Here is a 43,776-nt window from a genome sequence, read left to right on the forward strand (position 1 = left end):
CGTCCCAGAGCACCCGGCGCCGGAACAGCTTGGTCGCCGGGTCGAGCACCACCCGGCCGCCGTTCCAGGCGAAGGCCCGATGGGCGCCCCACGGCAGCGACACCAGCGGGCCCGGCGCGGGGTCGCCGTCCACGATCCGCTGGACCGCCGTCCATTCCGCCGGGTACGTCACCGCCTCCAGCCGGCCGAACGCGCCTAGCGCGAACGTCGGCATCGCCAGCACCGGGGCCAGCACCCCGACCAGCGCGAGCGCGCCCGACCGCAGGACCGAGGCCAGGCCGACCGCCGTCAGCAGGGCCAGCGGAGCCAGGTACACCTGGCCGTCGCGCAGCGGCCCGAACCCCGGCCACAGGGCGATGAGCCACTTGAGCGCCTCGCGTCCCGGCTGGAACGCGCCCAGCCCGGCGACGCAGAACCCGGCGGCCGCCGCCACCGCCAGGCCGCCCCACCAGGCGGGCCGTTCGGGGGCCGCGCGGAGGCGGGCGTAGCCGTACAGGCCGGCGAGGACCAGGAGGAGCCGGGCGGTCGCCGTCCACCACGCCTCCTGGCCCGGCAGCCCGGCCTCGGCGTTCCAGATGCCGCCGAGCGAGAGCAGGCTGCCCAGCACGCCGAAGGGCCCGTCGGCGCGGGCCGCGAACGCGTCCACGCCCGCCGGGTCGGTCACCGCGCCCGAGCCGAGCGCGGGCACCGCCCACGGCAGGCTGTACGCGACCAGCACCCCGGCGGCGACCGGCACCCTGCGCCGGGCGACGGCGATCGGCATCAGGGTGAGCCAGGACACCAGCATCGCCTGGAACCCGCCCACCGCCGCCGGCAGCAACGCCACCCCCAGCCGCCCGAACCGCGCGAACCCTCCGAGGGTCTCCCGCGTGAGCGCGCGGATCGCCCACGGGAGCCCGGCCACGCCCAGGAGCAGGGCCCACTGGCCGAGCATGAGCCGCTGGGCGAGGTAGAGGTTCCAGGCGTAGAACGCGGCGGCCACGAGCCGGGCGAGCCTGCGCTCCGGCGGAACCAGCGCCGCCGCCCCGGTCGCGGCCAGCACGAACACGGCGACCAGGGCCGCCTTCTGCACGATCTCCACGGGCAACGCCCTGGACAGCAGCGCCACGACCAGGTCGCTGGGCACCGCCCGAGGGAAGCCGCCGCGGTCGGGCCACAGGGGCGGATCGGGCACGAAGAGCAGGTCGTACCGGAGCACCAGCCCCCAGCCCAGCGCCGGGCCGAGCGCCAGCACCGCCAGCCCCAGCCCCAGCGCCGCCGGCCCCCAGCGGCCCGCACGGCCTTCGCGCACCGTGACACCGCCTCTCCCTCGCGCCAGGACCGGCAGTCCGGGCACAAGGGAGATTAGCCGCCGACGCCTCACATGTGTTACTTACCGGGCTCGGGGTCCCGGGGCAGGCCCAGCATGCGCTCGCCGATGATGTTGAGCTGCACCTCGGTGGTGCCGCCGTAGATGGTCATGGCCCTGGTCGCGAGCACCGCCCGGTTCCAGTAGCCGGCGTCGCCGAGCTTCATGTCGGCGGCCACCACGGCCTGGGCTCCGAGCAGGCCGACGGCCGTCTCGGAGACGTGCTGGGCGTGCGAGGTGGACAGCAGCTTCCGTACGGACGCGTCGGCGCCCGGCTCGTTCCCGGCCAGCTGCTTGAGCGTGACCCGCAGCGACAGCGCGTTGATCGAGTGCCCCTCGCACACGACCCCGGCCACCTCCTGCTCCTCGGCCGGCGTGAGCTCGCGCCCGAGCCGGCCGATCAGCCCGAGCAGGTCGGGCACGGACGCGCCGGTGCCGCCCGATCCGGACGACAGCGAGACGCGCTCGTTGGACAGCGTGTTGCGGGCGACCTTCCAGCCGTCGCCGACCTCGCCCACGACCAGGTCGTCCGGGACGAAGACGTCGTCGAGGAAGACCTCGTTGAACAGGTTCTCGCCGGTCATCTCGGTCAGCGGCCGGACCGTGACGCCGGGCGCCTTCATGTCCACCAGGAAGTACGTGATGCCCTCGTGCTTGGTGCCCTCGGAGGAGTTGCGGGCGATGCAGATGCCCCATTCGGCCACGTGGGCGACCGACGTCCAGATCTTCTGGCCGTTGAGCCGCCAGCCGCCCTCGACCTTCTCCGCCTTCATCTGCAGCGAGGCCAGGTCGGACCCGGCGCCCGGCTCGGAGAAGAGCTGGCACCAGATCATCTCGCCGCTGAGCGTCTTGGGCAGGAAACGTTCCTGCTGCTCGGGCGTGCCGTACACGGCGATGGACGGCACCACCCAGGCGCCGATGATCATCGCGGGCAGCCTGACCTTGGCGGCCTTGAGCTCCTGGGCGATGAGCACCTGCTCCAGCGGCTTGGCCGCGCGGCCCCACGGCCTGGGCAGGTGGGGCATGACGAACCCGCGGTCGGCGAGCGCCCGCTTCTGCTCCTGGCCCTCAAGGCGGGCGATCTCGGCGATCTCCGCGCGGATGCCCTCGCGCAGCTCCTCGGCGCCCTCGGGCAGGTCGATCTCCATCTCGCGGCCGACGCCCTGCAGCGCGAGCGCGGTCACCGAGGCGGCCCACTCGGCCGACGAGCCGAGCAGGGCGCGCAGGGTGAGGGCGCGCCGGTAGTAGAGGTGCACGTCGTGCTCGAAGGTGTAGCCGATGCCGCCGAACGTCTGGATCGCGTCCTTGGCGCACTGGACGGCCGCGTCGGGGGCCATCACCCCGGCGACGGCGGCGGCGTACTCCAGCTCGCGGCCCTCGGCCCTGGTGGCGTCCCAGACGGTGGCGCGGGCCTGCTCAAGGGCGACGAGCATCCGGGAGATCTTGTGCTTGATGCCCTGGAACTGGCCGATCGGGCGGCCGAACTGCTCGCGCACCTTGGCGTAGGCGGCGGCGGCCGTGACGCACCAGGACGCCAGCCCGGCGGCCTCGGCGCCGAGCAGGATCGCGGCCAGGTTGAGCACGTCGGGGCTCTCCACGCCGTCGAGCACGCGCTCGGCGGGCACGCGCGCCTCCGACAGCTCCACCTTGGCCACCGGCCGGGTCAGGTCGAGCGACCGGACCGGCGTGACGGTGACGGCCGAGGCGTCGACGGCGATCCACTCCTCGCCCTCGGACGTGGTCACCGGCAGCACCAGCACGTCGGCCAGCGAGCCGGCCAGCACCGGGTCGGCCGTGCCGGACACGACCAGCGAGCCGTCGTCGGCACGGGAGCCGGTGAGCGAGCCGGACAGCGCGACGGCGCCCGTCAGCGTGCCGTCGGCGAGGGATTCGAGCAGGTCGTGCCGCTTGGAGGCGTGGATGACCGCACTGGCCAGCACGGTCGGCACGTACGGGCCCGGGGCGAGCTTCTCGGCCAGCGCCTCGACGGCGACGGCCGCCTCCAGCAGCCCGTAGCCCGAGCCGCCGGACTCCTCGGGCAGGTGCAGGCCGAGCAGCCCCTGCTCGGCCAGGCCCGGCCAGAAGGGCGGACGTTCGTCCGACCCGGATCGCAGCAGCTCCGAGGGGATGTTCCGCTCGGCCCAGCCGCTCACCGAGTCGCGGAGCGCCTCGTGCTCCTCGCTCAATCCGATCGCCATTGCTCATCCTCCAGCCAGGTCAAAGACAGTGCCCGATGCCCAGAACCATATTCTAGAGCATGCTTCTGGCCTAGAGGGGCCGCACCTGCTGGACGAGTGTGTTCAAATCAGCCCATCGCGCCTTGTTCTTCTCGGGAATCGAGGCCAGCAGCATCGCCGGCTTGGTCTTGCCCACCTCGACGACCGTCACCACGGCCTGGGCGGTCTCGGTCTTGCCGCCCGAGACGTAGGTGACCTTGTAGCCCAGCGACCAGCCCTTGCCGACCGGCACCTTCGCGGACCCGGTCCAGGAGGTCAGCTCGGCGCCCGCCGGATACTGCGTGCGCAGCGCCCAGCGGGCCGCGCGGACGGCCATCTCGCGGTAGTCGGCGTCCTTGGAGGGCTTCTTCTCCGGGGCGTCGCCGGGGAACATGGCCGAGGCGATCACGGTGTGCGGCACCGCCACCTTGCCGATGCGCTGGGCGACGGTGAACGGCGCGAACGACTTGGCGTCCCAGGGCGCGGCCAGGCGCGGGTAGCTGATGCCGCTCGTCTTGTCGGAGATGATCCCGCTCACCACGGACGCCTTGCCCGGCAGCGTGGGGAACGCCTTGCTCGCCGGCACCGAGGGGAGCGCGACCGGCGTCTCGCTGGGGGTCGGGGAGGCGGTCGGGGTGGCGGTCGCGGCCGGCACGGGGGCAACGGAGACCGTCGTCCCGGCGGAGTCGCCGGTCGTGGGCACGTCGCCGGAGAACACGACGAAGATCAGCAGCACCGCCGTGACGGTGACGAGGATGGCGCCCGCGAGATAGATCGCGCGGATGGGGATGTCCCCGATGCCACGCTTGTGCGGCTTGGTGACGAGCGGCGTCATGGGACCGACGGCGCCCGGCTGGGGCTGGTGCTGGGGCTGGGGCGACCTGGGCGCTCCCGGCGGCCACACCTGCACAGGCTGATGCTGCGACGCCCTCCCCGGCCCTGGCCGCTGCCCCTGCCCTTGCGCAAGCCCAGGCCCATGCGCGTGCACCTGCCCCGGCCCTTGTACAAGCCCAGGCCCTTGCGCGTTGACCTGCCCCGGCCCGTGCGCAGGCCCTGGCCCGTGCGCAGTCCCTGGCCCCGGTCCTTGTGCGAGCCCTTGCCCCGCCCCTTGTCCTGGCCCTTGCGCGGCCCCCGGGCCCGGGCTCTGTCGGCCGGCGCCTTGGAGCTGCTGGTTCCCACCCGGAGACTGCGGCGGGTGCGGCGGGCGTCCCTGCGAGCCGGACGGAGGCTGCGGACGCACCTGCGGGCCCGAGGGCGGCCCAGGGTAGGGACGCGACTGCGGACCGGACGGCGACTGAGGGCCGGACGGCGACTGAGGGCCGGACGGCGACTGAGGGCCGGACGGCGGCTGCGGGCCGGACGGCGACTGAGGGCCGGACGGCGGCTGCGGGCCGGACGGCGGCTGCGGGCCGGACGGCGGCTGAGGAGTCGGTCGCACCGGCTGGGACGCACCCGGCCGCGGCGGACGCGGGATCTTGACCGTCTGCTCCGCAGGCGGCACGACTTGCTCGGCAGGCGGAACAACGACCTTGCGAAAAGGTTGGGTGTCCTGTGCTGATCTCTCGTCGCCGACGTCCGCCATGGCCTTGAGGTTACGTCACCGAAGAGCAGGATAATTCCTCTATTCCCCCAGCAGAATCTAATTCTGTATGGTCTGCGGACATGAGGGGTTTCTACGAGATCGCAGCCGCCGACCCGGACCGTCCCGCCCTGCTCGGCGACGACGGCGCGACCTACGGCGAGCTGCTCACCCGCGCCAACAGAGCCTCCCACGGCCTGGTCGCGCGCGGCGTCCGACCGGGCGGCGCCGTGGTGACCGTGCTGAAGAACGGGCTCGACGCCCTCACCATGATGCTGGCCACCTACCAGATCGGCGCCTACCTGGTGCCGGTCAACTGGCACTACACGGCCGAGGAGATCGACTACATCGTCGCCGACTGCGGCGCCGACGTCGTCGTCTCCCCCGGCGCGCTCACGGTCGCCGACCTGACCGACGGCCGGCCCGACACCGCGCCCGAGCACCGCCGGGCCGGCTCGATGATGCTCTACACCTCCGGCACCACGGGCCGCCCCAAGGGCGTGCGCCGCCGGCTGCTCGACCTCACGCCCGAGGACCTCTACCCCATCCTGATGCGCAAGAGCTGGCGGCACTTCGGCCTGCCGTCCGACGGGGTGCACCTGGTGTGCTCGCAGCTCTACCACTCGGCCCCCTACGGCCAGGCGATGATGGCGCTGCAGTTCGGCCACTCGATCGTGGCGCCGGAACGGTTCGACGCCGCCGAGGCGCTGGCGCTGATCGAACGGCACCGGGTGACGAACGCGTTCATGGTGCCCACGATGTTCCACCGGCTGCTCGCCGTGCCGGACCGGAAGACCTACGACCTGTCCTCCCTCACCCACCTCTACCACGGCGCCGCCCCCTGCCCGCCCGCCACCAAGCAGGCGATGATCGACTGGCTCGGTCCCGTCCTGTGGGAGTACTACGGCTCGACGGAGGCCGCGGTGGCGACGATGGTGTCGTCCCAGGAGTGGCTGGAACGGCCGGGCACGGTCGGCAGGGCCCTCGACGGCATGGCCTTCACGATCATCGGCGACGACGGCCACGAGGCGGCCCCCGGCCAACCCGGGACGGTCTACATCGGCGGCATCAACCGCTTCGAGTACCACCGCGACCCCGGCAAGACCGCCTCGGCCATGCGCGGCGCCGCCTACACCCCCGGCGACATCGGCTACCTCGACGCCGACGGCTACCTGTTCCTGCTGGACCGCAGGACCGACCTGATCATCTCGGGCGGCGTCAACATCTACCCCGCCGAGATCGAGGCCGCGCTGCTCGAACATCCGTCGGTGGCCGACGTGGCGGTGATCGGCGTGCCCGACCCCGAGTGGGGGCACAAGGTCGTGGCGCTGGTCCAGCCCGTGCCGGGCGTGACGGGCGGCGCGGAGCTGACCGCGGAGCTGCTGCGGCACTGCGCGCCCCGGCTGGCCAGGATGAAACACCCCCGGGTGATCGAGTACCGCGAGTCGCTGCCGCGCACCCCCACGGGCAAACTCAGCAGACGGGACGTCCGAGAGGCGTATCTTTCCCGCTGAGCTGGGCAGACATCTCCCCATGAGGGAGATCGTCGCCGGACTGGCAGCCGTCGTACTGCTCACCGCCTGCGGGCGGTCCCCGTCGATCCCGGCGTCCACCTCCACGGCCACGGCGAGCCCGGCCACGACCACGCCGGGCTCGCCGACCGCCTCGGCGGAGGCGCCGGGGAGCGCGCCGCAGTCGCTGGAGAGCGCGTACGAGCGGGTCATCACGGACGTCCTGCCGTCGATCGTGCAGATCAACACCAAGGTGGGCCTCGGCTCCGGCATCGTCTACGACACGGCGGGTCACATCGTCACCAACGCCCACGTGGTCGGCGAGGCGACCGAGATGAACGTCACGATCGCCACCGGCGGCGCGCCCCGCCCGGCCAAGCTGGTCAAGGCGTTCGGCGCCGGCGACCTGGCGGTGATCAAGGTCGATCGGCCCGACGGACTGCGCCCGGCCAGGTTCGGCGACTCGGGCAAGCTGCGGGTGGGCCAGATCGTCCTGGCCATGGGCAACCCGCTGGGCCTGTCGGGCAGCGTCACGAACGGGATCGTCTCGGCGCTCGGCCGTACCGTCAGCGAGCCCCAGAGCCCCGAGTCGCCGGGCGCCACCATCAGCGGCGCGATCCAGACCTCCGCCGCGATCAACCCCGGCAACAGCGGCGGCGCGCTGGTGAACCTGGCCGGCGAGGTCATCGGCATCCCGACCCTCGCCGCCACCGACCCGCAGCTCGGCGGCGGGGCCGCGCCCGGCATCGGGTTCGCGATCCCGAGCAACACGGCCACCGACATCGCGGCCCAGATCGTGAAGAACGGCAAGGTCACCAACAGTCACCGGGCCGCGCTCGGCATCCGCGGCAGCACGGTGATCGGCGCCACCGGGCAGCCGAGCGGTGTGGGCGTGGCGAGCGTGGAGAAGGGCGGGGGCGCGGAGAAGGCCGGGATCCGGGCCGGTGACGTGATCCTCTCGATCAACGGCAAGAAGACCACGACCATGGCCGCGCTGTCGGAGGAGATCACCGCCTTCAAGCCCGGCGACCAGGTCAAGGTGGAGGTCCTGCGGCCCGACGGCGGCACCCAGACCGTCACGGTGACCCTCGGCGAGCTCAAGGCCGAGTGACGGCCCGACCGGGCCGCTGTGTCCCTGCCAGGCCGCTGTGTCGGGGCCAGGCCGCTGTGTCCCTGCCGGGCCGGCCCCTCACTGCCGGGCCGTGAAGACGACCTCCACGCGCCGGTTCTTCGCCCGGTTCCGTTCCACCGGCTTGCCCTCGACCAGGTTGGGCAGCTTGGGCCGCCGCTCGCCGTATCCGGCGGCCTGGAGCGTCACGTTCCCGCCGCCGAGCAGGCTCTCCAGGGCCGCGCGCACGGCCTGCGCCCGCCGCCGCGACAACGCCAGGTTGTACGCGTCGCTCCCCTGGTCGTCGGTGTGCCCCTCGATCCTGACGACGCCGCCCGCGCCCTCCGCCTCGACCTTCGCGGCGACGTCCGCCAGCCGTTTCCTGGCCTTGGGCGTGAGCCGCCACTTGTCCAGCGCGAACAGCACGTCGCTGGTCAGCGCGACCGTCACCTCGCGGCCCTGCCTGGTCTCGCTCTGGGCGCCGTCCATGGACTCGACCTCGCCGACGATGTCCTCGACCGGCAACACCAGATCCTCCACCGGGCCGGCGGCATCGGACGGGACCGGGACCGGCGTGGGCGTCAGCACGAGGGCCAGCGCCAGGCTAAGAGAGCGGAACATCGGTGAGCACGCCCAGCATCGGCATCTCCACGTTGACCTTCGTGACCTCCGGCGGCGGCGCGGCGAAGACCGCGTACAGCGTGCTGGACTCCCCCGCCTCCAGGAACTGGCCCTGCGTGCCGGAGCACACGCAGGTGGCGTCGGCGGCGGTGCCGTTGCGGGCGACGCGGTAACGCTTGGCGTTCACCGGGTCGATCAGGGAGACGTTGGAGACCGTGTAGTCGAGCGCGCCGCCGCCCAGGCCGTTGTGCACGTTGACCTTGCCCTCGACGGCGGTGATCGTCCAGTTGAGGGTGGCGGTTCTACCCTGGCGCAGCAGGGCGGTGATCTCGACGCGGGCCTTGCCGTACTGGTCGCCGGAGCCGACCTTGGCCTCACGGGCGGCGATGACCACGTCCGCCTGCGGCGGCGCCGTCTGCGCGGGCGCGGTGCGCGGCGGCGCGGGGGCGGTGGTGGTCGCCTCCTCGGCGGCGGTCTGCGGCTGTCCGCCGGGCGACATGCCACACCCTGCCAGGACGACTGCCGCCCCGATGAGCACGATCGTCTTTCGCATCTGCTGATCACCTTAATGCTCAGAAAGGGCTCAAGTCAGACACCCTAGCCCGGATTGCCCATTTCGGGCGGGATAAATGGCGATCAGCCGGTCGCGGACGACTGGGTCAGCCGATAGCGGGACGGCGGGATGCCGTACCGGTCCACGAACGCCTGGCGCAGCGTCTCGGCCGTCCCGAACCCGCACCGTACGGCGATCGCGGACATGGGCAACGAGGTCGAGGCCAGCAGCTGAGCCGCCCCCTCGGTACGGGCCCGCCGCACGAACCTGCCCGGCGTCTGCCCCAGATGCCGGAGGAACAGCCGGGTGAGATGGCGTTCGCTGACGCCCGCCGCGGCGGCCAGCGTGGCCGCGGTGAGGTCGGCGGCCAGGTTCGCGCAGATGTGCTCGACGATCCGCCTGACCAGGCCGTCGGCGGGCGCCGGAGGGCTGACGAACATGCTCATCTGGGCCTGGTTGCCCGGCCGTTGCAGGTAGGTGACCATGCCGCGGGCCACCGTCCTGGCCAGTTCGGCGCCGTTGTCCTCCTCGACCAGGGCGAGCGTGAGGTCGAGCGCGGCGGTGACCCCCGCGGACGTGGCCACCTCGCCGTCGCGGACGAAGATCGGGGCCGGGTCCACGGTGACGCGCGGGTAGCGGGCGGCCATGTCGGCCGCCTCCCGCCAGTGGGTGGTGGCTCGCCTGCCGTCGAGCAGTCCCGCGGCGGCCAGCACGTACGCGCCGGTGCACACCGACGCGACCCGCCTGCTCTCCCGCGCCAGCCTGCGGACATGGCCGACGACCAGCGGGTTCGCCGCGGCGTCCACGTGGCCGGTGCCGCCGGAGACGATGAGCGTGTCGAGCGGCCCGGTGATCCGCTCCAGCGCGAGCTGGGCCTGCAGCACCAGCGCGCCGGCGGTGGTCACGGGATGACCGCCGGGGGTGGCCAGCCGTACCTGGTAGTACGGTGAGGCGCCGTGCCAGTTCGCGTTCTCCAGCGTCGAGCTGACGCACGCGATGTCGAGCAGCTCGGCCGCCTCGTAGGCGACGACCACGACCCGCCGGTACTCCATGGCACGACTGTAGGTCCGGAAGACCAAGAACCCAAGTTTCCAGACATGTACGGCTTCGCCCCCTCGTCCCCGTCCCCCCACCCGGCCACAGTCGGAGCCATGACACCGACGCCCCCCGCACCCGCGACCCCCTCCGCGACCGGACGCCGCTGGTCGAAGTTCGCCCTCCACTACGTGGAGATGATCGTCGCCATGTTCGTCGGCATGTTCGCGCTCGGCGCCCTCCAGTCGGCCGTCGGCCTCTCCGTCTCCCACGACGAGTCGCCGGAGCTCGCGTACCTGATCATGGCCGTCGACATGTCGGTGGGCATGGCCGCGTGGATGCGCTTCCGCGGCCACCGCTGGCCGGCGACGCTGGAGATGTGCGCGGCGATGTTCGTCCCGATCGTGCCGCTCTATCCGCTGCTCTGGCTCGGTGTCATCGACGGCGGCGTCCTGATGCTCGTCGCGCACGTCGCGATGTTCCCGCTCATGCTGGCCGCCATGTTCCGGCGCCTCGACGAGTACGCCGGCTGCGCCCACTAGCCCGACGAGTACGCCGGCTGCGCCCACTAGCCCGCCCCCCTCGGCCCCGCGCCCACGGGGATCCCTAAGATGCCGCCATGGCGCGTTTCGAGACCGTGACCCTGGTCTTCGCTCCCCCCGGCGTGCTCTTCGACACGTCGCTGTCGGTCGAGACCCACACCGCGTCCATGGCCGGCTCGTCGGAACGCGCCGTCGCGGGGGTCACCACGGGCCTGCTCGGCCTCGGCGACCAGGTCACCTGGCAGGCCCGGCACTTCGGCCTCACCTGGCGGATGACCTCCACGATCAGCGCCTGGGAACGGCCCGCGTACTTCGTGGACGAGCAGGTGTCCGGGCCGTTCCGCCACTGGCGGCACGAACACCGCTTCGAGGCGGCTCCGCACGCGGGCGCCACCCTCATGACCGACGTCGTCGACTTCTCCGCCCCCGCCGGCCCCCTGGGCCGCCTGGCCGAGCTGCTGGTCCTGCGCCGCCACATGACCCACCTCATCAACATGCGCAACCAGCACATCAAGACGATCCTCGAACCGTCCCGTTGACCGAACCCGCGCCGCCCGGCGGTCGTCGAAAGCAGCGGCAAAGCCTGACGGACATCGGGCCCGACCGTCCGCCCGGCGGGGTCGCGTCACGGCCGCTGCTGGTCCTGGCCCAGCTCGTCGCCGCCTGGGCGGCCGGATCGGTCTTCCTGCCGACGGCGTGGCTGGTCCTGCCGGCCGTGCTGTTCGCCGGCGACGAGGCGGTGCTCCTCGCCGCCGCCGCACTGGGCGTGGCAGCCCTGCTCGGCTACCTGGTCATCGTGATCAGGGCCACCCGCGGCGTGTCCGTCCTCGGCGCGACGCGCGGCGGCCGGTTCCTGTGGGCGCTGCTGGTGCTGGGCCTGGGAACCGCCGGCTGGGCCCTCGGCTGGGTGGTGACCGACGTCGCCGGCCTCGGGGTGAGCCGCGACCTGCTGCTCGCGGCCGTGCTCGGCGGCGTTCCGTACGCCCTCGTGGCCGGCACGCTGCTGCGCGGCTGGCGCCACAAGGGCGTCGCGCTCGGGCTGGGCGTGGCGCTTGTGGGGGCGGGCGTGGCCGTGCTGCGCCAGGAGCCGCCGGACGACCTGGAGGCGCGCCTGGCGGCGGGCGACCTCCACCGGGAGACCGCGTACGTGGTCGCCGTCCCCGGCTACCGGCCCGACGACCGGGACTACGGCGGCGGGCTGGGCGGCTCCGGCTTCACTCCGGCGGACCCGGCCGCCATCCCGCCCGACCGGTACGTCAGGATCGTCGCCTACGACCGGCTCCTGCCGGGCGCGGCCGTGTGCGGCCAGCCCACCGCGCAGGACGCCGACCTGCCGACCGGAGCCTGCACGGCCGAGCCCGGCGGCCTGGTCCACCGGCAGGGCCCGGTCGAGCACGGCTACCAGGTGCGGGTGGGCCGACGGTACGTCACGGTGGTGGGCAGCGCCGCCGTCCCCCGCGACCTGCTCCGGTCGGCCGCCCGGAGCCTGCGCCCGGCCACCGCCCGCGAACTGGGCGACCAGGAGCAGACCGGCGACTACTACGCGGCCCGCGTCCCGGGTTACACCCCACAGCTCATGGGCATCCCGGCGGGCCTGGTCTACACGCCCTCCGACCACACCGGCAACGGCGGCCAGAGCGTCCACATCACGTTGTCCGTGAGCCAGGCCGACGACGACTTGTGCTATCTCGCCCAGAAGTGCACCCCCGTCGGCTCCGGCCTCACCTATGTCCGCCGAGAGGACACGCACGGTTACGCGGTGCGCCGCGGCACGGTGACCGTCCAGGTGCTCGGCGGCCTGCGGGTGGACGCGAAGCCGCTGCGCCAGGCCGCGCTCGACGCCCGCCCGGCCACCGACGACGAGCTGCGCCGCCTGCTGCCCCCGCTGGAGCCACGCACCCCCCTCGACCGCCTCCGCCGCTGGCTGCGCACGTTCTGAGCTCGGGTGCGCACGTCTTCCGGACAGCGAAAAGCCTCCGACCCGCCGAGTAATCGGCAGGTCGGAGGCTTTTGATCACGTGGAGGTGGCGGGAATCGAACCCGCGTCCTTCAATCCCAAGTCAGGGCTTCTCCGGGCGCAGCCTGCTGTGCTTTTCTCAGCCCCGGCGATCACGCAGGCGAGTCGCCGACGGGCTCAGCCACTGTTTGATTTCCCGATCTCCCCCGTGGCCGGGTCGATCGGTTGAGCCTTCTAACGATGCCAGACACCGGGCCGAAGGCACTCCCGGGCTGACAGAGGTTTCGCTACTTAGGCAGCGAGGGCCAGGGAACCCTGGCCGACCTCAGTGCGCTTGGAATTGGCACTTATTGTTTTGCGGTCACAGGATTAACGAGGTTATGTCCGCAGTCCTCGGCCCGCTTCACCTGGCTTGCAAGATCGAAGTCGAAGCCAGTCACCCCCTGTGCAGTTGTCAACACGCCTCACGCTGATCATCACGCAGAGACGAGCAACACTGAATCTACAGGGGACAACGCCCCCAACGCCAACTTAATTCCAGCATGGCGAAACCCCCGGGAGCGTGGCACAGCAGCACGCGCTCCCGGGGGCCGACCGGCAGGGTCGAGCCGGTCCGGACGGCAGGACTTCCCCCGAGATGAAGTCCTGATCTCATCACGGCGACTGAGTCCGCAACCCCCCGAGCGGGCCCAGTCATTCAGTAAGACGCAGCCACGACCATGAACGGTTGCTCGCCGTCACAAGAATTTCACGCAGAGTCACGAAGGCCCGAGAAGAAGCTGCCCGCGACGGCCGCCGCGTCGTAGTTCTTGGCCAGGACGGCGATCGCCACGTCCCCCTGCCAGCCGACGAACCACGTCATGGGCTTGTCCTGGGTGCCCGCCGTCGCGCGCACGCCGTAGACCCTGCCCCGGCCCGCCTGCGCGGGGCTGCCGACCGCCCCGGCGCGCATCATCGCGGTCAGCGCGGTGCGCACCTTCGGATCCATCGGGACGGCGTCCGGCTGCTTGGCCGGGACGACCTCCGCCGCCGGATCGGGCGACGTGGGCGCGGTCACGAGCACCGGCGGCCGCCAGGTGCCCGACCCCACGGCCGCCGCGACCAGCGCCATCGACAGCGGGCTGACCTCGACGGTCTGGCCCGCGATGGCCCTGGCCTTGTCGGCGTCGCTGGACAGTTCGGGCATCGCCCCGCTGAACGACTTCAGCGGCAGCCGCCACGGCTGGCCGATGCCGAACGCCTTGGCGCTCGCGGCCAGACCGCCGGCGCTGGCCCGGCGGGCCAGCGAGGCCAGCGCGGTCACGCAGCCCTTGGCGAAGTTGTCCTGGAACGTGGCCGACGACGTGACCCCGGCGGTCTGGCTGGTGTGCACGAACCTGGCGCCGCCCACCGTGCGCTCGGCCGGGCAGGCCAGCCGCTGCTTGGTGCTGACGCCGCTCTTGATCAGCGCGTCGGCCGCCACGATCGAGAAGGCCGTGCCCGCGGGGAACCTGCCCGCCAGCGCGTCCTTCTCCTGGTTGAGCCCGCTGGTGCCGACCGCGAGGATCTCGCCGGTGTCACGCTGCACGGCCACCAGCGCGCTGGTGGCCGTCTCGGCCACCGCCCGCTCGGCCGCCGCCTGGGCGCGGCTGTCGATCGTGGTCTTGACCGAGACGTTCTGGCGGCCCGGCCACTCCTGCAGCTTGGCCACCTGCCGGCCGGTCTTGAGATCGAGGGTGATCACCTTGGTCTCGGTGGAGCCGGTCAGATAGTCCTGGTACGCCTGCTGCAGGCCGCTCTGGCCGATCGAGTCGCCGGCCCGCTGGGGGCCGCCGAGCTTCTGCTCGTCCTCGGGTGTGAGCGCGCTGACCTTGCCGACGATCTGCTTGGGGGCGGCCGGGTCGATGGGCTGCGGCTGCGGGTCGGTCTGGATGCCGGAGATGCCGGCCAGCTTCGACTTCATCGACAGGTAACGCGAGCGCCCGAACGTGACCAGCGGCACGAACTTGTCGGGCGGCGAGGACCTGATCCGGCTCAGCAGCCGGTCCTGGGCGTAGCCGGTGATCGCCGACAGCTTGGCCACGACGTCCTCGGCCCGGTCGCCCAGCGCGGACGGCACCACGCCCACGACGTAGACGTAGAGCTCGTTCTGCAGGGGGTCGTCGGCCCGGTCGACCACCGGCTGGCGCGGCTTGGGGTTGGTCTCGACCGCGAACCGCTGGCCCTCCTTGAGCTGCGGATGCAGCACCGACGGCGACCAGCGCACCTTCCACCTGCCGTCGACCAGGTGCAGCGGCAGCGAGCCGTCGTACGCCCAGAGCGGGGTGTTCTCCCCCAGGTCGACCTCGGCGCGGAAGTCGGCCTTGGACTCCTCGCCGTTCACGCTCACGCTTTTGATCTTGAAGCGGAACGAGGCCGCGTCGAGCTCCAGCTTGGCGTTGGCCAGGGCCTTGCCCACCTTGGCGGGGTCGCCGTCGGTGCGGCCCGCGGCCAGGGCGTAGTCCTCGGACTGCCAGCCCACGAGGAAGTCGCGCACCGCGTCGTGCGGCGAGGACTCCTCGAAGCAGCCGGTCAGCGTCATGCTCGCGACCGCCAGGGTGACGGTCGCGGCAAGGGTGCGGCGCGCGCGTGTCATCGGTTAGAGTGCCGCCGCTCTCATCGGTTGCGGTGCCGCAGGGCCCGCGCCATCTCCCGCTTGGCCTGCTGCTCGGCCAGCGACTGCCGCTTGTCCCAGTCCTTCTTGCCCCGGGCGACGGCGATCTCGACCTTGGCCCGGCCGTCCTGGAAGTACAGGACCGTGGGGACGATCGTGAGACCGCCCTCCTTGGTCATGGCGGCCAGCTTCTCGATCTCCTTGCGGTGCAGCAGCAACTTGCGCTTGCGCTTGGCGGCGTGGTTGGTCCACGTGCCCTGCATGTATTCGGGGATGTGCACGTTGAGCAGCCACGCTTCGCCATTGTCGATGCTGGCGTAGCCGTCGACGAGCGAGGCGCGGCCCTCGCGGAGCGACTTCACCTCCGTGCCCTGGAGCACGAGCCCCGCCTCGAAGGTGTCCTCAAGGTGGTAGTCGTGCCGGGCCCGCTTGTTCTGGGCGATGACCTTCCGCCCGGTCTCACGTGGCATGCTTCGACCTTACCGGCGATTCCTCACACCCTGAGGTATCGGCGGAGCGTCACGAACGAGGCCAGCACACAGATCACGACGCCGATGGCCATGGTGAGCGTGATGGTCTGGGCCACCGCGTCCCAGCCGAGCTGGGCCATGCCGCTGCCGAAGTAGCCGGCGATCTCCTCGAACAGCAGGACCTTCGTCACGATCAGGATGATGGCCGCGAAGACGCCGCCGATCAGACCGGCGATCACGCCTTCCATGACGAACGGCAGCTGGATGTAGAGGTTCGACGCGCCCACCAGGCGCATGATCCCCGTCTCCCGGCGCCGGTTGAACGCCGACAATCGCACCGTGTTGCCGATCAGCAACGCCGCGGCCAGCACCAGCACGATGGCGACGGCCAGCGCGTAGAAGGACAGCTTGTCGAGCAGGTCGAAGAACTTGCCGATGAGCTGCTTGTGGTCCATCACCTGGGACACGCCCGGCTGGCCCTTCACGGCGTCGATCACCGGCTGGTAGTTGTCGGGGTCGACCAGTTTCACGCGGAACGACTGCGGCATGTCCTCGACCCTGGTGGCCTGGACGAGCGTCGGGCTGGCCTGGTAGGCCGTCTTGAAGTTCTCGTACGCCGTGCTCTGGTCCTCGTAGAAGACCTCCTTGACGCCCTGGAGGCTCTCAAGGCGGGTCTTCAACGCCTTCGTCTGGGCCGGCGTGACGGCCTTGCCGTTGCACTCGGGGATCGCGGTGCCCTTGGTGCACAGGAAGACCGAGATCTCGACCTTGTCGAACCAGAAGGACTTGAGCATGGAGACCTGGGCGTTGATCATCAGGCCGACGCCCAGCATCGCCATGCCGACTGCCACGGTGATGACGACCGCGATCGTCATGGTCAGGTTGCGACGGAGGCCGATCCAGACCTCGGAGAAGATGAAGTTCGCCCGCATGTTGTGTCTGCCGCTCCCTGTCAGTACGCCTGGCCGTACACGCCACGCGACTGGTCACGGACGATCTTCCCGTCCTCCAGCTCGACGACGCGTTTGCGCATGGAGTCCACGATGGCCGCGTCGTGCGTGGCCATGACGACCGTGGTGCCAGTTCGGTTGATGCGGTCGAGCACCTTCATGATGCCGATGCTCGTCGCGGGGTCGATGTTGCCCGTGGGCTCGTCGGCCAGCAGGATCATCGGCCGGTTGACGAACGCGCGGGCCATGGCGACACGCTGCTGCTCGCCGCCGGACAGCTCGTCGGGCATGCGATGGGCCTTGCCCTCCAGGCCGACCAGCTCGATGACCTCGGGCACGACCTTGCGGATGAACCGCCTGGGCTTGCCGATCACCTCTAGGGCGAACGCCACGTTCTCGTAGACGTTCTTGTTCGGGAGCAACCTGAAGTCCTGGAAGACGCAGCCGATGCGGCGGCGCAGGTGGGGCACCTTGAAGTTGGAGAGGCGGGCCAGATCCTTGCCGGCGACGTGGATCGCCCCGGAGTTGGGCCGCTCCTCCTTCAGGACCAGACGCAGGAACGTGGACTTGCCTGACCCCGAAGGGCCGACGAGGAACACGAACTCGCCCTTGTCCACGTCGACGGAGACGTGGTCGAGAGCGGGCCGGTTCTGGTTCGCGTAGACCTTGGTGACATTATCGAAATGGATCACGAGAGCATCACGGCATGCCAGTCTAGGGGTCAGGACGGAAGCGAGGGTGGCACATGCCCATTTCCCGCCGCCGGCCGATCGGGGGCGCCGTCTTTACTGATGATCGACGTTCCGATTGGCCAGACGACAGTCTAGGGGGAAGACTGGCATGGAACGTCCATAACGGAAACAAAACGATTGTGCGGCTAGACTTGGGGCTGTCATGAGTTGTGAACACCTCGTATGCGCGCAGTGCGCCCACCCCGTGATCGAGGGCCGCTGCCCCCTCTGCCGAGCCAACAGGGAGCGGATGCACAATCACGGCTTCGCCGGACTGTCACCCGCCCTCGTCGTCGTCCTGCTCCTCGTGCTGCTCTTCGCGACGCTGGTGCTCAGGCACCTAGTCGGTGCCTGACTCCGCCCTGCGCATCCAGCGGATCTCCGACTCGATGAACCCGTCGAGGTCGCCGTCGAGCACCGCCGACGGGTTGCCCGCCTCGGTGCCCGTACGCAGGTCCTTCACGATCTGGTACGGGTGCAGCACGTAGTTGCGGATCTGCGTGCCCCATGACGTGGTGGTCGCGCCGCGCAGCTCCGACATCTTCTCCGCCTCCTCCTGCCGCTTGCGCTCCAGCAGCTTGGCCTGGAGCACGTTCATGGCCGAGGCGCGGTTCTGGAGCTGGGAGCGCTCGTTCTGGCAGGAGACCACGATGCCGGTGGGCAGGTGGGTGATGCGCACCGCCGAGTCGGTGGTGTTGACGCCCTGGCCGCCGGGGCCCGAGGACCGGTAGACGTCGATCCGCAGGTCGTCTTCGTTGATGTCGATGTGGTCGGTCTGCTCGACGACCGGCACGATGTCGACGCCCGCGAACGAGGTCTGGCGGCGGCCCTGGTTGTCGAACGGGCTGATGCGGACCAGCCGGTGGGTGCCGTGCTCGCCGCGCAGCGTGCCGTAGGCGTAGGGGGCCTTGATGGTGAACGTGGCCGACTTGATGCCGGCCTCCTCCGCGTAGGAGGTGTCGTAGACCTCGGTGGAGTAGCCCTTGCGCTCGGCCCACCGCAGGTACATGCGCAGCAGCATCTCCGCCCAGTCGGCGGCGTCGACGCCGCCGGCCTGGGAGTTGATGGTGACGAGCGCCTCGCGGGCGTCGTACTCGCCCGACAGGAGCGTGCGCACCTCAAGGGCGCCGATGTCGGTCTTGAGCGACTCCAGCTCCTTGTCGGCCTCGAGGCGCGTGTCGTCGTCGCCTTCCTCGGCCGCGAGCTCGTAGAGCACCTTCAGGTCGTCGAGACGGCGCGCGACGCCCTCGACGCGGTTGAGCTCGCCCTGGAGATGGGAGAGCTTGCTCGTGACCTTCTGCGCCTGCTCGGGGTCGTCCCACAGGTCTGGGGCGGCAACCTGCTGCTCCAGCTCCTCGATCTGCTTGCGCATCGCGTCGAGGTCGAGCACGTCCTGGATGCTGCGGAGCGTGTTCGCGAGCTCGTTGATCTCTTCTGCCGGATCGATGCCTGCCACGTCTCCCTAGGGTACGCGACCCTCGCGTGCACGAATAACATGGCGAGGTGCGTGCATACGGTCGGGGGAAGATGCTGGCGCTCGCCGTCGGCGTGCTGGCCGCGGCGACCGCGTGCACAGGCCCTGCTCAGACGTCCCCGGCGGTGACCCAGGGAAAGGCGGGCGCCACCGGCGCGGCGAGCCCTTCGCCCAGCGCGCCGCCGCCCGCCGTCACGCGTCAGGAGGCGGCCGAGGCGGTCGCCGAGATCCTGCCCACCGACGACGTGCTGCGCGTGGAGAGCCCCGTGACGGGGCGACTGCTCCTCGGCACCGACCTGGTCCGCGACGGGCAGCTGGCGCTCACGCAGGCCGCCTTCGAGTCCACCGGCGACCGCCCGCCGCGCTACGCCTGGGGCACGCCCACCCTCTACGTGCCCAGGTTCGCCCAGGGCGAGCGGGCGCCCTGGTTCAGCGCGCTGGCCACGCGCAACGGGCAGCCGACGCTGCTGACGTTCGCCAAGAGCGGCGACGACTGGCTGCTCAGCTCGGCCGCGCAGCTGCTGCCGGGCCAGGAGCTGCCGCGGGTGCGGCTCGACGCCGACGGCTACGCCACGGCGCTGACGCCCGACGACAAGACCGTCACGATCAGCCCCCAGTACATGGGCCCGGTGCACGCCAGCGTGGCCGAGACCGGGTCGGCCGGGGTGACGGCGGGCCTGCTCGCCGACGGGCCGTACACGACGGAGGTGGCCAAGCAGATCGCCACCGACCGCGAGACGGCCAAGAAGGACGGGTTCAGCTACGACTCGATCTTCAGCGCCGACAACTGGCCGGTCTACGCGCTGCGCACGGCCGACGGCGGCGCGCTGATCCAGTACTCGCTGTCGCGCAACACCTCGACCCGCACCGTCGCCAACAACACCTACATCATCCCGGTGCCGCCGGAGGCGGGCTGGGCCATCTCGACCTCGTCGGTGCGCCGCAGCCTCAAGCTCACCGAGGTCCACCAGTACGCCACGGCGGTGCCCCCGCTGTCGGCCCCGGCCGCCGCCCGGGTCGTCGCCCACGACGGAGCCCTCACCCGCGCCAGCGGCGAGTGAGGGCCCCTTCGGGCGGTTCCTACGCCTCCGTGTGAGGCAGGTTGCTGGCGGCCACCAGCGTGCGGATCGCGCGCAGGGCCACCGAGAGCGTCGCCAGGTCGAAGTGGTCGCTCTCCCAGATCTCCGACAGCGTCTGGCGGGCGCGTCCCACGGCGGCCGCGTTGCCGTCGGTCCACCGGGCCAGCCGCTCCTCGGGCGGCAGCCCGGACGTGCTGTGGGCCAGCACGTCACGGGTCAGCGAGGCGTGCGCGGCGTACAGGTCGTCGCGCAGCGCCGAGCGGGCGATGGAGTTCCACCGGTTGTCCCTCGGCAGGGCGATGACGCGTTCGCGCAGGCGGGCCAGCTGCAGGCGGTCGGCCAGGTCGAAGTAGACCTCCGCCACCTCGTTCACCGGACGGCCCGTCAGGGACGCCACCTCGACCAGGTCCAGCGTCGAGTAGGCGGGCACCATCGCAGCCACCCGCTCGGCCAGCTCCTGCGGCACCCCGCGGGCCACGAAGGAGTCGCGGCGCTCCTCGTAGGCGGCCAGGTCGGGCCCGGTGAGCAGCTTGGGGATGTGCGCGGACAGCCCGTTGACGCCCTTGAGGAAGAAGCCGACCGACCCGGCCAGGTCGAGCGGCGGACGCCGGTTGACCAGCAGCCAGCGGGTGCCGCGCTCGACCAGCTTGCGGCCCTCCAGCAGCATGGCGATCTGCGTGGCGGTGTCGACCTCGTTGTCCAGCGCCTCCACGGCCCGGTAGAAGCTCGGCAGGTCGAAGACCTCCCGCGCCACCAGGTACGCCCGCACGATGTCGGACGTGGAGGCGCCGGTCTCCTCCGCGAAGCGGAACATGAACGTGGTGCCCATGGCGTTGACCAGCTCGTTCACCACGCAGGTCGTGATGATCTCGCGCCGCAGCGGATGGGCGTCCATGTACGTGCGGAACCGCTCGCGCAGGTCCGACGGGAAGTACGACACCAGCCAGGAGGCCAGGTACGGGTCGTCGGGCAGCTCGGAGCCCAGCACCTCGGCGTCGGCCACCAGCTTGGTGTAGGCCAGCAGGACCGAGAACTCCGGCGCGGTCAGCCCGAGCCTGGCCTGCCGCCGCTCGGCCAGCGTCTTGTCCGAGGGCAGGAACTCCAGCTCGCGGTTGACCAGCCCGTCGCGTTCGAGCTTGCGCAGGTAGCGGGCGTGGATGTGGAGCATGTCGACCGCCTGGGCGCGGGTCGCGTCGAGCACCACGTTCTGGGCGTGGTTGTCGCGCAGCACCAGGTCGGCGACCTCGTCGGTCATCGACGTGAAGACCTGGTTGCGCTGCTTGTCGGTCAGCTCGCCGTCGCGCACGACCTGGTCGAGCAGGATCTTGATGTTCACCTCGTGGTCGGAGGTGTCCACGCCGGCCGAGTTGTCGATGAAGTCGGTGTTGACCAGGCCGCCGTTCAGGGCGAACTCGATGCGGGCGAGCTGGGTGAAGCCCAGGTTGCCGCCCTCGCCGATGACCTTGCAGCGCAGGTCGCCGGCGTCCACCCGGAGCGCGTCGTTGGCCTTGTCGCCGACGTCGGCGTGGGACTCCGAGCCGGCCTTGACGTAGGTGCCGATGCCGCCGTTCCACAGCAGGTCGACGGGGGCCCGCAGGATGGCGCTGATCAGGTCGTTGGGGGCCAGCGAGCTGACGCCCGCCTCGATGCCCAGCGCCTCGCGCATCTGCGGGGTGATCTGGATCGACTTGGCCGTACGCGGGAACACGCCGCCGCCCGCGGAGATCAGCGACGGGTCGTAGTCGTCCCAGGAGCTGCGCGGGAGGTCGAACAGGCGCTGCCGCTCGGCGAACGAGCGGGCCGCGTCGGGCGTGGGGTCGATGAAGACGTGCCGGTGGTCGAAGGCGGCCACCAGCCGGATGTGCTGGGAGAGCAGCATGCCGTTGCCGAACACGTCGCCGGACATGTCGCCGATGCCGGCCACGGTGAAGTCGGTGGTCTGCACGTCCACGCCCATGGTGCGGAAGTGGTACTTGACCGACTCCCAGGCGCCGCGGGCGGTGATGCCCATGGCCTTGTGGTCGTAGCCGACCGAGCCGCCGGAGGCGAAGGCGTCGCCGAGCCAGAAGCCGTACTCCTTGGCCACGCTGTTGGCGATGTCGGAGAAGGTGGCGGTGCCCTTGTCGGCGGCGACCACGAGGTAGGTGTCGTCGCCGTCGTGCCTGACCACGTCGGCCGGCGGCACGACCTTGCCGTCGACCAGGTTGTCGGTGATGTCCAGCAGGCCGGAGATGAACATCCGGTAGCAGGCCACGCCCTCGGCCAGCACGTCCTCGCGGGCGCCGGAGGCCGGCGGCTGCTTCACCACGAACCCGCCCTTGGACCCGGTGGGCACGATGACGGTGTTCTTCACCATCTGGGCCTTGACCAGGCCGAGGATCTCCGTCCTGAAGTCCTCCATGCGGTCGGACCAGCGCAGGCCGCCGCGGGCGACCTTGCCGAAGCGCAGGTGCACGCCCTCGACGCGGGGCGAGTACACGAAGATCTCGTACTTCGGCCGCGGCAGCGGCAGCACGCTGATCGCCTGCGGGTCGACCTTCAGCGAGATGTACGGCTTGCGCTGCCCGTCGACCGTCTGGAAGTAGTTGGTGCGCAGGGTCGCCTGGATCATCTCCAGGTAGGCCCGCAGGATGCGGTCCTCGTCGAGGGAGGCCACCTCGTCGAGGGCGCCCAGGATCTCCTCGTTGAGCGCCTCCACGAGGTCGACCCGCACGTCGTCGCCGCGCCTCGGGTCGAGCTTGGCCTCGAACAGGCGGACCAGCAGCCGGGCCAGCCGCACGTTGCCCAGCAGCACGCGTTCCATGTAGAGCTGCGAGAACGTGCTGCCGGCCTGCCGCAGGTACTTGGCGTAGACCCGCAGGATCTCGACCTGCTCCCAGGTCAGGCCCGCCCGCAGGATGAGGGCGTTGAAGTTGTCGGCCTGGACCCGGCCCTGCCACAGGGCGCTCAGGCCGTCCTGGAAGAGCCGCTTGAAGTCGTTCCTGTCCACCTCGCCGGAGGGGGTGTAGCGCAGGCCGAAGTCGTAGATCCAGGCGTTCTTGGTGCTCGCGTCGCCGTCCCGGTCGATCTCGTACGGCCGCTCGTCCACGACCTCGACGCCGAGCCGCTGGATCAGCGGCAGCGCCTCCGAAAGGGAGATCGGCGAGCCGACCTTGTAGATCTTCAGCCGCCGCTCGCCCTCGGAGGCGTCGTACGGCTCGTAGAGGTTGATCGCCACCTCCTCGCCGTCGGCGACGAGCTGCTCCAGGCGGCGCAGGTCGACCACGGCGACCTTGGGCGGGAAGTCGGCCTTGTACCCCTCGGGGAAGGCGGAGACGTACCTCCTGGCCAGCCCGGGGGCCTCCTCCTCGGAGGTCATCTCGTCGAGGGCGGCGGCCAGGTCGTCCTCCCAGGAGCGGGTGAGCGCGGCCAGACGCGCCTCCAGCTCCTCCACGTCGACGCTCGGCGCGGGGAGCTGCTTGCCGCGCTCGCCGCGCACGACCACGTGCAGCCGGGCCAGCACGGACTCGCCGATCATCGCGCTGTAGTCGAGCGACCTGCCGCCGAGCGCCTTGAGCAGCACCTCCTGCATCTTCAGCCGCACCTTGGTGGTGTAGCGGTCGCGGGGCAGGTAGATCAGGCAGGAGATGTAACGGCCGTAGTCGTCGCGCCGCAGGAACAGCTTGACCTGCTTGCGCTCGCGCAGCCGCAGCACGCCGAGCGCGATCGGCAGGAGCTGGGCGACCGAGGTCTGGAACAGCTCGTCGCGCGGGAACGTCTCCAGGATCTCGATCAGGTCCTTGCCGTCGTGGCTGTCGGGCGCGTGGCCGGCGGCGTTGAGCACCTCGGCCAGCTTGCGCCGCAGCACGGGGATCCTGGAGATCGACTCGTTGTAGGCCACGTGCGTGAGCAGGCCGAGGAAGCGGCGCTCCCCGATCACCTCGCCCTCGGGCGAGAACAGCTTGACCCCGATGTAGTCGAGGTAGGTCGCGCGGTGGACGGTGGCCCGGCTGTTGGCCTTGGTGATGATCACGAGCTGCTTCTCGCGGGCCTTGGCGCGCACCTCCGCGGGCAGCGCGGAGAAGCTGTCGGAGCCCACCTTGTCGTCGCGCAGGATGCCGAGCGCGGCCCCGGGCAGGGCCTTCAGCATCTCGCCCTGGTCGGTGTGCTCCAGCCGGTACTCGCGGTAGCCGAGGAACGTGAAGTGCCCGTCGGCGAGCCAGCGCAGCAGGTCGAGGCTGTCCTCGACCTCCGCGGGCTCCAGCGGCGGCGGGTTCATGCTCAGGTCTTCGGCCGTCTGGACGGCCAGGGCCCGCATCTTCCTGAAGTCCTCGACCGCGTACCGCACGTCGGCGAGCACCCGCTGCAGGTCGGCCTCGACGCGCCTGAGCACCGCGGGGTCGGCCTGGCGGTCGATCTCGATGTGGATCCACGACTCGACCAGCACCTGGCCGGTGACGTCCTCCTGGCCGCGGCCGAGCATCCGGCCCGTCATGTCGCGGCGCACCCGCATCTGGGGGTGGACCACGAGGTGGGTGCCGATGTCCTGCCGGTCGAGCTCCATGGTGACCGAGTCGACCAGGAACGACATGTCGTCGGTGACCACCTCGACGACCGAGTGCCCCGGGTCCCAGCCGTTCTCCTCCAGCGTGGGGGTGTAGGCGCGGACCACGGCCCGGCCCTGGGGGCGTACCTCGGCGAGCTGCCGCTGGGACATCGCCGGGCCGTACACGTCGACGGGGTTGCGGTCGAGCAGGTCCTCGGGTGCGACATGGCGGTAGTAGAACCGCAGGAAGGAGAGGGCCTCCTCCGCGCTCATGTGCTCGCTGCCGACCGCGCAACTTTCCGCGGCTCTTTGCAGCAGCTCATCCTTGGCCTCGTCGAGCGGCATTTCGCTCTCACTCCTTTGTGAGGGTTTGCCATGGCTGTTCATAGCCAGGCTCTTCGTTCCCATAGCGAGGGGAAGTAGTGCAGACGGGTACGTCCGGGGAGGTGGGCGACAGCCGGTCGCCTTCCTCGCCGGACCGCCGGCGCGGGGGGAACGGGTGCATCACCGTCGATGCCCACCGAACACCTCCCCCTGAACGCCCGGCCCTGATTCCGGGCGTGTGCCTCGCCGTACCGATATCACCCGAAAAGGGCATAGACGTCAACGTGACATCGACATGGGGGGATCGTCGCCGGAGGCCGAGGGGGCGGTCTTGAGATCGTCGAGCCGGTCGGGAAGCTCGGCCAGCTCCATGAGCTCGGCCTGGCACCGCTCGCACGCGTCGAGGTGGCGTTCGAACGCCTCGTGCTCCTCCTCGTCGAGGACGCCGAGGACGTAGGCGGCCACCCCGTCGTGCATCAGCCGGCTACCCCCTTGTCACGCAGCTGTTCGCGGAGAGCCCGGATGCCGTAGTAGAGCCGGGACTTCACCGTGCCCGGCGGAATCCCCAGAATCTCCGCCGCTTCACTTATCGTACGGTCTCGGAGGTAGGTCTGCTCAATGACTTCGCGGTGTTCGGCGGACAGGCTGCGCAGCGCGTCGGCGACGACGATCGCCGACAGCGCGCGTTCGGAGCCGTCCGGCACCGACATCTGGTCGACTTCGGGCGGCTCGACCTCGTGAGGCCGGGCGCTCTTCCGTCGGCGTCCGTCGATGACGATGCGGCGGGCCACTGTCAGCAGCCACGCCCATAAAAGGCTCGGTTCCCATTGCAGTCTTGCCGAGTTTCGCCAGGCCCTGACCAGCGTCTCCTGTACGACGTCCTCGGCCCATTGCAGATCGTTTCCGGTCGATTTGCGTACGTGGCGCAGCAGAGGGCCGCCGAACTCCTGGTAGAGCACCGCGATGCGATGTTCCGCCTCGGCATCCGCACTCTCGAACCTGCCGTCGAGGTGACCTAGCACGGGGCACATCTTTACACCTTCGTTATCGGTCCGGCAGCCACTCCGATAACTCCAGTTATTTCTAACTATCTCCGGTCATGGGTGAACCTGATGGTGTAAGCCCGCGTACCTCCCACCATGCAACGGCTGACAACCATGAGAACCGGGCGCATGGCCGCGGCCATGACCGCTCTTGCCGTGGCGGCGGGCGGCCTGGTGTCCGCCGCCGTCATCGGCGTGGCCCCGGCGCGGGCCGACCACTGCGACCCGGCCCAGGCGAGCCAGGACGACTCCCGCCGCCAGCGCGACCGCGCCCCCGACCAGCAGGCCCCGGACCAGCAGGCGCCTGACGAGCAGGCACCCGACCAGCAGGTCCCGGATCAGCAGGTCCCGGATCAGCAGGCGCCCGACCAGCAGGCTCCGGAGCGGCAGGAGCAGGGCGGGGATCAGCAGGTGCAGGGCGGCGGGATCGTGCTGCGCGACCCGGCGCAGTCGCCGGAGCCGGAGGACCCCGGCGACGGCCTGTTCCGCCGCGACCGCTCCCCCCGCATCCCCACGACCGCACCCCAGAACCCCCAGAATCCCCAAGATCCCCAGAACCCTCAGAACCCGCAGGACCCCGGTGACCAGTCGCAGGACCGGCGTGGCCGGCCGACCCGGACCGCCTCCCCCTCCCCGACGGCCTCCCAGGACGACTGCAAGGACCTCGGCCCGTTCGTCACCGACTTCGTGGACATCCGCCAGGTCCAGCCCCTGAGGCTCGACGCCGGTATCGGCAGGAACGGCTCACGCGGCACGTTCGTCGCTCAATGCGGCACCAACCGCAATGGTCACAACAACCCCGACAATTTCATCGTGGCCCCCGGCGTGAGCAACGGCGCCCACCATCTCCACGACTACGTCGGCAACCTGTCCACGGACGGCTTCTCCACCGACGAGAGTTTGGCCGCCGCCGGAACCACCTGCCGCCTAGGGGATAAATCCACTTACTTCTGGCCAGTTCTGCGCGACCGCAAAGTGGACGCGAACGTCCAGGACCCCGACGGCAACGTGGGCCGGGTGATCCGCGCCGGCACGGTGAGCCTGCAGTTCCGGGGCAACGCGACCTCCAGGGTCGTCGCGATGCCGAGGTTCCTGCGCCTGATCACCGGCGACGCCAAGGCGGGGACGAACGGCGCCGCGAACGCCCGCGCCCGCTGGAGCTGCACAGGATTCACAAATCGCATAAGTCCCGATAAATATCCGCTTTGCCCGCGCGGAAGTCAGGTTCTTCGTATTCTGGATTTCCCCAGCTGCTGGGACGGTCAGAACACCGACAGCGCCAATCACCGCACGCACGTGGTCTTCCCCGGGCAGAACGGCGCTTGTCCGCAAGGCACCAGGGCGATTCCGCAACTGCGCATGCTCCTCGCCTACACGGTTCCACAGGGTCCGTCGTTCGCCGTGGACGCGTTCCCTGAGCAGAAGCACAACCCGGTCACCGACCACGCGGACTTCGCCAACGTCATGCCCGAACGGCTGATGCAGTTCGTCGTCTCGTGCATCAACCGGGGTCGCCGCTGCTGACACGTCCCCATCAGCCTTCCGAGTCGTACCCTCACCCGACCTTGGAGGGAAATAGATGCTCCACAGACGACACCCCCGGCACGCCCCCACCAAGCTGGACACAAGGAACGTCCGGCTGGGGGCGAGCGCCTCGTTGACGGCCGTCCTGTTGTCGGTGTTCGCGCTGGCCAGGACAGAACGCGGCGTCGCGCTGCTCGGCCGAGGAGTGAGTTTCCTAGAGTTCTACGCGGGCGTGTTCGCCCTGGTGCTGCTGACCGCGACGGTCGCGCTGGGCCTGATCACCACCGAACGCGTGTTCCTGTCCCCGCCCAACCGGGTCAGGGCCCAGCTCGCGCACCGCGCCACCGCCCTCATCGGGCTCGCCTACCTGGTCACGCACATCGTCCTCATGATCAGCCTGGGACACGCGCCGCCGGGCGCGGCGGTCGTGCCGGTCGCCGGGATCTACGTGGGGTTCGGCGCGCTCGCCTTCGACCTGATGGTCGTGGCGGTGGCCACGGGGATGCTCAGGGGCCGCTTCGCCGTGCGGGGCACGCCGTGGTTGTGGCGGCTGCTGCACTCGGCCGCCTACCTGGCCTGGCCCATCGCGATCATGCACGGGCTGACGGCCGGCCGGTCACCGGCCGGCTGGGTGGCCTGGTCGTACGTGGCGTGCCTGGCCGCGGTGGGGTCCGCGCTGATCGTGCGGGTGCTGGCCACGCTGCGCAGGCCGCCCGTCGTACCGGAGAGGGTCGAGGCGCCCGCCGTGACGGCCGGGGTGGCGGCGGACGTGCCCGTCGAGCGGCCGCGGGCGACGGCCGCGGCCGCAGCGGCTGCCACGGCAGCGGCGGCCGCAGCGGCGGCCGACGCGCCGGTGAGCCTGGCCGACGCGCGGCGCAGGTACCGGGAGGCCGGATGAGCCCGCGCCGCGCGACCCCGGGGAGCCGGTCGTGATCCCGCACCGGGTGCCGCGCGTGCTGCGGATGGGCCCGGCGCGGCTGACCGCCGGGCTCGACCACTGCCGGCGGCTCGACCTGCCCGCGCACCGGACGCTGCACGGCGAGCCGCGGCCGCGCGAGCTGGCCGAGCTCATCTCCATGGTGAACGAGGTCGACATGCGCGGACGGGGCGGCGCCGCCTTCCCGTTCGCCCGCAAGCTGCGGGCCGTGGCCGACGCGGCGGGCACGGGCGAGAGCGTGGTGCTGGTCAACGGCGCCGAGGGCGAGCCGGCCAGTTCCAAGGACGCCATGCTGCTCACCCGCAACCCCCACCTCGTGCTGGACGGCGCCATCCTGGCGGCGGAGGCGCTGGGCGCCCGCGAGGTGGTCGTGGCCACGGTCGAGGGCGAGGTGGCCGAGTCGTCCGTGGCGGCGGCCGTGGCCGAACGCCGGGCCGCGAACGTGTCGGGCGGTTCGGAGAGCCGCATCCCGATCCGGGTCGTCGGGCTGGCGGAGAGGTTCATCAGCGGGGAGGGCGGCGCGCTCGTCCGCGGCGTGAACGGCGAGGAGGCCATCCCGCCGGGAAGGAAGCGGCGGGCCGCGACGAGCGGCGTGGACGGGCTGCCGACCCTGCTGTCCAACACCGAGACCTACGCCCAGTTCGCGCTGCTGGCCGAGTACGGCCCCCAGAAGTACGCCGAGGTGGGCACCAGCAAGGAGCCCGGCACGATCCTGCTCACGGTGAGCGGCGGCGCGGCCAACGGCGCGGTGATCGAGGCGCCGACCGGCGTCCTGCTGGCCGACGTGCTCGCGTTGTGCGAGGCCGAGGCCGGGGACGGCGTGCTGGTCGGCGGCTACCACGGCGCGTGGCTGTCGGCCGAGGTGGCCGGGTCGGCGGTGATCTCGCGGGAGGGCATGAAGCTGGCCGGCGCCACGCTGGGCGCGGGGATCATCGTGCCGCTCGGTGACGGCACCTGCCCGCTGGGCGAGGCGGCCAGGGTGGCCTCGTACCTGGCCGCCGAGTCGGCCGGGCAGTGCGGGCCCTGCCGTCTGGGGCTGCCCGACGTGGCGCGTGCCCTGTGCGCGATCGCCGAGGGCACCGGCTCCGTGGACGCCGTGCGCCGGTGCGTGCGGGCCGTCGAGCGGCGTGGGGCGTGCTTCCATCCCGACGGCACGGCCAAGTTCGTGCTGTCGGCGCTGGACGCGTTCGAGAGCGAGATCGCGCTGCACCTGGAGCACGGCTCGTGCGGCCGGCCGGTGCGCGGCGTGCTGCCGATGCCCGAGCCGGAGGTGGAGCCCGAGTACCGGCTGGAGGTGGACTGGACCCGCTGTCAGGGGCACGGCCTGTGCGCGCACCTGCTGCCGGAGTTCGTGGACCTGGACGACTACGGGTTCCCGTCGTTCCGTAACGTGCCGGGGTGGATGGTCAAGGACGCGCGGCGGGCGGTCGAGATGTGCCCGGCGCTGGCCCTGCGGGTCGTCCAGACGAGCGGAGAGGCGCCGAAGCCGCCCGCGTCGCCGCTGCGGCTGGTCAAGGACGGCGTGCTGCGGAAGGCTCCCGGGCTGACGCGGGTGGGGGCCAGTACCAACATCTTCGGATTTGGCGGGACAGCGGGGTGATGTCGGTAGTGATGTAGTTGTGACGAACTTGTCCGGAGGGCCAGGCGTCTCATCGATCGGTTCGACACGACCGACGGGGGACGCCCATGGACCGCCGCGACTTTCTGCACCTCACCGCGCTCGCGCCGCTGGCACTGGCCGCCGACGCGAGGACGCCCGCCGCACCGGCCACCGGCGCCGGACCGTACGGCCCGGGTCCCCACGGCACCGGCACGCGCGGCGCTGAGCTGACCGGCGCGCTCGGCGCCGGGCGGTCGGCGCCGCCGCCGGACTGGGCGCGGCTGCGCGGGCGGCTGGCCGGCACGCTGGTGCTGCCCGGCGACTCCGGGTACGACGCCGCCCGCCGTCTGGTCAACCCGGCCTACGACCGGATCAGGCCGGGCGGGGTGGCCTACTGCGCGAGCCCGGCGGACGTCTCGGCGTGCCTGGCCTTCGCGCGCGCGAGCGGCGTCGCGGTCGCCCCCCGCTCCGGCGGCCACTCCTACGCGGGCTGGTCCACCGGGACCGGCCTGGTCATCGACGTGTCCCGGATGAACACGGTCGCCTACGCCGCCGGACGGGCCACGATCGGGGCGGGCGCCAAGCTGGTCGACGTCTACGACGGGCTGGCCCGGCACGGCGTGAGCATCCCCGCTGGCTCGTGCCCCACGGTCGGGATCGCCGGGCTGGCGCTGGGCGGCGGCATCGGGGTGGTGTCCAGGAAGTACGGCCTGACCTGCGACACGCTGGAGTCCGTACGCGTGGTCACGGCCGACGGCCGCCTGCTGACCGCGGACGCCACCCACCACTCCGGCCTCTACTGGGCCTGCCGCGGCGGTGGCGGCGGCAACGTCGGCGTCGCGGTCTCCTTCACCTTCCGCACCCACGCCACCCGCGACCTGACCGTGTTCTTCCTGCACTGGCCATGGTCCAGGGCCGGGGCCGCGGTGCGCGCCTGGCAGTCGTGGGCCCCGTCCGCGCCGGACGAGCTGTGGTCCTCGCTGCACCTGGCGCGCGAGGAACGCGACCTGGACGTGCTCCTCGTCGGCACGTACGAGGGCACGAAGGCGTCACTGGACCGCCTGCTCGCCCCGCTGGTCGCCCGGGTCGGCGCGCCGTCGTCGAGGTCGGTGCGGACGACGTCGTACCGGGAGGCCATGATGATCATGGCGGGATGCGCGTCACGGCCGGTGGCGCAGTGCCGGCGGCCGCGGCGGGAGGCGTTCGCCGCCAAGTCGCACCTGGCCTACGCCGAGCTCCCCGCCGACGGCGTGCGCCGCCTGGTGGACGGGGTGGCGCGCGGCGGACGGCACGCCGTGCTGCTGGACGCGCTCGGCGGCGCGGTGGGCCGGGTCAAGCCGGCGGCCACGGCGTTCCCGCACCGGGCCGCGCTCTACAGCGTGCAGTACTACGCGAAGGGCACGGACCGGACGTGGCTGCGCCGGCTGCACGGCGAGCTGACCCCGCACTTCGGCGAGCACGCCTACGTGAACTACGTCGACCCCGACCTGACCGGCTGGCGCGGCGCCTACTACGGCCCCAACGCCGCCCGCCTGGCCGAGGTGAAGGCCACCTACGACCCCGACCGGCTGTTCCGCCTGCCGCAAGGCGTCTGACCTACTTCTCCCGCACATAGACCGGCTCGCCGATCTTCACCATGTCGAACAGCCGCTTCGAGGTGGGCAGCGGCAGGCGGACGCAGCCGTGCGAGGCGGGCCGCAGCGGCACCTTCGACGAGCCGTGCATGGCGATGCCCCCGACGAAGTAGAGCGAGTCGTACATCGTGCCCAGCGGGCCTTCGGTCCAGCCCGGCGCGCGGCTGGTGACGTGGAAGTCGCCGGTCGGGGTGATCGCGTTGCCGCAGTGGCCGTTCTCGCAGTAGTTCACCCGCGCGCCCGTCGAGACGTGCGAGATGAGCGCCGGGCGGCGGTGGCGGTAGACGACGAGCAGCTGGTAGCGCAGATTGATCTCGACCCGGTCCGCCTCGCCGCGCGGGACCAGCGGCTTCATCCGCACCGGACGGTCGAAGGCCCGCCACACCTCTGGCCCGACCGCACCCTGGGGACGCAGGTGCCGGTGCTTCTGGAAGGCCCACACGCCGAACTTGGTCTGCTCGTCGTAGACGCCGTTGAGCCTGCCGTAGTAGTAGCCGTTCCGGTGCAGCCGCTCCTGGAGGCGCCTGACGGTCTCGCCGCGGTCGCCCGGCCGCAGCACGATCCCCCCGCCGGGCACCGCCTTGTCCGCCTTATCTGCCTTGTCCGCCCGGTACACCCTTTCTACCCGGTCCACGGTTTCTGCCCGGTCCACCCTGTCCGGCCGGTACGCCCTGTCTTCTATGTCAACCGTGTCCGCCGCGTCCGCCCTGTCCGCTTTGTCCGGCGTGTCCGCCACGGCGGGCGTACCGGCCAGGAAGGGAAGCCCACCACACCCGAGAGCGGCGAAAACAACCGCTCTCCGAACCTTTGTGATCATAGGTCAACGCCTACCCAGATCGCCGACAATTCACGACACTGGCAAATCCCGCTAAAAACCGGCATATCGCTTTTATGCGACGGCACGGTCAAACCTTTAGCAAGCGTGGACCGAGGCGAGACACGCGCGAAATCAGCGGAACAAAGAAAAGGCGGATGCGCCATGGACGCATCCGCCTTATCTCCAGAGGCCGGGGAGCGAGCTGCGCATTCACCCGCCCGGCCTCTGTTCACCCCTCCGAACAGCCCCAACCTTAGCCAAGGCGAGACCCGGAACGCACACCGTTCGGCAAATCCTTTCCGGCGAAGTTCGGGGCCGGGCAAAAAAATGAGTCGCGCACGCGGAGGTCCGCCTGGAAGTATGCCGGAATATGCGTAACTGGCCGCTCTTTGAGCTCTCCATCACCACGCCGCGGCTGGAACTGCGGCACCCCACCCTCGACGACCTCGACGAACTGGCCGACCGGGCGGCCGAGGGCGTCCACGAGGCGGGTTTCATGCCGTTCATGTTCCCGTGGACCGAGGCGCCCCCGGCCGAGCGGGCCCGCCGTACGGTGCAGTACCACTTCCGCAACTGGGCCGGGTTCACCGCCGACGACTGGTCGCTGGAGCTGGTCGTGGTGCACGAGGGCCAGGTCGTCGGCACCCAGGGCGTCATGGCGGCCAGCTTTCCCGTCACCCGCGAGGTCAAGACGGGCTCCTGGCTGGGCCGGCGGTTCCAGGGCCGCGGCATCGGCACGGAGATGCGCAGGGCCGTCCTGCACCTCGCCTTCGCCGGGCTCGGCGCGCGGCACGCCGTGACGGAGGCGTTCGAGGACAACCACGCCTCGCTGGCGGTGACCAGGAAGCTCGGCTACCGCGAGGACGGCGTCACCGTGCACGCGCGCCAGGGCGAGCCGGTCGTCACCCGGCGCTTCCGCATGGCCCGCGAGGACTGGTCGCCGTCCCCCGACGTCGAGATCCGCAACCTCGACGCCTGCCTGCCCCTGTTCGGCCTGGAGCCCTGAGCCCTTCCCGTCACGGCCTGAAGTGCCGCAGCACCTCCGGGTTGGCCATGGCGTCGGGGTTGGCCGCCTCCTCGACGGGCGTGCCGAGCAGGATCTTGCGCACCGGCACCTCCAGCTTCTTGCCGGACAACGTCCGGGGGATGCCGGGCACGACGCGGATCTCGTTCGGCACGTGCCGGGGCGACAGCTCCTGGCGCAGGGCCGCGCACAGGGCGCGTTCGAGCGGCTCGCCGAACTCGGCGCCCTCGGCGAGGGTGACGTAGAGCAGCAGGCTGCCCTCCTGGCCGAGCTGCCCGGTGTCGATCACGAGGCTGTCGGCGATCTCGTCGAACCGCTCCACGACCCGGTAGAACTCGCTGGTGCCCATGCGCACGCCGCCGCGGTTGAGCGTCGAGTCGGAGCGGCCGTAGATGACGCAGCTGCCGTCCTCGTTGATCTTGATCCAGTCGCCGTGCCGCCACACGCCCGGGTAGACGTCGAAGTAGCTGTCGAAGTAGCGCCGCCCGTCGGGGTCGTTCCAGAACATCACCGGCATCGAGGGCATCGGCTTGGTCAGCACCAGCTCGCCCACCTCGCCCACCACCGGCTCGCCCTTGGGGTCGTACGACTCCACCTTGGCCCCCAGCGACCGGCACGGGATGATCCCCGCCCTGATCGGGTGGAGCATCGTGGCCCCGACGAACCCCGTGCACACGTCGGTGCCGCCGGAGAACGACCCGATCGGCGTGCCGGGCAGCTCGGCGGCGACCCAGGCGAAGCCCTCGGGCGGCAGCGGCGAGCCGGTCGAGCCGATGCCGCGCAGCCGTTCCAGCCCGTCCGGACGCAGCCCGGCCTTCAGCGAGGCCATGATGTACGGCGCCCCCACCCCGAAGTACGTCACCTTCTCCGAGGCGGCGATCCGCCAGAGCGCGGCGGGCGAGGGATGCGTGGCCGAGCCGTCGTAGAGCACCGGCGTGGCCCCCACCAGCAGGGCGCCGACGAGGTAGTTCCACATCATCCAGCCCGTGGTGGTGTACCAGAAGAACACATCGCCCTCGCCCAGGTCCTGGTGGAAGGCGAGCGACTTGAGGTGTTCCAGCAGCACGCCGCCGTGCCCGTGCACGATCGGCTTGGGCAGCCCGGTCGTGCCGCTGGAGTAGAGGATCCACAGCGGATGACCGAACGGCACCCGCTCGAACTCCAGCGGCCCCGCCTCGGCCCGCAGCCCCTCCCAGCCGATGACCTCGCCGTGCGGCACCGACCGGGCGTGCGCGGCGGCCGGCTCGGCCTCCTGGGGGGCGCGGCCCTCGCCGGCCGCCGACAGGTAGGGGATCCAGACCGTGGCGCGCAGCGTGGGCAGCTCGGCGGCGATCTCGTTCACGGCGTCGGAACGGTCGTAGCTCTTGCCGTTGTAGTGGTAGCCGTCGACCGCGATGAGCACCTTGGGCTCGATCTGCCGGAACCGGTCGACGATGCTCGGCACCCCGAAGTCGGGCGAGCCGGCCGACCAGACGGCGCCGAGCGAGGCCGTGGCGAGGAAGGCGATCAGGGCCTGCGGGATGTTCGGCAGGTAGCCGGCCACGCGGTCGCCCCTGGTGACGCCGAGCCTGGCCAGGCCGGCACGGACGCGGGCCACCTCGTCGCGCAGCTCGGCGTGGGTCAGCTCCTGGCGGGCGCCGTCCTCGGAGACGAAGACCAGGGCGGTGCCCTCGGTGCGCCGCAACGCGTTCTCGGCGTAGTTGACCTCGGCGCCCGCGAACCAGGTCGCGCCCGGCATCTCCCCCGACAACACCGGCCCGTCGCCGCGCTCCCCGACGACGTCGAAGTAGTCCCAGATCGACGTCCAGAACTCCTCAGGACGGTCGACGGACCACTGCCACACCTCCTCGTAGCTCGCGCCGGACCGCCCCAGCCACTCCAGGTAGCGGGTCAGCTTGGCGGCGGACACGACCTCGCCGGTCGGTTCCCAGAGAAGCGCACCTTCAGCAACCATGTGCCCCATCCTGTCGCCCGTCAGGTGGAAAGTCATACCTGACCTCCCCCATAACTTGCTACCTCCGTAGGTGGTCCACCGCCATACGGGCGGCGGTGCCGATCACCGCGTCCGCGCGCGGCTGGATGACCGCCGTGCTGAACGAGCGGGTGAACACCGCCACCGCGTACCGGCCGCCGTCGGGGTACTCGACCACGCCGACCTCGGTGCGCAGCGTCGGCAGCGACCCGGTCTTGCCGCCGACCTCGACGTCGTCGTACGGGAAGCCCGAGGCCAGCCGGTGGGGCCAGACCTGCATATTGAGCACGCCGCGCATCCAGGAGCACGACTGCGGCGAGGCGGCCTCGTCCCGCCAGATCATGGACAGCAGGCGGGTCATCTCGCGCGGGGTGCTGCGGTTGGTGTGCGCGGGGTCGAGCGCCCGCATGCGGGAGATGTCGTCGGGATCCAGGTACGGCCACCCGTGGCCGGTGTCCAGCTCCATGGTCTCGTACAGGTCGCGGCCGCTCTGCAGCATCCGGGTGCCGTCGAGGCCGAAGGCGTCCAGCATGGCGTTGACGTTGTCCATGCCCACCCGGTCGAGCAGCACGTCGGCGGAGGTGTTGTCGCTCACCGCCATCATCAGGTACGCCAGGTCGCGCAGCGACATCGTCACGTCGTCGAGCATGGCCGACAGGCCCGTGGGCCCCGAGACCCGCTGGCCGGACGTCACGGTCGTCGGGGCCGTCGCGTCCAGCCGCCCGGCGTCGGCCTGCCGGCAGAACTCGACCAGCAGCGGCAGCTTGTACACCGACGCCAGGGGCATCGGCTCGTCGGCGCCGTGGCCGGACTCCCGTCCGGAGTCGATGTCGCAGGCGTGCAGCCAGCCCGTCACCCCGGCCATCCGGAACAGCGACGCGTAGTCGGGATCGCTCATGCCAGCATCCCCGGCCTCCGGCTGATCCGCCGCGCGGGCGCGGCGCCCTCGTCGGTCATCCCGGCGCTCTCCTTCAACGTGCGTACGGCGACGTCCGAGAACTCGGCGACCCAGTCCTGCTTCGGGCCCGTCGCCGCGCGCCAGGCCGTGGAGACCCGGCACGCGATCGGCGAGCCTAGCAGCGGCCGCCAGGCCAGCCCAGGGACGTCCGCCCTGGGCCCGAACGCCACCGCCTGGCCGGCGAGCACCAGGCCGAGCCCGGCGCCTTGGTGCACCTGGCCGGGCACGTACCCGTGGCGGCGGCACTCGGCCAGCGTCTCGGCGTGCCAGCCCGGCTCGCCCTCCTTGGGCGGCATCAACAGCTCGCGCCCGGCCAGATCGGTCAGGTGCACCTCGCCGGCCCCGGCCAGCGGGTCGTCCCCGGCCAGCAGCACGCCCAGGGGCTGCACGAGCACCTGGCCGAAGTCCAGGCCGGGGGCGGCGACCGGATGGCGGACGAGCCCGACGTCGATCGTGCCTCCGGCCAGGGCGGACACCTGGTCGGCCGTCCAGGTCTCGACGGGGACGAGCCGTACGTCCGGGTTGACCGCGCGGAAGCCCGCGACCAGGGCGGCGATCACGGAGGCGGCCAGGTCGGGCGGCACCCCGATCTTGAGCACGCCGCCGTCGCCGCGGCGGGCCAGCTCGCGCAGCCGCTCGACCCTGGAGACGATCTCGCGGGACTCGCCGAGCAGCAGCCGTCCGGCCTCGGTCAGGCGTACCTGCCGGGCGGAGCGGTCGAAGAGCTGCACGCCGAGCTCCTCCTCCAGACGTTTGATGCGCTGGCTGAGCGGCGGCTGCGCCATGCCGAGGCGGATCGCGGCGTTCCCGAAGTGCAGTTCCTCCGCCACGACGACGAAGTAGCGGAGATGCCGGACCAAGTCCATGACCAGCCACTATATCCAGATTTATATCCATAAGACCGTCATATCAATATTGGACGGAACTCTTCCGGCTCTGGTGTCCTCGGGCCATGGCATCACAAACGGGGACACTGTACGGGCGCGCCCGGCCGGAAGGAGCACGTCGCGGACGGCGGCGCAGGTGGCCGCTGGTCCTGGCCGTCCTTGTCGTGCTGATCGTGGCGGCGGGGGCCACGGTCTGGCTGTTGCGCACGAAGGGCTCACCCGAGCAGACGACCGACGAATACCTCTCGGCCTGGTCCGTCCAGGATTATGCGAAGATGCGGGCGCTCGTCGCCGACCCGCCCACCGACTTCGAGGCCTGGCACCGGCGTTTCCGCACCGACCTCAAGGTCGACCAGGCCACCTTCGCCCGCTCCCGCTCGACCGGCCCCTTCGCCGACGACGGCCCGGACGACGACGGCTACCTGGGTTTCAACGTCAGCCTGACCGGCCCCCGGGACTGGACGTACGGCAGCCGGCTCAAGCTGGTCGAGCGGGACGGCGCCTGGAAGGTCGCCTGGACCCCGGCCACCATCCACCCCAAGCTCAGGAAGGGCCTCTCGCTGCGCCTGGTCGCCCAGAAGCGCGACTCCACCCGCGTCCTGGCCGCCGACGGCACCGAGATCGGCGGCGCGGACGCCCCCGGCTCGGTGCAGCAGCTGGTCGAGGGCATCAAGCAGACCTACCCCGACCGCTTCGACCTGGGCGGCGACTCCATCATCGGCCTCTACAAGGGCGACGAGCTGGTCGAGACGCTGGCCAAGCCGGGCGGCACCAAGCCGTTCAGCACCACCATCGACCTGAAGGTGCACGCGGCGGGGGCCGCGGCGCTGGAAGGCGTCACCAAGCCGGCCTCGCTGGTGGCGCTGCGCGCCTCGACCGCCGAGATCCTGGCCGTGGTCAACAAGCCCGGCGGCTTCAACCGGGCGCTGCTCGGCAAGTACCCGCCCGGCTCGACGTTCAAGGTCGTGACGGCCTCGGCGCTGGTCGCGGACGGGGTCGAGCCGGGCAGGACGGTCACCTGCCCGGCCGAGAAGAACATCGGCGGCTTCCCCTTCCACAACGCCGGCTTCAAGGACTACGGCACGCTCTCCTTCCAGGACGCCTTCGCGCACTCGTGCAACACGACGTTCGGCGAGATGAGCGTGGCCGAGCTGAACGGCGGCAGGCTGGCCGAGGTGGCCAGGAGCTTCGGCTTCGGCGTCCCGATCAAGCCGGGCGTGCCCGCCGTGCGGGCCGAGTTCCCCGACCCCAAGGACGACACCGACCTCGCCTCGGCCTCCATCGGCCAGGGCCGGGTGCTGGCCAGCCCGCTCAACATGGCCTCCGTCGCCGCCGCCATCGCCTCGGGCGCCTGGATCCCGCCGCGGATCGTGTCCAAGGAGATGGCCTCCGACGACCGTCCGCGCCCGCTGGAGCGGGGCGTGGTGTCGGCCCTGCGCAAGCTCATGCCCGCCGTCGTCACGGACGGCACCGCCAAGGGCGCGCACTTCCCCGCGGGCACCGCGGGCAAGACCGGGACGGCCGAGTACGGCTCGGGCAAGGAGCCGCCCGCGCACTCGTGGTTCATCGGCTACAAGGGGGACGTGGCGTTCGCGGTGATCGTGGAGGGCGGCGGCGCCGGCTCGGCCGTGGCGTCCCCCGTCGCCGCCCGCTTCCTCGCCGCCCTGCCCTGACGGGCCGCACGAGCGCGCGCGAGCGGGCAAGGTCAGCCGGGAGGTGGGAGTCAGCCGGCCTTGCGGTCCAGCGGGGAGGTCAGGCCGGCCACCGCGGCCACCACCTCCGAGGCGTCCGACAGATCGGGCAGCACCAGGTCGGCGCCCGCCTCGCGCAGCTCGGCGGCCGTCGACCGCCCCGAGGCGACCCCGATCACGGCGGCCCCGCCGATCCTGGCGGCCTGCACGTCGCGCGTGGAGTCGCCGATCACCACCGTGTTGGCCGCCGTGAACGGCGTGCCCAGCCGCTGCTTGGCCCTGCCCTGCGCGACCTGCAGCAGCGTCGCCTTGGGGTAGACCTCCTCGCCGTAGCCGCCGAGCTCGAAGTCGACGTACCTGTCCAGCCCGAACGCCTTGAGCTTGTGCACGGCGTTGCCCTTGATCGTGCCGGTCAGCACCGACTGCACGACGCCGTCGAGCCGGGCCACCGACTTCAGCGCGTCCTTGGCCCCCGGCATCATCCGGCCCTCCTTGGCCAGCCGGCCGCGCCGGTCGGCGAAGGCGAGGGCGAGGGCGGCCAGGAACCTGGGCAGGTGGTCGTCCTCGGCCGCGATGCCGTTGACGGCCAGCGTCTCGAAGACGATCTCGGAGTCGGGACGGCCGAGCGGCGGCACGAGCTTGACCAGCGGCCGGCCGGTCACGGCGCGGAACGCCTCGGCGTAGGCGTCCCGGGTCACGATGGCGACGTCGACCAGGGTGAGATCGACGTTCCAGAGCACAAGGCGGTTGATGGCGACCTCCTGAGGGGTTCCCGGCAAGGGTACGGCCCCGGCCCGGCCGGGGGCTGCCCCCCCGGCGGATCCGGCATGTCCCCCTTCAGGCGTACTGGAGCGCCTGGGCGAGCGTGTCCACCACGGGCAGGCCGGTGCCCTCCAGCTCGGCCCGCGTGGTCATGCCGCCGGTGTAGAGCACCGCCCGCGCGCCCACGTGCCGCGCGGCGAGCCCGTCGTCGACGCTGTCGCCGATCACCAGGATCTCGCCGGGGTCGAGGTCGAGGGCCTCGATGTGCGCGGTCATGTGCACGGCCTTCTCGCCGCCCGTGGTGCCGACCAGGCCGTCGATCCGGGTGAAGTGCCGGGTGATGCCGAAGGACTCGACGATCGGCACGAGATGGGCGTGGGGGGCCATCGAGCACAGCGACTGGGTGCCGGCCCAGCCCCCGAGCACCACCTCGGCGTCGGGGGCCAGCCCGCAGGCGGCGCTGAGCCTGAAGTAGTGCTCGTGGAACCCGTCGTCCAGCAGCTCCCACTCCCCCTCGGCCAGCGGCCTGCCGAGCAGCCGCTCGTAGGCGACCCAGATGGGGCGGGTGTAGACCGCACGGAACCCGTCGGCGGTCAGCTCAGGCAGCGCGTACGGCTTGAACAGGGCGTTGGTGGCGCCGACGACGGCCTCGACGTCGTGGAAGAGCGTCCCGTTCCAATCCCAGATGATGTGTTTTGTCATGTCCCAGCAAGCTTATTCGACAAGGGTGACGATCCTATGAACCCAGCAGGTCCGGAATCTCCTGGGTGGCGTACCACATGAGCTCGTGGGCCTCGGCGCCGTCGACCGTGAAGCGGGCGTCGTCGTCGCCGTCGTCGGCTGCGGGCAGCGCCTCGACGGCGGCCTCGATGTCGCCGACGGCGCCGTGGTCGTCGACGTGCACCGCGGCCACCTTCGCCATCGGGACGGCCGCGGCCAGGCGCACGCGGGCCCGCTCCTCCAGGTCGACGCCGGCCGAGACCGAGCCGTCGGGCACCTCGGCGGCCACCACCACCCGCCGGTGCGCGGCGGCCACGCCGTCGGCGCGGTCGGCGGCCAGCATGCGCAGCGAGGCGCGGGCCGCCTCGGTCAGCGCGACGTACTCCAGTTCCTCGGTGTCGCCCGAGGCGTACCACTCGGTCAGCGCGGGGGTCACCGCGTAACCGGTCAGGGGGGCCGGACCCAGCTCCCCCGCCTCGACCGCGCGGGCGAGGGCGGGGAGGGTGCACGGCAGATAGACGCGCATCACGAACCTTTCCGAAATCGCAAGGGCACCATCATGCCCGTCGCAGCGTGAGCCGGAGTACGGTCTCCAGCTCTGTGAGGGTCGTGTCGGCGTCGCGGTGGTGGATGCCGGTGATGCCGAGCGCGCGGGCGGCCAGGATGTTGGCCTCGATGTCGTCGATGAAAACGCACTGCTCGCCGGGCAGTCCGACCTGGTCGAGGGCGTGGCGGAAGATGCGTTCCTCGGGCTTGCGCATGCCGACCTCGCCGGAGATCACGACCGCGTCGAAGAGGCCGTCCCATTCGTGGCGGGGGTAGGTGTTCGACCAGGAGTTAGACAACAAACACGTCTTAACACCATTTTTCCGTACGTCGCGGAGCATGTCGTACATGGCGTCAACCCGTTCGAAGCCCGCGAACATGCGCTCCAGCAGCCCCTCGGCCACCGGCGGCACGCCGTCCACGGTGAGCAGCCGCGCGGCCAGGTCGCGCTCGAAGGCCGGGCCGTCGAGCTCGCCGCGTTCGAGCGCGTGCACGACGTTCTGCCCCTCGCCGCCCCGGTAGGCGTGGTCCACCAGCTCGCGCATCACCGAGCGGTAGTGCTCGGCGTCGATCCGGTCGGCCGCGAGCCACCGGGCGATGGAGTCGGTCAGGCTGGTCGTGAGCACGCCACCCCAGTCGATGAGCACCCCTGCGACCACGACCGCCTCCTCGCTCGAATCCGGTTCTAGGATAGAACCCCGCGAATCGGCCTTCGCGCCTACCCCGCGGCCCGCACCCTGGCGGCCAGCCTGCGGTGCTCGGGCGAGCGCAGCACGCCGGCCGCCTGCTGCGCCGACGCGACGGGCGCCGCCGACAGCAGGCCCCTCTTCTGCTTGAGCCTGAGCAGCCGGACCACCGACTGGTCGAGGCGGTCCTCGGAGACGCGCCCCGACTTCACCGCCGCCAGCACCGCCTGGTACGCCTTGCCCAGGTCGTACGGCATGAGCAGCAGGTCGGCCCCGGCCAGTACGGCGCGCACCGCCACCTCGCCGTCGCCGTACTTCTTGCGCACGCCCTCCATGTTGAGCGCGTCGGTGGAGATCACGCCCTTGAAGCCGAGCTTCTGCCGCAGCAGGCCGGTCAGGATGGGCTTGGACAACGTCGCCGGGTCGCCCGACGGGTCGAGCTTGGGGAAGACGATGTGGGCGCTCATCACGGCGTCGACCCCGGCGCCGACGGCGGCCCTGAACGGCGGCGCGTCGATCCTCTCCCACTGGGCCATGGTGTGCTTGATCACCGGCAGGCCGGTGTGGCTGTCGACGGAGGTGTCGCCGTGGCCCGGGAAGTGTTTGGCCGTGGCCGCCACCTTGGCGTCGCCGAAGCCCTTGACCGCCGCCGCGACCATCTTCGCCACCGCGGCCGGGTCGTCGCCGTAGGCCCGCCTGCCGATGACCGGGTTCCGCGGGTTGACGTTGACGTCGGCGACGGGCGCGAAGTCGAGGTTCACCCCGAGCGCCCGCAGCTCCTCGCCGGTCGCCCTGGCCACCGCCCTGGAGTTCGCCGGGTCCTTCGTGGCGCCGATCTCGGCCGCGCCGGGGAAGTCGGTCATCAGCGCGGACATGCGGGAGACCAGGCCGTTCTCCTGGTCGGTGCCGACCAGCAGCGGGACCTTCTTCGACGCCTCCTGCAGGCCGTTGGTGAGCTGCACGACCTGGGCGGTGGACTTGACGTTCGCCGGGAAGAGGATCACGCCGCCCAGGTGGTAGCGGGCGATCACCTTGGCCGGGGTCTGGGCGCCGTAGCGGGCCTGGTTCTCGCCGGAGACGGTGTCGGCGGCGGTGCCGTACAGGACGGGCATGAACAGCTGGCCGACCTTCTCCTCCAGCGTCATCCGCCGCAGGGCCCGCAGCACCGGGTCGGACTCGGCCTGCGGCGGGCTCTGTGGTGTCGTGCTGCCCGCGGGGGTGGCGGCGGGGGTGGCCCCGTCGCCCGCCGGGGCCGCGCTCGCCGGGGCGCCACCGCCGCCGCCGCACGCGGTCAGCGCCAACACCAGGAGCCCTGCCGGGCCGATCCGTCTGAACATGCCTTCCAAGGTATCCATGCCGCGGCCCGCACGAGTCCGGCGACCCGAAAACGGCCCGTTCACAGCCCCAGCGCCGCGAGCCCCGGCAGGTGGGTGCGCGCGACCGCGCGCGCGTTCGCCGCCGTGACCTGGGCCCGCGCGGTGCGCGCCGCCATCCTGCACTGCTCCAGCGTGTGCGCGACCAGCGCCGCCCGTACGGCACCCAGCGCCCCCGCCCCCATCGACAGCGTGGTCGCCCCCAGACCGACCAGCACGCACGCCAGAGCCGGATCGGCGGCCGCCTCACCGCAGATGCCCACCGGCTTGCCGTGGCCGCAGGACATGGCGATCAGGTCGAGCAGCGCCGGCTGCCACGGGTCCTGGAGCCCGCTCACCGTGCCGAGCTGGCGGTCGGCGGCGAAGGCGTACTGGGCCAGGTCGTTGGTGCCGAGCGAGACGAAGTCCACCACCCCGGCCAGCTGACCGGCCCGCAGCGCCGCCGACGGGATCTCGATCATGACGCCCACCTTGGACAACCCGCGCGCCCGGCAGGCGTCGGCGAACCATCTGGCCTCCTCGGCCGTGGCCACCATGGGCGCCATCACCAGCAGCTCGGCCGGCGCGTCCTCGGCCGCCGCCGCCAGCGCGCGCAACTGCGCGTCCATCACCTCGGGGAAGCGCCTGAACAGGCGCAGCCCGCGCTCCCCCAGCGCCGGGTTCGGCTCGGCGGGGGCGGGCAGGAACCGCAGCGGCTTGTCGGCGCCCGCGTCGAGCGTGCGCACGACCACGGTGGCGCCGGGCACGGCCTCCAGCGCCGCCCGGTAGGCCCGTCGCTGCTCCTCGACGGCGGGGGCCTCGGCCCGGTCGAGGAAGAGGAACTCGGTCCGGTAGAGCCCGACGCCCTCCGCCCCGGCGGCCAGCGCCTCCGCCAGCTCGGCGGGGCCGGCGACGTTGGCCAGCAGCGGCACCGCGTGCCCGTCGGCGGTCCGGCCCGGCCCCTTGGC

The 43,776-nt window shown here is 71.5% G+C and carries 36 protein-coding genes and 1 other RNA gene; 12 read left to right on the top strand and 25 right to left on the bottom strand.

Features of this window, described 5'->3' with window-relative positions; all coding sequences use genetic code 11:
* The 3 genes from ACWCSD_RS09500 to ACWCSD_RS09510 all read right to left on the bottom strand — a co-directional run.
* Nucleotides 1–1,291: hypothetical protein (locus ACWCSD_RS09500; RefSeq protein ID WP_449913881.1), on the bottom strand; the 1,291-nt coding region annotated here is incomplete at its 3' end.
* A 77-nt stretch (nucleotides 1,292–1,368) separates the two neighbouring features.
* Nucleotides 1,369–3,546 carry an acyl-CoA dehydrogenase gene (locus ACWCSD_RS09505; protein WP_449913883.1) on the bottom strand — a complete coding sequence of 726 codons (2,178 nt, stop codon included), beginning with the start codon at nucleotides 3,544–3,546 and terminating at the stop codon, nucleotides 1,369–1,371.
* A gap of 70 nt (nucleotides 3,547–3,616) precedes the next feature.
* Nucleotides 3,617–4,399 (bottom strand): hypothetical protein, encoded by a 783-nt coding sequence (locus ACWCSD_RS09510; RefSeq protein WP_449913885.1) that lies wholly within the window; start codon nucleotides 4,397–4,399, stop codon nucleotides 3,617–3,619.
* A gap of 827 nt (nucleotides 4,400–5,226) precedes the next feature.
* Between ACWCSD_RS09510 and ACWCSD_RS09515 the strand changes: the two genes are divergently transcribed.
* Nucleotides 5,227–6,657: an AMP-binding protein gene (locus ACWCSD_RS09515; protein WP_449913886.1), complete on the top strand. Its 1,431-nt coding sequence runs from the start codon at nucleotides 5,227–5,229 to the stop codon at nucleotides 6,655–6,657.
* A 19-nt stretch (nucleotides 6,658–6,676) separates the two neighbouring features.
* Nucleotides 6,677–7,765 (top strand): S1C family serine protease, encoded by a 1,089-nt coding sequence (locus tag ACWCSD_RS09520; RefSeq protein WP_397164945.1) that lies wholly within the window; start codon nucleotides 6,677–6,679, stop codon nucleotides 7,763–7,765.
* 78 nt (nucleotides 7,766–7,843) lie between these two features.
* On the opposite strand, the gene ACWCSD_RS09525 is transcribed toward ACWCSD_RS09520, so the two are convergent.
* From ACWCSD_RS09525 to ACWCSD_RS09535, 3 genes are all read right to left on the bottom strand, one after another.
* A complete protein-coding gene (locus tag ACWCSD_RS09525) occupies nucleotides 7,844–8,383 on the bottom strand; it encodes an OmpA family protein (RefSeq protein WP_397164946.1) in 540 nt (179 codons plus the stop codon).
* Nucleotides 8,367–8,936 carry a lipoprotein gene (locus ACWCSD_RS09530; protein WP_449913888.1) on the bottom strand — a complete coding sequence of 190 codons (570 nt, stop codon included), beginning with the start codon at nucleotides 8,934–8,936 and terminating at the stop codon, nucleotides 8,367–8,369. Before ACWCSD_RS09530 ends, ACWCSD_RS09525 begins: the two co-directional genes overlap by 17 nt.
* An 83-nt stretch (nucleotides 8,937–9,019) precedes the next feature.
* Nucleotides 9,020–9,988, bottom strand: coding sequence for a GlxA family transcriptional regulator (locus ACWCSD_RS09535; protein WP_364325644.1), 969 nt, complete (start codon nucleotides 9,986–9,988; stop codon nucleotides 9,020–9,022).
* Between the two features lie 99 nt (nucleotides 9,989–10,087).
* Between ACWCSD_RS09535 and ACWCSD_RS09540 the strand changes: the two genes are divergently transcribed.
* From ACWCSD_RS09540 to ACWCSD_RS09550, 3 genes are all read left to right on the top strand, one after another.
* The gene (locus ACWCSD_RS09540; RefSeq protein WP_449913890.1) at nucleotides 10,088–10,513 is read left to right on the top strand and encodes a hypothetical protein; all 426 of its coding nucleotides are present in this window, start codon (nucleotides 10,088–10,090) and stop codon (nucleotides 10,511–10,513) included.
* A gap of 77 nt (nucleotides 10,514–10,590) precedes the next feature.
* Nucleotides 10,591–11,052: a cyclase gene (locus ACWCSD_RS09545; protein ID WP_397164949.1), complete on the top strand. Its 462-nt coding sequence runs from the start codon at nucleotides 10,591–10,593 to the stop codon at nucleotides 11,050–11,052.
* Complete coding sequence (locus ACWCSD_RS09550; RefSeq protein WP_449913892.1) at nucleotides 11,049–12,452, top strand: hypothetical protein; 1,404 nt, start codon at nucleotides 11,049–11,051, stop codon at nucleotides 12,450–12,452. Before ACWCSD_RS09545 ends, ACWCSD_RS09550 begins: the two co-directional genes overlap by 4 nt.
* Nucleotides 12,453–12,529: 77 nt before the next feature.
* Here the strand turns inward: ACWCSD_RS09550 and ssrA are convergent.
* The 6 genes from ssrA to prfB all read right to left on the bottom strand — a co-directional run bounded on the left by ssrA (nucleotide 12,530) and on the right by prfB (nucleotide 18,709).
* Nucleotides 12,530–12,914, bottom strand: a transfer-messenger RNA (tmRNA) gene (gene ssrA, locus ACWCSD_RS09555).
* 304 nt (nucleotides 12,915–13,218) lie between these two features.
* Entirely contained in the window at nucleotides 13,219–15,084 is a 1,866-nt protein-coding gene (locus ACWCSD_RS09560; RefSeq protein ID WP_397164952.1) for a penicillin-binding transpeptidase domain-containing protein, read from the bottom strand.
* A gap of 20 nt (nucleotides 15,085–15,104) precedes the next feature.
* Nucleotides 15,105–15,572: an SsrA-binding protein SmpB gene (gene smpB, locus ACWCSD_RS09565; RefSeq protein WP_387668714.1), complete on the bottom strand. Its 468-nt coding sequence runs from the start codon at nucleotides 15,570–15,572 to the stop codon at nucleotides 15,105–15,107.
* A gap of 23 nt (nucleotides 15,573–15,595) precedes the next feature.
* Nucleotides 15,596–16,504, bottom strand: coding sequence for a permease-like cell division protein FtsX (gene ftsX / locus ACWCSD_RS09570; RefSeq protein WP_352321716.1), 909 nt, complete (start codon nucleotides 16,502–16,504; stop codon nucleotides 15,596–15,598).
* A 20-nt stretch (nucleotides 16,505–16,524) separates the two neighbouring features.
* On the bottom strand, nucleotides 16,525–17,214 hold the full coding sequence (gene ftsE, locus ACWCSD_RS09575) for a cell division ATP-binding protein FtsE (protein WP_020541427.1): 690 nt from the start codon (nucleotides 17,212–17,214) through the stop codon (nucleotides 16,525–16,527).
* A gap of 379 nt (nucleotides 17,215–17,593) precedes the next feature.
* On the bottom strand, nucleotides 17,594–18,709 hold the full coding sequence (gene prfB / locus ACWCSD_RS09580) for a peptide chain release factor 2 (RefSeq protein ID WP_352349341.1): 1,116 nt from the start codon (nucleotides 18,707–18,709) through the stop codon (nucleotides 17,594–17,596).
* Between the two features lie 47 nt (nucleotides 18,710–18,756).
* Here prfB and ACWCSD_RS09585 point away from each other — a divergent pair, with 47 nt between their 5' ends.
* Nucleotides 18,757–19,788: a hypothetical protein gene (locus ACWCSD_RS09585; RefSeq protein WP_397164955.1), complete on the top strand. Its 1,032-nt coding sequence runs from the start codon at nucleotides 18,757–18,759 to the stop codon at nucleotides 19,786–19,788.
* 19 nt (nucleotides 19,789–19,807) lie between these two features.
* On the opposite strand, the gene ACWCSD_RS09590 is transcribed toward ACWCSD_RS09585, so the two are convergent.
* From ACWCSD_RS09590 to ACWCSD_RS09600, 3 genes are all read right to left on the bottom strand, one after another.
* Nucleotides 19,808–24,676, bottom strand: coding sequence for an NAD-glutamate dehydrogenase (locus tag ACWCSD_RS09590; RefSeq protein WP_397164957.1), 4,869 nt, complete (start codon nucleotides 24,674–24,676; stop codon nucleotides 19,808–19,810).
* 258 nt (nucleotides 24,677–24,934) lie between these two features.
* Complete coding sequence (locus ACWCSD_RS09595; protein ID WP_352349335.1) at nucleotides 24,935–25,132, bottom strand: zf-HC2 domain-containing protein; 198 nt, start codon at nucleotides 25,130–25,132, stop codon at nucleotides 24,935–24,937.
* Nucleotides 25,132–25,677, bottom strand: coding sequence for a sigma-70 family RNA polymerase sigma factor (locus tag ACWCSD_RS09600; protein ID WP_364325670.1), 546 nt, complete (start codon nucleotides 25,675–25,677; stop codon nucleotides 25,132–25,134). The genes ACWCSD_RS09595 and ACWCSD_RS09600 overlap by 1 nt, the downstream gene beginning before the upstream one ends.
* Nucleotides 25,678–25,839: 162 nt before the next feature.
* Here ACWCSD_RS09600 and ACWCSD_RS09605 point away from each other — a divergent pair, with 162 nt between their 5' ends.
* The 4 genes from ACWCSD_RS09605 to ACWCSD_RS09620 all read left to right on the top strand — a co-directional run bounded on the left by ACWCSD_RS09605 (nucleotide 25,840) and on the right by ACWCSD_RS09620 (nucleotide 31,354).
* Nucleotides 25,840–27,222 carry a DUF1996 domain-containing protein gene (locus ACWCSD_RS09605; RefSeq protein WP_449913896.1) on the top strand — a complete coding sequence of 461 codons (1,383 nt, stop codon included), beginning with the start codon at nucleotides 25,840–25,842 and terminating at the stop codon, nucleotides 27,220–27,222.
* 55 nt (nucleotides 27,223–27,277) lie between these two features.
* The gene (locus ACWCSD_RS09610) at nucleotides 27,278–28,120 is read left to right on the top strand and encodes a ferric reductase-like transmembrane domain-containing protein (RefSeq protein ID WP_449913897.1); all 843 of its coding nucleotides are present in this window, start codon (nucleotides 27,278–27,280) and stop codon (nucleotides 28,118–28,120) included.
* Nucleotides 28,121–28,151: 31 nt separating this feature from the next.
* Nucleotides 28,152–29,759 (top strand): NADH-ubiquinone oxidoreductase-F iron-sulfur binding region domain-containing protein, encoded by a 1,608-nt coding sequence (locus ACWCSD_RS09615; RefSeq protein ID WP_387668734.1) that lies wholly within the window; start codon nucleotides 28,152–28,154, stop codon nucleotides 29,757–29,759.
* Nucleotides 29,760–29,845: 86 nt separating this feature from the next.
* Nucleotides 29,846–31,354, top strand: coding sequence for an FAD-binding oxidoreductase (locus ACWCSD_RS09620; RefSeq protein WP_449913899.1), 1,509 nt, complete (start codon nucleotides 29,846–29,848; stop codon nucleotides 31,352–31,354).
* A gap of 1 nt (nucleotide 31,355) precedes the next feature.
* Here ACWCSD_RS09620 and ACWCSD_RS09625 read toward each other — a convergent pair whose 3' ends face one another.
* On the bottom strand, nucleotides 31,356–32,027 hold the full coding sequence (locus ACWCSD_RS09625; RefSeq protein WP_449913900.1) for a L,D-transpeptidase family protein: 672 nt from the start codon (nucleotides 32,025–32,027) through the stop codon (nucleotides 31,356–31,358).
* 553 nt (nucleotides 32,028–32,580) lie between these two features.
* On the opposite strand from ACWCSD_RS09625, the gene ACWCSD_RS09630 reads away from it, so the two are divergent.
* A complete protein-coding gene (locus tag ACWCSD_RS09630; RefSeq protein WP_449913901.1) occupies nucleotides 32,581–33,216 on the top strand; it encodes a GNAT family N-acetyltransferase in 636 nt (211 codons plus the stop codon).
* Between the two features lie 10 nt (nucleotides 33,217–33,226).
* Here ACWCSD_RS09630 and ACWCSD_RS09635 read toward each other — a convergent pair whose 3' ends face one another.
* Genes ACWCSD_RS09635 through ACWCSD_RS09645 form a run of 3 tightly spaced genes read right to left on the bottom strand, consistent with a single transcriptional unit; the run spans nucleotide 33,227 to nucleotide 37,030 of the window.
* The gene (locus ACWCSD_RS09635) at nucleotides 33,227–35,188 is read right to left on the bottom strand and encodes an acetoacetate--CoA ligase (RefSeq protein ID WP_449913902.1); all 1,962 of its coding nucleotides are present in this window, start codon (nucleotides 35,186–35,188) and stop codon (nucleotides 33,227–33,229) included.
* 58 nt (nucleotides 35,189–35,246) lie between these two features.
* Nucleotides 35,247–36,104: a serine hydrolase gene (locus ACWCSD_RS09640; RefSeq protein WP_449913903.1), complete on the bottom strand. Its 858-nt coding sequence runs from the start codon at nucleotides 36,102–36,104 to the stop codon at nucleotides 35,247–35,249.
* On the bottom strand, nucleotides 36,101–37,030 hold the full coding sequence (locus ACWCSD_RS09645) for a LysR family transcriptional regulator (protein WP_387668750.1): 930 nt from the start codon (nucleotides 37,028–37,030) through the stop codon (nucleotides 36,101–36,103). Before ACWCSD_RS09645 ends, ACWCSD_RS09640 begins: the two co-directional genes overlap by 4 nt.
* Nucleotides 37,031–37,116: 86 nt before the next feature.
* Here ACWCSD_RS09645 and ACWCSD_RS09650 point away from each other — a divergent pair, with 86 nt between their 5' ends.
* Nucleotides 37,117–38,724: a penicillin-binding transpeptidase domain-containing protein gene (locus ACWCSD_RS09650; protein WP_449913905.1), complete on the top strand. Its 1,608-nt coding sequence runs from the start codon at nucleotides 37,117–37,119 to the stop codon at nucleotides 38,722–38,724.
* 50 nt (nucleotides 38,725–38,774) lie between these two features.
* Here the strand turns inward: ACWCSD_RS09650 and ACWCSD_RS09655 are convergent, their stop codons facing one another.
* The 6 genes from ACWCSD_RS09655 to ACWCSD_RS09680 all read right to left on the bottom strand — a co-directional run.
* Nucleotides 38,775–39,482 (bottom strand): HAD family hydrolase, encoded by a 708-nt coding sequence (locus ACWCSD_RS09655; RefSeq protein ID WP_449913907.1) that lies wholly within the window; start codon nucleotides 39,480–39,482, stop codon nucleotides 38,775–38,777.
* A 97-nt stretch (nucleotides 39,483–39,579) separates the two neighbouring features.
* Entirely contained in the window at nucleotides 39,580–40,206 is a 627-nt protein-coding gene (locus tag ACWCSD_RS09660; protein WP_397164975.1) for an HAD family hydrolase, read from the bottom strand.
* Nucleotides 40,207–40,240: 34 nt separating this feature from the next.
* Nucleotides 40,241–40,750: a DUF6912 family protein gene (locus ACWCSD_RS09665; protein WP_449913909.1), complete on the bottom strand. Its 510-nt coding sequence runs from the start codon at nucleotides 40,748–40,750 to the stop codon at nucleotides 40,241–40,243.
* Nucleotides 40,751–40,781: 31 nt separating this feature from the next.
* The gene (locus ACWCSD_RS09670; RefSeq protein WP_357970302.1) at nucleotides 40,782–41,429 is read right to left on the bottom strand and encodes an HAD family hydrolase; all 648 of its coding nucleotides are present in this window, start codon (nucleotides 41,427–41,429) and stop codon (nucleotides 40,782–40,784) included.
* A gap of 59 nt (nucleotides 41,430–41,488) precedes the next feature.
* On the bottom strand, nucleotides 41,489–42,793 hold the full coding sequence (gene nagZ / locus ACWCSD_RS09675) for a beta-N-acetylhexosaminidase (RefSeq protein ID WP_449913910.1): 1,305 nt from the start codon (nucleotides 42,791–42,793) through the stop codon (nucleotides 41,489–41,491).
* Between the two features lie 59 nt (nucleotides 42,794–42,852).
* The coding region (locus ACWCSD_RS09680; protein ID WP_449913911.1) for a putative PEP-binding protein at nucleotides 42,853–43,776 on the bottom strand (924 nt) is incomplete at its 5' end.

The organism is Nonomuraea sp. NPDC001684 (assembly GCF_053596515.1).

Bases quoted from the DNA above. Each gene is read 5' to 3' on its own strand.
- ACWCSD_RS09640 (WP_449913903.1), bottom strand. From the start codon at position 36,104: ATGAGCGATCCCGACTACGCGTCGCTGTTCCGGATGGCCGGGGTGACG.
- ACWCSD_RS09510 (WP_449913885.1), bottom strand. From the start codon at position 4,399: ATGACGCCGCTCGTCACCAAGCCGCACAAGCGTGGCATCGGGGACATC.
- ACWCSD_RS09535 (WP_364325644.1), bottom strand. From the start codon at position 9,988: ATGGAGTACCGGCGGGTCGTGGTCGTCGCCTACGAGGCGGCCGAGCTG.
- ACWCSD_RS09610 (WP_449913897.1), top strand. From the start codon at position 27,278: ATGCTCCACAGACGACACCCCCGGCACGCCCCCACCAAGCTGGACACA.
- ACWCSD_RS09520 (WP_397164945.1), top strand. From the start codon at position 6,677: ATGAGGGAGATCGTCGCCGGACTGGCAGCCGTCGTACTGCTCACCGCC.
- ACWCSD_RS09560 (WP_397164952.1), bottom strand. From the start codon at position 15,084: ATGACACGCGCGCGCCGCACCCTTGCCGCGACCGTCACCCTGGCGGTC.
- ACWCSD_RS09650 (WP_449913905.1), top strand. From the start codon at position 37,117: ATGGCATCACAAACGGGGACACTGTACGGGCGCGCCCGGCCGGAAGGA.
- ACWCSD_RS09635 (WP_449913902.1), bottom strand. From the start codon at position 35,188: ATGGTTGCTGAAGGTGCGCTTCTCTGGGAACCGACCGGCGAGGTCGTG.
- ACWCSD_RS09530 (WP_449913888.1), bottom strand. From the start codon at position 8,936: ATGCGAAAGACGATCGTGCTCATCGGGGCGGCAGTCGTCCTGGCAGGG.
- smpB (WP_387668714.1), bottom strand. From the start codon at position 15,572: ATGCCACGTGAGACCGGGCGGAAGGTCATCGCCCAGAACAAGCGGGCC.
- ACWCSD_RS09515 (WP_449913886.1), top strand. From the start codon at position 5,227: ATGAGGGGTTTCTACGAGATCGCAGCCGCCGACCCGGACCGTCCCGCC.
- ACWCSD_RS09540 (WP_449913890.1), top strand. From the start codon at position 10,088: ATGACACCGACGCCCCCCGCACCCGCGACCCCCTCCGCGACCGGACGC.
- ACWCSD_RS09525 (WP_397164946.1), bottom strand. From the start codon at position 8,383: ATGTTCCGCTCTCTTAGCCTGGCGCTGGCCCTCGTGCTGACGCCCACG.
- ACWCSD_RS09590 (WP_397164957.1), bottom strand. From the start codon at position 24,676: ATGCCGCTCGACGAGGCCAAGGATGAGCTGCTGCAAAGAGCCGCGGAA.
- ACWCSD_RS09645 (WP_387668750.1), bottom strand. From the start codon at position 37,030: ATGGACTTGGTCCGGCATCTCCGCTACTTCGTCGTCGTGGCGGAGGAA.
- ACWCSD_RS09545 (WP_397164949.1), top strand. From the start codon at position 10,591: ATGGCGCGTTTCGAGACCGTGACCCTGGTCTTCGCTCCCCCCGGCGTG.
- ACWCSD_RS09665 (WP_449913909.1), bottom strand. From the start codon at position 40,750: ATGCGCGTCTATCTGCCGTGCACCCTCCCCGCCCTCGCCCGCGCGGTC.
- ACWCSD_RS09660 (WP_397164975.1), bottom strand. From the start codon at position 40,206: ATGACAAAACACATCATCTGGGATTGGAACGGGACGCTCTTCCACGAC.
- nagZ (WP_449913910.1), bottom strand. From the start codon at position 42,793: ATGTTCAGACGGATCGGCCCGGCAGGGCTCCTGGTGTTGGCGCTGACC.
- ACWCSD_RS09595 (WP_352349335.1), bottom strand. From the start codon at position 25,132: ATGCACGACGGGGTGGCCGCCTACGTCCTCGGCGTCCTCGACGAGGAG.
- ACWCSD_RS09620 (WP_449913899.1), top strand. From the start codon at position 29,846: ATGGACCGCCGCGACTTTCTGCACCTCACCGCGCTCGCGCCGCTGGCA.
- ACWCSD_RS09605 (WP_449913896.1), top strand. From the start codon at position 25,840: ATGACCGCTCTTGCCGTGGCGGCGGGCGGCCTGGTGTCCGCCGCCGTC.
- ftsX (WP_352321716.1), bottom strand. From the start codon at position 16,504: ATGCGGGCGAACTTCATCTTCTCCGAGGTCTGGATCGGCCTCCGTCGC.
- ACWCSD_RS09505 (WP_449913883.1), bottom strand. From the start codon at position 3,546: ATGGCGATCGGATTGAGCGAGGAGCACGAGGCGCTCCGCGACTCGGTG.
- ACWCSD_RS09630 (WP_449913901.1), top strand. From the start codon at position 32,581: ATGCGTAACTGGCCGCTCTTTGAGCTCTCCATCACCACGCCGCGGCTG.